Annotated in this window: 56 protein-coding genes and 1 tRNA gene (2 of these 57 running past the window's edge); 38 read left to right on the forward strand and 19 right to left on the reverse strand. The window is 62.1% G+C overall.

Translation table 11 applies throughout. The features are described from left to right. From hyi to HZI36_RS16335, 11 genes are all read left to right on the forward strand, one after another. Positions 1-119, forward strand: partial view of a hydroxypyruvate isomerase gene (gene hyi / locus HZI36_RS16285; RefSeq protein ID WP_179403681.1) — the end only. Its footprint begins 661 nt before the window's first position; the window shows 119 of its 780 coding nt (coding positions 662-780); its start codon lies off the left edge, out of view; it ends in the stop codon at positions 117-119. Positions 120-216: 97 nt separating this feature from the next. Next, positions 217-1,104, forward strand: coding sequence for a 2-hydroxy-3-oxopropionate reductase (gene glxR, locus HZI36_RS16290; RefSeq protein WP_179403682.1), 888 nt, complete (start codon positions 217-219; stop codon positions 1,102-1,104). A 2-nt stretch (positions 1,105-1,106) separates the two neighbouring features. Beyond that, the gene (gene pyk, locus HZI36_RS16295; RefSeq protein WP_179403683.1) at positions 1,107-2,534 is read left to right on the forward strand and encodes a pyruvate kinase; all 1,428 of its coding nucleotides are present in this window, start codon (positions 1,107-1,109) and stop codon (positions 2,532-2,534) included. A gap of 96 nt (positions 2,535-2,630) precedes the next feature. Continuing rightward, positions 2,631-3,914, forward strand: a complete 1,284-nt coding sequence (eno, locus tag HZI36_RS16300; RefSeq protein WP_179403684.1) for a phosphopyruvate hydratase — start codon at positions 2,631-2,633, stop codon at positions 3,912-3,914. Positions 3,915-4,006: 92 nt separating this feature from the next. Then, complete coding sequence (locus HZI36_RS16305) at positions 4,007-5,185, forward strand: acetyl-CoA C-acetyltransferase (protein ID WP_179403685.1); 1,179 nt, start codon at positions 4,007-4,009, stop codon at positions 5,183-5,185. A gap of 67 nt (positions 5,186-5,252) precedes the next feature. Further along, the gene (alc, locus tag HZI36_RS16310) at positions 5,253-6,254 is read left to right on the forward strand and encodes an allantoicase (protein WP_179403686.1); all 1,002 of its coding nucleotides are present in this window, start codon (positions 5,253-5,255) and stop codon (positions 6,252-6,254) included. Between the two features lie 31 nt (positions 6,255-6,285). Beyond that, positions 6,286-6,789, forward strand: a complete 504-nt coding sequence (locus HZI36_RS16315) for an ureidoglycolate lyase (RefSeq protein ID WP_179403687.1) — start codon at positions 6,286-6,288, stop codon at positions 6,787-6,789. A 105-nt stretch (positions 6,790-6,894) separates the two neighbouring features. Continuing rightward, on the forward strand, positions 6,895-7,638 hold the full coding sequence (phbB, locus tag HZI36_RS16320; RefSeq protein ID WP_179403688.1) for an acetoacetyl-CoA reductase: 744 nt from the start codon (positions 6,895-6,897) through the stop codon (positions 7,636-7,638). Positions 7,639-7,778: 140 nt separating this feature from the next. Beyond that, positions 7,779-9,371 carry a malate synthase A gene (gene aceB, locus HZI36_RS16325; RefSeq protein WP_179403689.1) on the forward strand — a complete coding sequence of 531 codons (1,593 nt, stop codon included), beginning with the start codon at positions 7,779-7,781 and terminating at the stop codon, positions 9,369-9,371. A 201-nt stretch (positions 9,372-9,572) separates the two neighbouring features. Further along, positions 9,573-10,115, forward strand: coding sequence for a fimbrial protein (locus HZI36_RS16330; RefSeq protein ID WP_179403690.1), 543 nt, complete (start codon positions 9,573-9,575; stop codon positions 10,113-10,115). Positions 10,116-10,307: 192 nt separating this feature from the next. Then, positions 10,308-11,390, forward strand: coding sequence for a type IV toxin-antitoxin system AbiEi family antitoxin (locus HZI36_RS16335; protein ID WP_179403691.1), 1,083 nt, complete (start codon positions 10,308-10,310; stop codon positions 11,388-11,390). A gap of 58 nt (positions 11,391-11,448) precedes the next feature. On the opposite strand, the gene HZI36_RS16340 is transcribed toward HZI36_RS16335, so the two are convergent. After that, positions 11,449-11,535, reverse strand: a tRNA-Leu gene (locus HZI36_RS16340). 101 nt (positions 11,536-11,636) lie between these two features. After that, positions 11,637-12,608, reverse strand: a complete 972-nt coding sequence (locus HZI36_RS16345; RefSeq protein WP_179403692.1) for a Dyp-type peroxidase — start codon at positions 12,606-12,608, stop codon at positions 11,637-11,639. A gap of 310 nt (positions 12,609-12,918) precedes the next feature. Here HZI36_RS16345 and HZI36_RS16350 point away from each other — a divergent pair, with 310 nt between their 5' ends. The 4 genes from HZI36_RS16350 (at position 12,919) to HZI36_RS16365 (ending at position 16,142) form a co-directional block, all read left to right on the forward strand. Beyond that, complete coding sequence (locus tag HZI36_RS16350; protein WP_179403800.1) at positions 12,919-14,658, forward strand: FAD-dependent oxidoreductase; 1,740 nt, start codon at positions 12,919-12,921, stop codon at positions 14,656-14,658. Positions 14,659-14,827: 169 nt separating this feature from the next. Next, positions 14,828-15,205, forward strand: coding sequence for a hypothetical protein (locus HZI36_RS16355; RefSeq protein ID WP_179403693.1), 378 nt, complete (start codon positions 14,828-14,830; stop codon positions 15,203-15,205). Further along, on the forward strand, positions 15,202-15,624 hold the full coding sequence (locus tag HZI36_RS16360; protein ID WP_343050220.1) for a hypothetical protein: 423 nt from the start codon (positions 15,202-15,204) through the stop codon (positions 15,622-15,624). The genes HZI36_RS16355 and HZI36_RS16360 overlap by 4 nt, the downstream gene beginning before the upstream one ends. Then, entirely contained in the window at positions 15,621-16,142 is a 522-nt protein-coding gene (locus HZI36_RS16365; RefSeq protein WP_179403694.1) for a lytic transglycosylase domain-containing protein, read from the forward strand. The genes HZI36_RS16360 and HZI36_RS16365 overlap by 4 nt, the downstream gene beginning before the upstream one ends. Positions 16,143-16,693: 551 nt before the next feature. On the opposite strand, the gene HZI36_RS16370 is transcribed toward HZI36_RS16365, so the two are convergent. After that, positions 16,694-16,930 carry a tautomerase family protein gene (locus tag HZI36_RS16370; protein WP_179403695.1) on the reverse strand — a complete coding sequence of 79 codons (237 nt, stop codon included), beginning with the start codon at positions 16,928-16,930 and terminating at the stop codon, positions 16,694-16,696. Positions 16,931-16,942: 12 nt separating this feature from the next. After that, entirely contained in the window at positions 16,943-17,353 is a 411-nt protein-coding gene (locus HZI36_RS16375; protein WP_179403802.1) for a (R)-mandelonitrile lyase, read from the reverse strand. A gap of 137 nt (positions 17,354-17,490) precedes the next feature. Here HZI36_RS16375 and HZI36_RS16380 point away from each other — a divergent pair, with 137 nt between their 5' ends. The 3 genes from HZI36_RS16380 to HZI36_RS16390 all read left to right on the forward strand — a co-directional run bounded on the left by HZI36_RS16380 (position 17,491) and on the right by HZI36_RS16390 (position 21,147). Then, positions 17,491-18,384, forward strand: a complete 894-nt coding sequence (locus tag HZI36_RS16380) for a LysR family transcriptional regulator (protein ID WP_179403696.1) — start codon at positions 17,491-17,493, stop codon at positions 18,382-18,384. Between the two features lie 555 nt (positions 18,385-18,939). Then, positions 18,940-19,827, forward strand: coding sequence for a LysR family transcriptional regulator (locus HZI36_RS16385; RefSeq protein ID WP_246327103.1), 888 nt, complete (start codon positions 18,940-18,942; stop codon positions 19,825-19,827). 294 nt (positions 19,828-20,121) lie between these two features. Next, entirely contained in the window at positions 20,122-21,147 is a 1,026-nt protein-coding gene (locus HZI36_RS16390; RefSeq protein ID WP_179403698.1) for an aldo/keto reductase, read from the forward strand. Between the two features lie 242 nt (positions 21,148-21,389). Here HZI36_RS16390 and HZI36_RS16395 read toward each other — a convergent pair whose 3' ends face one another. The 5 genes from HZI36_RS16395 to HZI36_RS16415 form a co-directional block, all read right to left on the reverse strand. Then, positions 21,390-21,623 carry a tautomerase family protein gene (locus HZI36_RS16395; protein WP_179403699.1) on the reverse strand — a complete coding sequence of 78 codons (234 nt, stop codon included), beginning with the start codon at positions 21,621-21,623 and terminating at the stop codon, positions 21,390-21,392. A gap of 90 nt (positions 21,624-21,713) precedes the next feature. Further along, positions 21,714-22,460, reverse strand: coding sequence for an SDR family oxidoreductase (locus HZI36_RS16400; RefSeq protein ID WP_179403700.1), 747 nt, complete (start codon positions 22,458-22,460; stop codon positions 21,714-21,716). Then, positions 22,457-23,662 (reverse strand): arabinose transporter, encoded by a 1,206-nt coding sequence (locus tag HZI36_RS16405; protein ID WP_343050221.1) that lies wholly within the window; start codon positions 23,660-23,662, stop codon positions 22,457-22,459. Before HZI36_RS16405 ends, HZI36_RS16400 begins: the two co-directional genes overlap by 4 nt. 26 nt (positions 23,663-23,688) lie before the next feature. Continuing rightward, positions 23,689-24,678, reverse strand: coding sequence for an aldo/keto reductase (locus HZI36_RS16410; RefSeq protein WP_179403701.1), 990 nt, complete (start codon positions 24,676-24,678; stop codon positions 23,689-23,691). A gap of 13 nt (positions 24,679-24,691) precedes the next feature. Continuing rightward, on the reverse strand, positions 24,692-25,066 hold the full coding sequence (locus HZI36_RS16415; protein WP_179403702.1) for a DUF2255 family protein: 375 nt from the start codon (positions 25,064-25,066) through the stop codon (positions 24,692-24,694). Between the two features lie 439 nt (positions 25,067-25,505). On the opposite strand from HZI36_RS16415, the gene HZI36_RS16420 reads away from it, so the two are divergent. Next, entirely contained in the window at positions 25,506-26,492 is a 987-nt protein-coding gene (locus tag HZI36_RS16420) for an aldo/keto reductase (protein WP_179403703.1), read from the forward strand. A 216-nt stretch (positions 26,493-26,708) separates the two neighbouring features. Further along, positions 26,709-27,374: a carboxymuconolactone decarboxylase family protein gene (locus HZI36_RS16425; protein WP_179403704.1), complete on the forward strand. Its 666-nt coding sequence runs from the start codon at positions 26,709-26,711 to the stop codon at positions 27,372-27,374. A 134-nt stretch (positions 27,375-27,508) separates the two neighbouring features. Here the strand turns inward: HZI36_RS16425 and HZI36_RS16430 are convergent, their stop codons facing one another. Further along, the gene (locus HZI36_RS16430; protein ID WP_179403705.1) at positions 27,509-28,426 is read right to left on the reverse strand and encodes a LysR family transcriptional regulator; all 918 of its coding nucleotides are present in this window, start codon (positions 28,424-28,426) and stop codon (positions 27,509-27,511) included. Positions 28,427-28,626: 200 nt separating this feature from the next. Here HZI36_RS16430 and HZI36_RS16435 point away from each other — a divergent pair, with 200 nt between their 5' ends. The 5 genes from HZI36_RS16435 to HZI36_RS16455 all read left to right on the forward strand — a co-directional run bounded on the left by HZI36_RS16435 (position 28,627) and on the right by HZI36_RS16455 (position 32,934). Next, positions 28,627-29,223: a carboxymuconolactone decarboxylase family protein gene (locus tag HZI36_RS16435; RefSeq protein WP_179403706.1), complete on the forward strand. Its 597-nt coding sequence runs from the start codon at positions 28,627-28,629 to the stop codon at positions 29,221-29,223. Then, complete coding sequence (locus HZI36_RS16440) at positions 29,220-29,921, forward strand: 3-oxoacid CoA-transferase subunit A (RefSeq protein WP_179403707.1); 702 nt, start codon at positions 29,220-29,222, stop codon at positions 29,919-29,921. Before HZI36_RS16435 ends, HZI36_RS16440 begins: the two co-directional genes overlap by 4 nt. Beyond that, on the forward strand, positions 29,918-30,577 hold the full coding sequence (locus tag HZI36_RS16445) for a 3-oxoacid CoA-transferase subunit B (protein WP_179403708.1): 660 nt from the start codon (positions 29,918-29,920) through the stop codon (positions 30,575-30,577). The genes HZI36_RS16440 and HZI36_RS16445 overlap by 4 nt, the downstream gene beginning before the upstream one ends. Positions 30,578-30,720: 143 nt before the next feature. Next, the gene (locus HZI36_RS16450) at positions 30,721-32,115 is read left to right on the forward strand and encodes an MmgE/PrpD family protein (RefSeq protein WP_179403709.1); all 1,395 of its coding nucleotides are present in this window, start codon (positions 30,721-30,723) and stop codon (positions 32,113-32,115) included. A gap of 57 nt (positions 32,116-32,172) precedes the next feature. Next, a complete protein-coding gene (locus HZI36_RS16455) occupies positions 32,173-32,934 on the forward strand; it encodes an SDR family NAD(P)-dependent oxidoreductase (protein ID WP_179403710.1) in 762 nt (253 codons plus the stop codon). Positions 32,935-33,021: 87 nt separating this feature from the next. On the opposite strand, the gene HZI36_RS16460 is transcribed toward HZI36_RS16455, so the two are convergent. Then, positions 33,022-33,369: a carboxymuconolactone decarboxylase family protein gene (locus tag HZI36_RS16460; protein WP_179403711.1), complete on the reverse strand. Its 348-nt coding sequence runs from the start codon at positions 33,367-33,369 to the stop codon at positions 33,022-33,024. Between the two features lie 447 nt (positions 33,370-33,816). On the opposite strand from HZI36_RS16460, the gene HZI36_RS16465 reads away from it, so the two are divergent. Then, positions 33,817-34,806 (forward strand): Bug family tripartite tricarboxylate transporter substrate binding protein, encoded by a 990-nt coding sequence (locus tag HZI36_RS16465; RefSeq protein ID WP_179403712.1) that lies wholly within the window; start codon positions 33,817-33,819, stop codon positions 34,804-34,806. Positions 34,807-34,885: 79 nt separating this feature from the next. Here HZI36_RS16465 and HZI36_RS16470 read toward each other — a convergent pair whose 3' ends face one another. Beyond that, complete coding sequence (locus HZI36_RS16470; protein WP_179403713.1) at positions 34,886-35,953, reverse strand: amidohydrolase family protein; 1,068 nt, start codon at positions 35,951-35,953, stop codon at positions 34,886-34,888. A 111-nt stretch (positions 35,954-36,064) separates the two neighbouring features. Further along, a complete protein-coding gene (locus HZI36_RS16475) occupies positions 36,065-36,388 on the reverse strand; it encodes a carboxymuconolactone decarboxylase family protein (RefSeq protein ID WP_179403714.1) in 324 nt (107 codons plus the stop codon). 459 nt (positions 36,389-36,847) lie between these two features. Here HZI36_RS16475 and HZI36_RS16480 point away from each other — a divergent pair, with 459 nt between their 5' ends. The 8 genes from HZI36_RS16480 (at position 36,848) to HZI36_RS16515 (ending at position 45,261) form a co-directional block, all read left to right on the forward strand. Then, positions 36,848-38,077 carry a CaiB/BaiF CoA transferase family protein gene (locus HZI36_RS16480; RefSeq protein WP_179403715.1) on the forward strand — a complete coding sequence of 410 codons (1,230 nt, stop codon included), beginning with the start codon at positions 36,848-36,850 and terminating at the stop codon, positions 38,075-38,077. Positions 38,078-38,297: 220 nt separating this feature from the next. Next, positions 38,298-38,765: a tripartite tricarboxylate transporter TctB family protein gene (locus HZI36_RS16485; protein ID WP_179403716.1), complete on the forward strand. Its 468-nt coding sequence runs from the start codon at positions 38,298-38,300 to the stop codon at positions 38,763-38,765. Then, on the forward strand, positions 38,762-40,312 hold the full coding sequence (locus HZI36_RS16490; protein WP_179403717.1) for a tripartite tricarboxylate transporter permease: 1,551 nt from the start codon (positions 38,762-38,764) through the stop codon (positions 40,310-40,312). Before HZI36_RS16485 ends, HZI36_RS16490 begins: the two co-directional genes overlap by 4 nt. 228 nt (positions 40,313-40,540) lie before the next feature. Next, positions 40,541-41,311, forward strand: a complete 771-nt coding sequence (locus HZI36_RS16495; RefSeq protein WP_179403718.1) for an enoyl-CoA hydratase/isomerase family protein — start codon at positions 40,541-40,543, stop codon at positions 41,309-41,311. Beyond that, entirely contained in the window at positions 41,250-42,572 is a 1,323-nt protein-coding gene (locus HZI36_RS16500; protein WP_246327104.1) for an acyl-CoA dehydrogenase family protein, read from the forward strand. The genes HZI36_RS16495 and HZI36_RS16500 overlap by 62 nt, the downstream gene beginning before the upstream one ends. A gap of 9 nt (positions 42,573-42,581) precedes the next feature. After that, positions 42,582-43,457, forward strand: coding sequence for a 3-hydroxyacyl-CoA dehydrogenase family protein (locus tag HZI36_RS16505; protein WP_179403719.1), 876 nt, complete (start codon positions 42,582-42,584; stop codon positions 43,455-43,457). Continuing rightward, positions 43,355-44,143, forward strand: a complete 789-nt coding sequence (locus tag HZI36_RS16510) for a 3-hydroxyacyl-CoA dehydrogenase family protein (protein ID WP_246327105.1) — start codon at positions 43,355-43,357, stop codon at positions 44,141-44,143. The genes HZI36_RS16505 and HZI36_RS16510 overlap by 103 nt, the downstream gene beginning before the upstream one ends. After that, entirely contained in the window at positions 44,140-45,261 is a 1,122-nt protein-coding gene (locus HZI36_RS16515) for a CaiB/BaiF CoA transferase family protein (protein ID WP_179403720.1), read from the forward strand. Before HZI36_RS16510 ends, HZI36_RS16515 begins: the two co-directional genes overlap by 4 nt. Positions 45,262-45,361: 100 nt before the next feature. Here HZI36_RS16515 and mdtD read toward each other — a convergent pair whose 3' ends face one another. Then, a complete protein-coding gene (gene mdtD, locus HZI36_RS16520; protein WP_179403721.1) occupies positions 45,362-46,819 on the reverse strand; it encodes a multidrug transporter subunit MdtD in 1,458 nt (485 codons plus the stop codon). A 73-nt stretch (positions 46,820-46,892) separates the two neighbouring features. Continuing rightward, positions 46,893-47,462, reverse strand: a complete 570-nt coding sequence (locus tag HZI36_RS16525) for a DUF2889 domain-containing protein (RefSeq protein ID WP_179403722.1) — start codon at positions 47,460-47,462, stop codon at positions 46,893-46,895. 304 nt (positions 47,463-47,766) lie between these two features. Between HZI36_RS16525 and HZI36_RS16530 the strand changes: the two genes are divergently transcribed. The 4 genes from HZI36_RS16530 (at position 47,767) to HZI36_RS16545 (ending at position 51,473) form a co-directional block, all read left to right on the forward strand. Beyond that, entirely contained in the window at positions 47,767-48,255 is a 489-nt protein-coding gene (locus tag HZI36_RS16530; protein WP_179403723.1) for a MaoC/PaaZ C-terminal domain-containing protein, read from the forward strand. A gap of 131 nt (positions 48,256-48,386) precedes the next feature. Then, complete coding sequence (locus HZI36_RS16535; protein WP_343050243.1) at positions 48,387-49,832, forward strand: NAD-dependent succinate-semialdehyde dehydrogenase; 1,446 nt, start codon at positions 48,387-48,389, stop codon at positions 49,830-49,832. Positions 49,833-49,870: 38 nt separating this feature from the next. Then, on the forward strand, positions 49,871-50,284 hold the full coding sequence (locus HZI36_RS16540; RefSeq protein WP_179403725.1) for a Zn-ribbon domain-containing OB-fold protein: 414 nt from the start codon (positions 49,871-49,873) through the stop codon (positions 50,282-50,284). 10 nt (positions 50,285-50,294) lie between these two features. Further along, entirely contained in the window at positions 50,295-51,473 is a 1,179-nt protein-coding gene (locus tag HZI36_RS16545; RefSeq protein WP_179403726.1) for a thiolase C-terminal domain-containing protein, read from the forward strand. 128 nt (positions 51,474-51,601) lie between these two features. On the opposite strand, the gene HZI36_RS16550 is transcribed toward HZI36_RS16545, so the two are convergent. From HZI36_RS16550 to HZI36_RS16565, 4 genes are all read right to left on the reverse strand, one after another. Next, the gene (locus HZI36_RS16550) at positions 51,602-52,234 is read right to left on the reverse strand and encodes a fibronectin type III-like domain-contianing protein (protein WP_246327107.1); all 633 of its coding nucleotides are present in this window, start codon (positions 52,232-52,234) and stop codon (positions 51,602-51,604) included. Positions 52,235-52,289: 55 nt separating this feature from the next. Continuing rightward, on the reverse strand, positions 52,290-53,468 hold the full coding sequence (locus HZI36_RS16555) for a porin (protein WP_179403807.1): 1,179 nt from the start codon (positions 53,466-53,468) through the stop codon (positions 52,290-52,292). Between the two features lie 764 nt (positions 53,469-54,232). After that, positions 54,233-54,976 carry an SDR family NAD(P)-dependent oxidoreductase gene (locus HZI36_RS16560; RefSeq protein WP_179403727.1) on the reverse strand — a complete coding sequence of 248 codons (744 nt, stop codon included), beginning with the start codon at positions 54,974-54,976 and terminating at the stop codon, positions 54,233-54,235. Positions 54,977-55,099: 123 nt separating this feature from the next. Next, on the reverse strand, positions 55,100-56,030 hold the 3' portion of the coding sequence (locus HZI36_RS16565; RefSeq protein WP_179403728.1) for a class I adenylate-forming enzyme family protein. Its footprint extends 740 nt past the window's final position; only the last 931 of its 1,671 coding nucleotides appear in the window; its start codon lies off the right edge, out of view; the stop codon is at positions 55,100-55,102.

Consider the following 56,030-nt stretch of genomic DNA (forward strand, 5'->3'; position numbering starts at 1 on the left):
ACCCGTTCCTGTTCGAGTTCATCGACCAGCTCGGCTACGAAGGCTGGATCGGCTGCGAGTACAAGCCGGCCACCGACACGGTGGCCGGACTCGGCTGGCTCGCGCCGCATCTGGCCTGAACTGAACGGCCACCGCACGACCTTCGAACGAACACTGAACGATCGCCGAACCATCACTGAACGATCGCTGAACGACCCCCGATACGGAGACACACACATGAAACTCGGATTCATCGGCCTGGGCATCATGGGCGCCCCGATGGCGGAACATCTGATCGCCGCGGGCCATCAGGTGCATCTATACAGCATTCCCAGCGTGCCGCAGGCGCTGGTCGACAAGGGCGGCATCGCGTGCGCGAGCGGCAGGGAAGTCGCGCAGCAGGCCGACGTGATCATCACGATGGTGCCGGACACGCCGCACGTCGAGTCCGCGCTGTTCGGCGAAAACGGCGTGGCCGAAGGCCTGTCGACAGGCAAGACCGTGGTCGACATGAGCTCGATCTCGCCGATCGCGACGAAGGCGTTCGCGCAGCGCATCAACGCGCTCGGCTGCGACTACCTCGATGCGCCGGTGTCGGGCGGCGAGGTCGGCGCGAAGAACGCGACGCTGTCGATCATGGTCGGCGGCGAGCAGGCGGCGTTCGACCGCGTGAAGCCGCTGTTCGAGCTGATGGGCAAGAACATCACGCTGGTCGGCGGCAACGGCGACGGGCAGACGACGAAGGTCGCGAACCAGGTGATCGTCGCGCTGAACATCGAGGCGGTGGGCGAGGCGCTGCTGCTGGCGGCGAAGGCCGGCGCGAATCCGGCGAAGGTGCGCGAAGCGCTGATGGGCGGCTTCGCGTCGTCGAAGATCCTGGAGATCCACGGCGACCGGATGGTGAAGCGCACGTTCGACCCGGGGTTCCGGATCGAGCTGCACCAGAAGGACCTGAACCTCGCGCTGCAGACCGCGAAGGCGCTCGGCGTGTCGCTGCCGAACACCGCGACCGCGCAGGAGCTGTTCAACGCGTGCGCGGCGCACGGCGGGTCTGCGTGGGACCACTCGGCGCTGGTGCGCGCGCTCGAGATCATGGCGAACTTCGAGATCGGGCAGGGGTCCTGACTATGACCATCGATACCCGTCGCAATCGCAATGCGAAGATCGTCGCCACGCTGGGCCCGGCGAGCGCCGATCGCGAGACCATCGAGGCGCTGTTTCATGCGGGGGCGGACGTGTTCCGCCTGAATTTCAGCCATGGCACGCACGAAGACCACAAGCAGCGGCTCGACCTCATTCGCGCGATCGAGGCGGACGTGGGCCGGCCGATCAGCGTGTTGCTCGATCTGCAGGGCCCGAAGCTGCGGATCGGCACGTTCGCCGGCGGGCCGATTCAGCTCGCGGCCGGCGATCGCTTCCGGCTCGATCTGGACAAGGACAAGCCGGGCGACCAGACACGCGCCGCGCTGCCGCATCCGGAGATCTTCGCGGCGCTCGAGGCCGGCACGGACCTGCTGCTCGACGACGGCCGCGTGCGTCTGCGCGTTGAGCGCTGCGGGCCGGATTTCGCGGAGACGCAGGTGATCAACGGCGGCCCGCTGTCGGACCGCAAGGGCGTGAACGTGCCGGGCGTGGTGCTGCCGCTGTCGGCGCTGACCGAGAAGGATCGCAAGGATCTGGACTACGGATTGACGCTCGGCGTGGACTGGATCGCGCTGTCGTTCGTGCAGCGTCCGGAGGACATCCGCGAGATCAAGGCGATCGTGCAGGGGCGCGCGGCGATCTGCGCGAAGCTCGAGAAGCCGGCGGCGATCCACAGCCTGGAGGAGATCGTCGAGGAGACCGATGCGGTGATGGTCGCGCGCGGCGATCTCGGCGTGGAGATGCCGGCCGAGCAGGTGCCGGCGATCCAGAAGCGGATCGTGCGCGCGTGCCGCAAGGCGGGCAAGCCGGTGATCGTGGCGACGCAGATGCTGGACTCGATGGTGGCGGCGCCGGTGCCGACGCGGGCGGAAGCGTCGGACGTGGCGACGGCGATTTACGACGGCGCGGACGCGGTGATGCTGTCGGCGGAGTCGGCGTCGGGCAAGTATCCGGTCGAAGCGGTGTCGATGATGAGCAGCATCATCGTGCAGACGGAGGCGGATCCGCATTACCGGGAAGGGCTGGAAGCGTCGCACGTGCCGCCGCGGGCGGAGCTGGCGGATGCGATCGGCTGCGCGATGCGGCGGGTGGCTGGGCTGCTGCACGTCGCGGCGACGGTCGCGTATACGAGTTCGGGCTACTCGGCGCTGCGCATGTCGCGCGAGCGGCCGGAGGCGCCGATCATCGGGATGACGCCGCGGCTCGCGACCGCGCGGCGCCTCGCGTTGGTGTGGGGCGTGCACTCGGTGCTGTGCCACGAGGTGGAGAGCGTGCCGGAGATGACCGACCTCGCGTGCCGGACGGCGCTGAAGGAAGGTTTCGGCGAGGCGGGGCGCTATGTCGTGATCTCGGCGGGCATGCCGTTCGGCAACGCCGGCACGACGAATCTGCTGCGGATCGCTCAGCTCTAGCCGGGCGGATCGCGGGCATCGTTCGTCCGTGGTGAAGTGAATATCGTTGCACGCGCAATCTCCTCAATCCGAATCAGCGAAGAGAAGGGAAGAGCAATGGCAAAAATCCAGGATATCCGTGGCTACGAGATTCTCGATTCGCGAGGCAACCCGACGGTTGCCGCGGTCGTCGTGCTCGACAACGGCGTGCGCGGCGAGGCGATGGTGCCGTCGGGCGCGTCGACAGGCGCGCGCGAGGCGATCGAATTGCGCGATGGGGATCCGAAGCGGTACGGCGGCAAGGGCGTCAGGAATGCGGTCGCGCACGTGAACGGCGAGATTCGCGCGGCGCTGGTCGGGCGCGACCCGGCCGATCAGGCCGGCATCGATCAGACGATGATCGATCTGGACGGCACGCCGACGAAGTCGCGTCTCGGCGCGAACGCGATCCTCGCGGTGTCGATGGCCGCCGCGCACGCGGCGGCGGCCGCCGCCGGCCAGCCGCTTTACCGCTTTCTGGCCGGTGGGCGGGCGCCGCTGCTGCCGGTGCCGATGATGAACGTGATCAACGGCGGCGCGCATGCGGACAACAAGGTCGACATGCAGGAGTTCATGATCCTGCCGATCGGCGCGCCGACGTTCGGCGAGGCGCTGCGCTACGGCACCGAGGTGTTCCATGCGCTGAAGGCGCTGCTGAAGAAGCGCGGGCTGAACACGGCGGTCGGCGACGAGGGCGGCTTCGCGCCGGATCTGTCGTCGAACGAGGAAGCGCTCGATGTGCTGATGCAGGCGATCGCAGCGGCCGGCTATCGGCCGGGCGAGGACATCTATCTCGGGATCGACGCGGCGAGCTCCGAGTTCTATTCGGACGGCGTCTACAACCTTGAAGCGGAAGGCAAGACGTTCAACTCCGACCAGTTCGCGGACCTGCTGGCGGGCTGGGTCGGCAAGTATCCGATCGTGTCGATCGAGGACGGGATGGCGGAGGAGGACTGGGGCGGCTGGAAGGTGCTCACGGACCGGCTCGCGAAGCAGACGCAACTGGTCGGCGACGACGTGTTCGTCACGAATCCCGCGATCCTGAAACGGGGCATCGATGAAGGGATCGGCAACTCGATCCTGATCAAGGTCAACCAGATCGGCACGCTGACGGAAACGCTGGCCGCGATCGACATCGCGCGGGCGGCGGGCTACACGACGGTGATGTCGCATCGTTCGGGCGAAACGGAGGACGTGACGATCGCGGATCTCGCGGTCGCGACGGCCGCCGGGCAGATCAAGACGGGCTCGCTGTCCCGGTCCGACCGGATCGCGAAGTACAACCGCCTGCTGCGCATCGAAGCGGAGCTGGGAAGCGCCGCGCACTTCGCGGGCCGTGCGGCGTTCCCGATGCTGCGATAGCCGCGCGATGCGGCCAGGCCTGGCCAGGCCAGACCCGAACCGAACGAGAGCGGAACGGTGAAGTGACCCCTGTCAACGGAGAGAGAAAGAGGATGGACGAAATCGTCATAGTGGCCGCCGCGCGCACGGCCGTCGGCAAGTTCGGCGGCACGCTCGCGAAGATTCCGGCGGCCGATCTGGGCGCGCTGGTCATCAAGCACCTGCTCGCGAAGACCGGCATCGGCGCCGATCAGGTCAGCGAAGTGATCATGGGGCAGGTGCTCACGGCGGGCGTCGGCCAGAACCCGGCGCGGCAGGCGACGCTGCGCGCGGGGCTCGACCCGATGGTGCCCGCGATGACCATCAACAAGGTGTGCGGATCGGGCCTGAAGGCCACGCATCTGGCCGCGCAGGCGATCCTCTGCGGCGATGCGCAGATCGTCATCGCCGGTGGCCAGGAAAACATGAGCGCGTCCGCGCACGTGCTGCCGAACTCGCGCGACGGCTTCCGGATGGGCGACGCGAAGCTCGTCGACACGATGATCAACGACGGGCTGTGGGACGCGTTCAACCACTACCACATGGGCGTCACCGCGGAAAACGTCGCGAAGAAGTACGGCGTGTCGCGCGACGAGCAGGACGCGTTCGCGGCCCACTCGCAGCAGAAGGCCGAGGCCGCGCAGAAGGCGGGCAAGTTCAAGGACGAGATCGTGCCGGTCGACGTGCCGTCGAGGAAGGGGCCGCCGCTGTCGTTCGACACCGACGAATTCATCAAGCACGGCGTGACCGCCGAGTCGCTGGCCGGCCTGCGCCCGGCGTTCGCGAAGGACGGCACGGTGACCGCGGGCAACGCATCGGGCATCAACGACGGCGCGGCCGCGGTCGTGATGATGTCGGCCACGAAGGCGCGCGAGCTCGGCCTCACGCCGCTCGCGAGGATCAAGGCCTACGCATCGGCCGGCGTCGATCCGAGCGTGATGGGGATCGGCCCGGTGCCGGCGTCGCAACTGTGCCTGAAGAAAGCGGGCTGGACGCCGGGCGACGTCGATCTGATGGAAATCAACGAGGCATTCGCCGCGCAGGCGATCGCCGTCAACAAGCAGATGGAATGGGATACCGGGCGGATCAACGTGAACGGCGGCGCGATCGCGATCGGCCATCCGATCGGCGCGTCGGGCTGCCGGATTCTCGTCACGCTGATCCACGAGATGATCCGCCGCGACGCGCGGCGCGGACTGGCAAGCCTTTGCATCGGCGGTGGGATGGGCGTGGCCCTGGCCATCGAGCGGTAAACGTACGTATCCGAGTGATCCGAGTGACCCGATTGACCCGAGTGACAGCACATAGCGAGCAGACATCATGACCATGACCATCAATACTCCGCAGGAATTCGCGACCCGCTGGCTCAACCTCGCGCAGCCGCGCCTCGGCGCGAAGCCGCTGCTTTGCACCGACGAATGGTTCGCGCCGGCCGAGCGTATGCTGAACCCCGATCCGGCCGTGTTCATCGTCGGCAAGTTCGACGACCACGGCAAGTGGATGGACGGCTGGGAAACGCGCCGCCGGCGCAACGGCGGCTACGACCACTGCATCGTGAAGCTCGGGCTGCCGGGCGTGATCAAGGGCGTCGACATCGATACGAGCCACTTCACCGGCAACTTCCCGCCGGCCGCGTCGCTCGACGCGTGCTACAGCGACGGCGATCCGGACGATCGCACCGAGTGGCACGAGGTCATCGCGGCGGTCAGCCTGCAGGGCAATTCGCATCACTACGTATCGGTCGAGGACGGGCGGCCGTGGACGCACGTGCGGCTGAACATCTATCCGGACGGCGGCGTCGCGCGGTTGCGCGTGTACGGCCAGGTGCAGTGCGACTGGGAGAAGCGCGACCGCAACACGCTGATCGATCTGTGCGCGGTCGAGAACGGCGGGCGCCCGGTCGTGTGGAACGACTCGCACTTCGGGCCGCCGCATCCGCTGCTGACGCCGGGGCGTGGCGTGAACATGGGTGACGGCTGGGAAACGCGCCGGCGCCGCGAGCCGGGCAACGACTGGCTGATCGTCGAGCTCGGTCATCGCGGCAGCATCGAGGAGATCGTCGTCGACACCGCGCACTTCAAGGGCAACTATCCGGACCGCTGCTCGATCCAGGCGGCGTGGGTGACGGGCGGCACCGAGCAGTCGCTGGTCACGCAGAGCATGTTCTGGCCGGTGCTGCTGCCGGAGCAGAAGCTGCAGATGGATGCGATCCACACGTTCAAGGAGCAGGTGCAGAAGATCGGGCCGGTGAGCCACGTGAAGCTGAACATCTTCCCCGACGGCGGGATCAGCCGCCTGCGCCTGCTCGGCAAGATCGCGTGACACGCCGGACAAGCGGCGAAGGAGAACGACGATGACTGGACAGACAATCAAGATCGAACCGCTGACACGCGAAGCGTTCGCCGAGTTCGGGGACGTGATCGAGTACGAGGGGCGCGACTTCTTCCACATCAACGACAAGATGGTCGAGCGGTATCACGACCTCGCGAAAGTGGACACGCAGGAGGCGGGCGGGCGCACGCTGGTGAGCTGGTTGCGCGCGAAGCAGAACACGTTTCCGTCGAAGGTGCGGTTCGTCGAGCGGCATCCGCTGTCGAGCCAGGCCTTCATTCCGCTCGACGACAATCCGTTTCTTCTGATCGTCGCGCCGCGCGGCGACGACGTGAAGCTCGAGGATCTGCGCGCGTTCGTGACGAACGGGCGGCAGGGCGTGAACTATCACCGCGGCGTTTGGCATCACGTGCTGATCGTGCCGAACCGGGACATGCAATTCCTCGTCGTGGATCGCGGCGGCGCCGAGAAGAACTGCGACGAGTTCTGGTTCCCGGAGGAGCAGCAACTCGTGCTGCAGCCGTAAGCGAGAGACGCGTGGAGCCGGTTGCCCGACGCGGCGCGCGTTGCGTCGGCGCCGGCGGCTGGCTCCCGAGCGAACGATAAAAACTGATCGAAGAGGAGTGCAATCATGGCGCAGCGAGTGGTACTGGTAACCGGTGGGATGGGCGGACTCGGCGAGGCGATCTGCATGAAGATGGCCGAAGCCGGCTATCGCGTCGCGACCACCTATTCGCCCGGCAACAAGCGGGCCGTCGACTGGCTCGCGTCGATGAAGGAGATCGGGCATGAGTTCGTCGCGGTGCCGTGCGACGTGGCCGACTACGAGTCGTGCGCGAACGCGGCCGCCGAGGTGGAGGCGAAGCTCGGACCGATCGACATCCTCGTGAACAACGCGGGGATCACGCGCGACATGACGTTCAAGAAGATGGACAAGACGAACTGGGATGCGGTGCTGCGCACGAACCTGGACAGTCTGTTCAACATGTCGAAGCCGATCGTCGACGGGATGGTCGAGCGCGGGTGGGGCCGGGTGATCAACGTGTCGTCGGTCAACGGCTCGAAGGGGGCATTCGGGCAGACCAACTATTCGGCCGCGAAGGCCGGCGTGCATGGTTTCTCGAAGGCGCTGGCGCTCGAGGTCGCGCGCAAGGGCGTGACCGTGAACACGGTATCGCCCGGCTATATCGGCACGGCGATGGTGACCGCGATTCCGAAGGACGTGCTGGATTCGAAGATCCTGCCGCAAATCCCGATCGGGCGGCTCGGCAAGCCGGACGAAGTCGCGGGCCTGATCATCTATCTGGCGTCCGAGGAGGCTGCGTTCGTCACCGGCGCGAACATCGCGATCAACGGCGGGCAGCACATGCAGTGAATGCCGGGCCGGCGCGCGCCGGCCCATGCGCTCGCGACCGGATTTCCGCGGGGCCGCGGGCGCGCAGGAAAACGTTGCGGTCCAGCCGTTGCAGGCCGATGTTCCATGCCGATGTTCCAGGTCGATTGATGGGGAAAAACATGACGAACACGTTGCCGCTGCCGCAAGGCATGGAAATCACGGGCGAGATCAGGCCGGGTGACGAAGTGGTTCTCACGCCCGACGCGCTCGAGTTCGTCGTGAAGCTGCATCGCGCATTCGAGCCGCGCCGTCAGGCGCTGCTGGCCGCGCGCGCTGAGCGCACGCAGCGCCTGGACGCCGGCGAGCGTCCCGACTTCCTCGCCGACACGCAGTCGATCCGCGACGGCGACTGGATCATCGCACCGCTGCCGGCGGATCTCGCCTGCCGGCGCGTCGAGATCACGGGCCCGGTCGAGCGCAAGATGATCATCAACGCGCTGAACTCCGGCGCCGATTCGTACATGGCCGATTTCGAGGATTCGAACGCGCCGAGCTGGACGAACCAGATCGACGGCCAGATCAACCTGAAGGACGCGGTGCGCCGCACGATCTCGCTCGAGCAGAACGGCAAGTCATACAAGCTGCATGACCGGACCGCGACGCTGATCGTGCGTCCGCGCGGCTGGCACCTCGACGAGAAGCACGTAACGGTCGACGGCCAGCGCATGTCCGGCAGCATTTTCGACTTCGCGCTGTTCCTGTTCCACAACGCGGTGGAGCAGCTCGCGCGCGGCGCGACACCGTATTTTTACCTGCCGAAGATGGAGAGCCATCTGGAGGCGCGCCTGTGGAACGACATCTTCGTCGCCGCGCAGGCGGCGCTCGGGATTCCGCGCGGCACGATCCGCGCGACGGTGCTGATCGAGACGATTCTCGCCGCGTTCGAGATGGACGAAATCCTGTATGAATTGCGCGAGCACAGCTCGGGCCTGAACGCGGGCCGCTGGGACTACATCTTCTCGGCGATCAAGAAGTTCAAGAACGACCGCGACTTCTGCCTCGCGGAGCGCTCGCAGATCACGATGACGGTGCCGTTCATGCGCGCGTACGCGCTGCTGCTGCTGAAGACGTGCCACAAGCGCCACGCGCCGGCGATCGGCGGGATGAGCGCGCTGATTCCGATCAAGAACGATCCGGCCGCGAACGACAACGCGATGGCCGGCGTGCGTTCGGACAAGGCGCGCGACGCGGGCGACGGCTACGATGGCGGCTGGGTCGCGCATCCGGATCTCGTGCCGATCGCGATGGAGGCGTTCGTGAAGGTGCTCGGCGACAAGCCGAACCAGATCGACCGGCAGCGTGACGATGTCCAGGTGACGGCAAAGGATTTGCTCGACTTTCGTCCGGAATCGCCGATCACCGAGGCGGGATTGCGCGAGAACATCAACGTCGGGATTCAGTACCTCGGCGCGTGGCTCGCGGGCGACGGCTGCGTGCCGATCCACAACCTGATGGAAGATGCGGCGACGGCGGAGATCTCGCGCTCGCAGGTGTGGCAATGGATCCGCTCGCCGAAGGGCGTGCTCGACGATGGCCGGAAGGTGACGGCGGAACTGGTGCACGCGCTCGCGGAGCAGGAGCTCGAGAACGTGAAGCAGGTGGTCGGCGGGGATCCGGAACCGTACGAGCACGCCGCGCGGATCTTCGGCGAGATGTCGACATCGGCGCATTTCACGGAATTTCTCACGTTGCCGCTGTACGAAAACGTCTGATTGGGGGCGGCGTCACGCTCTCCGTCTAGCGCTTGGCCAATACTTTAGGGTGGGAAGGGCATCACCGCTGATGCAGATCAAACACCCGCATTGTGTTTGTCATCCGCAATACTTAGCATACAGATTCCTTTCGATGTGATGATAAGGTGGCCGGCACCTGCCTTTCGGTGCCGGCTGTTTCTTTTTTTGTTCGATATCCTCATGAAAAAGAATCTGATTGCAATTGCACTGGTTGTCGCTCCTTTTTCTGCCGCATTTGCGGCGAGCGCCAACACCATCAACTTCCAGGGCGAAGTGGCCGACCAGACTTGCGAGGTCGCGATCAATGGCGCGACGGACGCTGCGTCGGTCCTGTTGCCGTCCGTTTCGACGGCGAAGCTGACGCTGGCGGGCAGCACCGCGGGCCTCACCACCTTCGCGGTCGGCGTGACCGGCTGTCCGGCGCCGGCCAAGGCCGCCCAGGCGATCAAGACCGTGTTCGCGGGCAACCAGGTCACGTCCGCCGGCAACCTCGGCAACACGGGGACCGCCGCGAATGTGTCGCTGCAACTGCTCGACCCGGCCGCGCCGTCGGCGCCGTTCGATCTGAATACCGCGGGTGGTTACAGCGCGTCGGGGCTGAGCTTGAGTGTGGGCCAGACGTCGGCGTCGTATGACTTTGCCGTTCAATACGTCTCCGAAGACGGCCGTGCGACTCCGGGCTCGGTCAAGGGCAGTGTCCAGTACCAGGTGAATTACCAGTAACGCTGGCGATCGGGGCCGGGGCCGGGCGAATTGCGTTGGCGACGATCCCGGGATGTCCGTGATGTCGTGCCGGAACGCGAATGTTCAGACTGGATCGGTGTTCGGAAAGTATGAACACGCAAAAATATTGAACAGATAGTCGCCGTTGTTCATAATATTTGCGTGTTCAACATTTCCGAACAGGCAAAATTCATGAACGACGACAGCCAGCGCGCGCTTCCACACTTTGATCGTCCGACTGAAGCCTTGATCAGACAGCTCGTCACTGCCGCAACCCGGCTTGCCAACGTTCCTCTGCGCGTTATCGACTTTCGTCCAGCCGAGCGAAGTGATGGCATGGTCGGAGAAGTGGAGCTCACGCTGGAAGTGAACGGTGCCGCCCAGCAATACACGCTCGTGGCCCGGGGCCAGATAAGATCGCGGGAGGCGATCAGGGTCCTTGCGGCAAGGAACCGTACGGCGCCTTTTCCGGTCCTCCTGGCGACTCCCTACCTGACGCTTGCGTTGGCGGACGAATGCGTCGAGCACGACCTGCAGTTCATCGACCTGGCCGGGAATCTGCATGTCCGTGCACCCGGCCAGTACATGCTGGTAACGGGCAGATCGGCGAATCCGGAGATCAAACGCCTGGCATCGAGATTGGGGAAGCCCGCGATCTCCGCGAGCGCCTCGGCGATCAGGATGATTTTTGTGCTGTTATCCGATCCGGGGCTGGTGAACCGTCCATACCGGGAAATTGCGGCAGCGGCGGGTGTGGCGCTTGGCACCGTTGGCAGCGTGTTCGACGACCTGCGTGAACGCGGCCTGCTGGCAGGCACGGACGACCGGCGGCTGCTCGATCGTGGTGCGCTCAGGGAGGAGTGGGCTATCAATTATCCGCTTCGCCTGCTGCCGAAGCTCAACGTGCAACGATTCGCGGCAGGGGACCCTTCCTGGTGGCAGCATGCCGAACTTCCAGTGGGGCAGGCATGGTGGAGCGGGGAGGTGGCTGCCGCCAAACTGACCGGGCAGCTTCGACCGTGCGCGCAGACGCTCTATGTCGAGCCCACGGCAAGACCGACCGTGACAATGGAACTCGCGAAGCGCCATCGCTTGCGGGCCGATCCCGCCGGCACACTGGAAATCATCGATGCCTTCTGGCATCTCGACGAGGCACGGACGGAAACCGTGACGGCGCCACCTTTGCTCGTGTACGCGGATTTGCAGCGTACGAGGGAGCCGCGAAACGCGGAGGCTGCGGTGTTGATTCGCGACGAACTGGAGCGCGGCGAATGACGGGGATACACCTCAAGAAATGAAAAAGGCCGGCATAAAGCCGGCCTTTTTAAAAACGTGGTGCCCAGGAGAGGACTCGAACCTCCACGATGTTGCCACCGCTAGGACCTGAACCTAGTGCGTCTACCAATTCCGCCACCTGGGCACGTCTTGCATCAAGCAAGACCGCCATTGTATCTCAATCCGAACCCATGTCAACAGTTTTTTGCGGCTACTGCTTAAAAAAATGAAGGCGCCCGCCGCGCGTCACCTCACCGGCGTCGACGCGGCAGGCGCGGCGCGGTCCGCGAGCGCCTCGAGCAGATCGGCCGACGGGACGAAGAACAGCGTGCCCGTCACCGGCCGGCTGTAATCGAGCAGACGATCGTAATTACCGGGCGGCCGCCCGACGAACATGTTCTCGAGCATCTGCTCGATCGGCGCGGGCGAGCGCGCGTAGCCGATGAAGTACGTGCCGAACTCCCCCGCGCCGGGGCGGCCGAACGGCATGTTGTCGCGCAGGATCTTCACTTCCTTGCCGTCCTCGACGAGTGTCGTCAGCGAGCTGTGCGACCACGACGGTTTGACTTCGTCGTCGAGCTCGATGTCGGAGAGCTTCGTGCGGCCGATGATGCGTTCCTGCTGCTCGACGGACAGCGCGTTCCAGCCGGTCATGTCGTGCAGGTACTTCTGCACGATCACATAGCTGCCGCCGGCGAATTCGCCGTCTTCTTCGCCGATCACGGTGAAATCGGCCGCCTCGCGTCCGGCCGGATTCTCGGTGCCGTCGACGAAGCCGATCATCGCGCGCTGGTCGAAATAGCGGAAGCCGTGCACTTCGTCGACGACCTTGACCGCGTCGCCGAGCCGGCCGAGCAGTTGCGTCGCGAGTTCGAAGCAGAGATCCATTTCGTTCGCGCGGATGTGCAGCACGATGTCGCCCGGTGTGCCGGGCGCGACGCGCGCGCCCGAGCCGATTTCGCGAAACGGGTGCAGCGACGCGGGGCGGGGCGCGCCGAACAGCGCGTCCCACGCACCGGAGCCGAATCCGCACACGCACGACAGATTGCCGGCCGGCACGCGATGGCCGATCGAGCGGACGAGCGCGGCGATGTCGGCGCACCACGCGCGCACGGTGTTCGCGTGCTCGGCGCCCGGCGTCAGCGTCGCGACGATGAAGATCGCGCTGCGGGTGATGGGCGTGGACACGGCTTGCGGTTCGGGAGTCGGTGTGCGCATGGGTCGAGTGTCGGTGAAGTCGAGGGGTGGATTAGCCGAACGGGTACGCGAAGAAGGCACTCGCAGCGGCCGATTCGTCGCGCGGGCCGTTGATTGTGCGCCGCTCGGCCGCAAGCGACAAGATCGCGCGGCGCGTCACGGGTGCCCGGGCACGCGGCCGGGCTGCAGCAGGTCCGCCACCGTTTTAGGCAAACGCCGAATTGCATTCCGTCGCGATGGTTTAAGCTGCTTGGCGGGCGCTTCGCAAGCCGCGGCGACGCCCACCCAAAGGCCGGCGGCCGGGTTCAATTTCGCGGTCGAGAGGCTCGCGATGATCAGTGACGGTTCTTCGCCAGGCGGGGCCTCCGGGAACGAAGCCGGAATCGGTGCGGGTGGCGCCGATCGTTCTGTCCCGGAGGAGGAGCAGTCCCCGCACAGCAATCTGCGCTTCCACCAATTCTTCCCGACGCTGACCGAAGCCGAGATCGAGCGGGTGCATCGATTCGGCACGCTCTGCCGTTATGCCGCGGGCGAGATGCTTTATCGGGCGGGCGGCGTCAGTCCCGGCATGTTCGTCCTGCTGTCGGGGGCGGTTCGTTTCGCGGGACGCGACGGCCTCGATCGGCGGCGCTTGCTCCGTTCCGACGTCCGGCGAGGCGAATTCACCTCCGACATCGGCATGCTGTCGGGCAAGCCCGCCCTCGTCGATGCGGAGGTCGTCGAAAACGTCGAAGCGCTCGTGATCCCGCCGGACAGGCTGCGCGCGCTAATGGTCGCGGAGGCCGAGCTCGGCGAAAGAATCATGCGCGCGCTGATCCTGAGGCGCGTCGCGGCGATCGAGCGCGGACAGGGCGCGGTGCTCGTGGGCTCGCCCGATAGCGCCCGGCTGCTCGCGCTGCAGCACTTCCTGCGGCGTAATGGTTTCCCGCATGCGACGCTCGACGTCGGTGATGCGGACGCCATCGCACTGCTCGAGCGCCTGACGCCTCAGTGTGACGACATGCCGCTCGTGATCTGCCCGGACGGCACCGTCCTGCGCAATCCGGACGAGGGACAGCTCGCGTCGTGTCTCGGGCTGCTTCCGGAATTCGAGCCCGGGCATCTGTACGATGTCGCGGTCGTCGGCGCCGGACCGGCCGGGCTGGCGACGGCCGTGTATGGCGCATCCGAGGGCCTGTCGGTGGCCGTTTTCGACTGCCGCGCGCCGGGCGGTCAGGCGGGCACGAGCGCGCGCATCGAAAATTATCTCGGCTTTCCGACCGGCATTTCCGGGCAGGCGCTCGCCGGAAGGGCGTTCAATCAGGCGCAGAAATTCGGCGCTCACATTGCGATCCCGACGGAGGTGGCGGCGTTGCATTGCGACGTCTCGCCGCTCGAAGTGGAACTCGCCGGCGCGCGCCGGATCATCGCGCGCACGGTGGTCATCGCGAGCGGTGCCGAATACCGGCGTCCGGACGTGGCGGGGCTCGGGCGCTTCGAAGGTCGCGGCGTCTATTACTGGGCAACGCCGATCGAAGCGCGGCTGTGCCGCAACGAGCCGGTGCTGCTGGTCGGCGGCGGCAACTCAGCGGGGCAGGCGGTGGTGTTCCTCGCGTCGCACGCCGCGCATGTGCATGTGCTCGTCCGCGGCCCGGACCTCGAGCACAGCATGTCGCGCTACCTGATCGAGCGCATTGCGTCGCTGCCGAACGTGACGCTCCATACGGATAGCGAAGTAACAGGGTGCGAAGGCGGCGAGCGTCTCGAACTCGTCCGCTATCGTCGGCGCGACGGCGTCGCCGAGAGCCTCGCGACGCATCATCTGTTCCTGTTCATCGGCGCCGATCCCAATACGAACTGGCTGCGCACGTGCGGCGTAGCGCTGGACGCGAAGGGCTTCGTGCTGACCGGCGCGGACGTCGGGGCAGAGGGGGGCGTGCGCCCGTTGCAGTTGCCGCTGCAAACGAGCATCGCCGGCGTATTTGCGATCGGCGATGCCCGGTCGGGCTCGACGAAGCGCGTCGCGGCGGCCGTCGGGGAAGGGGCCGCGGTCGTCGCGCAGATTCACCAGTTTTTGGCGGCGCGAACCTGACGTACGCACGTAACGAATACATCGGATGAATGGTGTTTCATCAGGGTGTACTTAATCCAGCGAAATCCACAGCAACCGCTTCTCCCGTCACGACGGCATTCGGGCGCAAAAGGGATAAACCCGGCCGCCGCTTTGCCGATAACGCAGGTCCAGTGCCTGGGAGAAGCGTATGAAGCCGCCCGTCATCCTCATCGTCGTCGCCGCGCTGACCGGCTGCGCGCAATTTCAGCCCGGACGTCAGGACGCGAGTGCGCGCGGCGACGTATCGGCCCCGCCGGCGAAGCTCGTCGATTTCGTCGTGCCGGCCGATGCGCTCGGCGCACGCGATCCCCAATTGACCGCGCTGCTGGCGAAGGTCGGCATGGTTGCGTCGAAGCAGCCGCAACCGACGACGATTCGCGTGGCGGCGACGCCGCCCGATTTCGGCTACCTGAACCAATCGATCCGGCGCGGTATTGCGGCGCAGCGCGCGGCTTATGTCCGCGTCGAGAACGTCGCGGTCGGTAGCTGCCAGCCATACAGCATTCAAATCAATCCGACGCAGTGACGGGAGGTCTTGAGATGCTACGACTATTGATTTGCTCGGCCACGATCGTGTGCGGCACGGCGGTTGCGGCCCCGCCCGCCGACTCGCTGCATTCGGGCGCCGCGTTCGGTCTCGATTCACCAACGGCTTCCGCACCGCCGGATCAGGTATTTCCGCCGCTGCCTTCGCTGGCGTCGTTGCCGCATTCCGCGAACGGTGACGATGAGGCGCCTGCTTCCGCGAGCGTGCGTCACTCGAAGAAGTTTCGCCATGCGCCGGTGAAAAAACCGCCGGAGTTCCAGGTGCATCTCGTGGTGACCGGCGAGTCGCGCGCAGCGCTCGCCGCCGTGGACAAGCAACTCGACGCATTGATTGAGAACGGTGCGCGCGATCGTCGCGTCACCGGGCAGGGCGCGTCTTCGATCGCGATGTCGCCATGAACCCGCGCAATCGAATCGGCCTGCGGGTCGTGGCGAACATCCGGCATGCGTCGAGGCGGTGGCGTCGTGTGCAAGGTCTGGCGATCGCTGTCTGGCTGGGCACGGTGTTTCCCGCGCCTGCCTGCGCGCAGGATGCTCAACCCGCCGACTCTTGCTTCGAGCAGGCAGCCAGCTACCAGGGCGTCAACCCGCGAATCCTGCGGGCGATCGCATGGTTCGAATCGAAGGGCAATCCCGACGCTGTGCATCGAAACGCGAACGGCAGCGTCGATGTCGGCCAGGCTCAGATCAACTCGGCGCATTTCGGCGAACTGCGCCGGTACGGTGTGCCGCCGGGCGCGCTGAGGGACGCGTGCGTGAACATCTACGTCGCGGCATGGATGCTGAAGCGAAAGATGATCCGGTACGGGAACACGTGGCAGGCGATCGGCGCGTATCACTCGGAAACACCGCGCTTGCGCGACGACTACGCGCGCAAGATTCACGCGGTGCTGGTTTCGTGGGGGCTGCAGGAGTAACCGGCACGAAAGAGCAAGCGGCCGGATGCCTGAAAATGAAAAAGGCCGGCATAAAGCCGGCCTTTTTAAAAACGTGGTGCAGGAGAGGACTCGAATGAATTGGATAAGTATTTGAATATAAAAAGTTTTATTTATTTATATCCATGTTGTATACGCATATGTATACGCAAAAAATATGGAACGTGATGGAACAATGTCGTGCTGCTTCGTTTTTTTGTGTCGACCCTTATCTGCCAGGGGTTTGCCGGAGGTTGCTCGCTCGGAAATCGCCGCTGGCTACACATCTAGCTACATATTTCGGGGCCGGTTGTTAATGGCATACCCTGGGTGAGATAGGTGGCCTCGAGTGGCGATACTGCCTGAAACAGTACCAGCCTGTCACGCCGGGGGGCGCGGGTTCGAGTCCCGTCCGCTCCGCTCGTTAATATCGACGTACTCGGGTTGGTTCATCGCGAAGATCACCACCCCTCTGTTTGAAATAAATCTCGCGCAGCCGACCTGGAGGCAGGGGGAACGTGTCGGCTGCGCGCACTGGGCGGGGACCTAAACGCTTAAAGGTATGACGGGTCGTAACCTGGTCTTTGGTACAGCGTGTCCCACTTGTCGCGGATGTCGGGGTGGTAGACATCCCTGACCCAGGCAGATGGCTGTACGATCTCGATTCCCACTGAAACGGACCCTTTGCCGTATCCAAGGATGTTGGTCACGGCCTTCGTGATCTCGTCGGAAAGCTGCTGCTTTTGCTGCTCCGACTTACCCGGCCATAACTTCACGATGACGTGCGGCATGATTGACTCCCGTTATCGGGCAGCAGCGGCGCCCGGATACTGCTCGTCGCTGACGTGTTCGAGCCAATCGACGACCTTGCCGTCGAGCGCTTCCTGGATGGCGATATGCGTCATGGACGTGTCGGCGGACGCGCCGTGCCAATGTTTTACGCCTGCGGGAATCCACACCACGTTGCCCGGACGGATCGTTTCGAGCGGACCACCCCAACGCTGCACACAGCCGCAGCCGGCTGTAATGATCAGGGTCTGGCCGAGCGGGTGCTCGTGCCAGGCGGTACGAGCACCCGGCTCGAAAGTGACGCTGCCCCCGGAGGCACGAGTCGTGCCGTTGGGCTGGAACAGCATGTCCACGCGAACGCTGCCCGTGAACCAATCGGCAGGGCCCTTGGCGGAAGGAACGCTCCCGCAACGCTTGACTTCGATTTCCATTTTCCGACTCCTGTTTCGACGTTCGCTTGTGGTGACCGGACGCGCCACGCAGCCGATAGATGAAGTGTGCTGATCGATCACTTCCCCCGGTAGCTGCTAGACTTCGCAAACAGATATGAGCCATATTCATAATGCCGAACATTGACCTGAATGTCCTGCGGGCATTTTTTGTCGTCGCGCGCGAGCGGAGCTTCACCCGCGCGGCGGCACAGCTTGGCGTGTCGCAATCCGCGTTGAGTCATTCGATGCGCGGTCTGGAAGAGAAAATAGGGTTGCGATTGCTGACCCGGACCACCCGTGGCGTTTCGCCCACCGAAGCGGGTGAACGTTTGTTGTCGAACGTCGGACCCTACTATGAGGGGATCGAGGCGGAACTGGAGTCGTTGAGTGCGTTACGGGAGAAACCAGCTGGTCTCATCCGCATTTCGGCTCACGATCACGCGGCCGATACCATTCTCTGGCCGAAGCTGAAGGCGGTGCTGCGGAGTTATCCTGACATCTCGGTCGAGATAAACATCAACTACGGTATGGTCGATATCGTCGCGGAACGGTTCGACGCAGGTGTGCGCAGCGGGGACTTGATCGCACAAGACATGATTGCCGTGCGTATCGGTCCAGACTTCAAAATGGCGGTCGTCGGTTCACCAGACTACTTGATGTCGAATGGGCATCCGGCCACGCCGCAAGATCTGGCGGCTCATAACTGCATCAACCTTCGCCTTCCGACGCGTGGTGGGTTGTACGCCTGGGAATTCGCCGGGAGGCGTGAAGCGTTGCACGTGAACGTGCACGGTCAATTTATTTTCAATTCAACGCCTCAGATGCTCGACGCTGCGCTGGAGGGATACGGACTGACCTACGTCCCGTACGATCTGGCTGCGCCGCATCTGGTCGAGGGCCGACTGGTGAGCGTTCTCGAAGAATGGTGCCCGACGGTGCCCGGCTATCATCTTTACTACGTGAGTCGGCGACAAACATCGCCGGCATTTGCATTGATCGTCGACACGCTTCGGCACCGTGATTGATGGCGAACGTTTGGTCTGCTTCTAGACGGCAACCTTCAGTGACCGCAATAAAACGTCTTGCAGCTGCTGGTGCTGCGACTGTGGCGGGTTGGTCAATGTCAACTTCTGGCCGAGCTGAGTCAGGCGATCCGACGCTGCCTGTTTGATCTGGTCCAACCTTTTACATCGTAGGAGACTTCGGTTACTGCGTCCGCTGTTGCCGGGGTATCAGGTGCCAACCCGTGGTGCCTACGGCATCCGTTTCGAGGCTCAGTTCTGCGGCGCGCACCGCCTGTGGGGCACTGTAATCTAGAAAACTGTGTGATTGCACCAGTTCTGAAAGGAATTGGATAACCGCACGCATTGCATGCGAGCGCCGCGCATCGCGATGCGTGAGAAGTCATACCCACGTAAACTACGAGACCAGGTCGACCGCCGCATGTGTGGCGGTGCGCGAAAACGAGGTCGGGTCAATGGGATAGCGCTTGCACAGCACGGTTAATTTGACGAAACATTTCTAGATCAGAAAGATTTTTTATAAACAGGAATTTTGATATGCAAATAAATCGATCTGATATGGCGGATTTGATCTATTTCCTGGCTATTGCTCGGCAAAGGAGCTTTAGTCGTGCCGCGATAGAGCTCGGGGTGAGCGCCTCAACACTGAGCCATGCATTGAAGGGGCTCGAAAGCAGACTTGGGGTTCGTCTACTGAACCGTACGACTAAGAGCGTCACGCTGACTGCTGCGGGAGATGCGTTGGCAGCCGCGATCGGGATGCCTTTCGAGGCAATCGACACGGCTCTGGAGACCCTGAATCGTTTCCGGGATGCGCCCACCGGCCGCATCCGCATCAATGTTGCCGTCGAGGCTGCGACGTTGCTGCTAGGACCGATCCTGCCCACTTTTGTCGAGCGCTATCCCGACGTAGAACTGGATATCGTTGCGAGCAACCGTCTGGTCGACGTAACAGAGGGAGGCTTTGACGCGGGTATTCGCTACGGCGGTACTGTACCGGAGGACATGATCGCACAGCGCCTTTCCGCGAATATACGTTGGGTTGTCGCAGGGACGCCTGGCTACCTTGGTCGGTTCGGCATCCCCAATCACCCCAATGATCTCCTCGAGCATCGCTGCATAAGCAATCGCCTTGGTGATGATCGAATTTACCGGTGGGAATTTGAACGGGGCGATGAGAAGCTTGAGATGACCGTTCCATCTTCATTAACGGTCGACCAAGCTGAAACCGGACTCGTCGCAGTGCTCGGCGGAGCAGGACTGATGTACTTTCCCGAACCTCTCGTCGCGCCGTACGTGAAGGAGGGGCGACTGCGTCTCGTGCTCAATGACTGGGCTCCTTCCGAGCCAGGTTTCTACATCTACTATTCCAGCAGACGCCAGATGCCTACCGGCCTGCGCCTCTTGATTGATCTTGTCCGTGAACTTCAGCCGCTTGGATTGTAATTGGCGCTGGCGATAAGCACCCCTATGCTGTCGCTGCCTGTCTGGAATGAGGTGGACGGCTGATGCAAGCACATCGCTGTCGACCGACGCACAATTGCTCACGGATGATCCATGTCCCGTTGTTTGTGAGCAGTATTCAATGCTTCATGTGACGAGCGGTGGGTATTCGCCCATCAATGGAAATCTTAAAATTCGCTTGTTGCCAGTTAATTTCCATAGTTATTGACTTAACTAAATTCCGTGAATTATCGGACTGGCACCGTATGTGAGTTCAATTTAAATTGAGAGGTATACGTGCAATACGTCAACCTTGGTCGAACGGGCCTCAAAGTTTCGCGGCTCTGTCTGGGCTGCATGAGTTACGGTGATCCAGATCGTTTGCCCCAGCCCTGGTCGCTGGATGAAGAAGCTTCGCGGCAATTTTTTCGGCAGGCGCTGGAGGCGGGAATCAATTTCTTCGATACGGCCAATGTCTACTCGGGCGGTAGTTCCGAGGAGATCACCGGCCGGGCGCTCAACGACATGGCAAGGCGCGATGAAATCGTCGTTGCGACAAAGGCTTTTTTCCCGTGGAGAAATGCGCCCAACACTGGTTTCCTGTCGCGCAAGGCGCTGCTTCAGTCAATCGACGACAGCCTGACCCGGCTCGGTATGGACTACGTCGATCTCTTTCAAATCCATCGCTTCGATCACGGCACACCGGTCGAGGAAACCATGGAGGCGCTGCACGATATCGTGAAGGCCGGGAAAGCGCGTTACATCGGCGCATCCTCAATGGAGGCGTGGCGCTTCGCCAAGATGCAGCACATTGCGGAGCGTAACGGCTGGACGCGTTTCGTCTCGATGCAGCCGCAATACAACCTTCTTTATCGCGAAGAGGAACGCGAGATGCTGCCACTTTGTGCGGACCAAGGGGTGGGCGTCATTCCGTGGAGTCCGATGGCACGAGGGAGACTGACGCGTGACTGGAGTGAAAGCACCCATCGGGCGAGGAACGATGCGTTCGCTCTTCAGATGTATCTGAACACCGAGGAACAGGATCGGAAGGTGATCGAGGTAGTGGCGCGGATCGCGAATGAGCGTGGCGTACCGCGTGCACACGTCGCACTTGCCTGGCTACTGGCGAAACCCGCAGTGACGGCACCGATCGTCGGGGCAACGAAAACCGAACATCTCGCTACGGCCATTGCCGCGCTCGACTTCTCGTTGACGAGTGACGAGATCGCTGCGCTCGAAGCGCAGTATGTACCGCATCCGGTCGACGGCATCGTACCGCCGCTTCCGATCGAGCCCCCAGCGATTACGCTGCCGCGCGGCTGAGCGTGCCAAGCTGCCTCTTCGATAGGCGTGCCCATCCGTGCATCCAGCACGGACAGTTGACGCATAGATGTTCGGTACGCTGAACGATTGGGTCGACGAGTCTGTCGAACAACTCGATCACATGGACACTATCAATTTTTCCGGCGTCCGTGGGCATCTGCATGATGCGGCCAAAACGACATAGTGGCGCAGGCCGCCGCTGCAGCTCGCGGTGGCCGCGGGGCGGCCATCGCTATTCGAGATCATCCCGCCGGCCGGTAACCGGGTTTCTTGTATAGGGTTTCAGGTTTATCCCGGATATCCGGATCGTAGACGCGCTCGAGCCATTTTCCATTCGGAATGTCTTCGATGCCTACCGACACAGCGCTGTCCTCGCAGCCGAGAATGGTAACGACAGTTTTCGCGAGAGCATTCGCAAGTTCGGCTTTTTTTTCCTCCGTTCGTCCCGCGGTGAGCTTGACTACGACGTGTGGCATAGGTGTTCCTGGCGGATTTGTCGCCGCATTGATTGAATGTGTCAGGAAAGGAATATCAGCTGATGATAATCGCCGGCTACCGGAAAATTCTCAACCTTCTTGTTGAGTCGGGCGGAACAATATCTCATTCACATCCACTTCTTCCGGTTGACTGATCGCGAACGAAACCATTCTCGCAAACGAGTCGGCCGGAATCGCATACGACGATGATCGGGTGCGCACGTTGGCCTCGATGTCTACTTCACTGATGCCGTCGATCAGTTCGCTCGATACCGCTCCCGGCGAGATGATGGTGGTTCGGATGTTGTACGGCTTGACCTCCTGACGAAGTCCTTCCGACAATGCACGTACAGCAAACTTGGTGGCACTATAGACCGCGCCGGCGGGGATGAGTCGATGCCCGGCCACCGACGAGACGTTGATGATGTGACCGCTTTTTTGCGCCTTCATATAGGGAAGAGCGGCTGCGATACCGTAGAGTACTCCCCTGATGTTGACGTCGATCATCTGATCCCATTCGTCGACCTTCAGGCGTTCGAGCGGCGACAGAGGCATCACGCCTGCATTGTTCAGCATGACGTCGATACGGCCGTAGCGTTCTACCGCCGTATCGACGAGCTGCTGGACTTGCTGTCGGTTACAGACATCGGTTTCGACGGCAATGGCCGATCCGCCTTTGCCGATGAGCTCGTTGGCCAGCGCTTCGATGCGGTCAAAGCGGCGTGCGCCGAGTACGACTGTCGCACCCTCAGAAGACAGGCGGCGCGCGGTCGCGGCGCCCAGTCCGCTACTGGCGCCGGTGACGACGACGATCTTGTTCGAAATACCGGCGCTCATGATGAGTTCCTTTCTTGTTGATGCTGCGGAGAGCGGCGCAGCCACAGGGCAATGGGCACCGAGCAAAGTGCGAGAATCGCGGCGATGAGGAAGACGGGGCCGAGTCCGATCACATTGGCGACGAGGCCAAGCAGCGGTGCGAAGATGCCGAGCGCCAGATCGATGAAAGCCGTGTAGACGCCCATCGCGAGCCCCCGTGCTTCCACTGGCGCCCGTGCCACAGCTTCCATGCCAAACCCCGGGTAGACGAGCGCATAGCCGAAACCGGCCAGTGCGGCCCCGACGAACGCCAACCATGCAAAGGGCGAGAGCCATATAAGGACCATGCCGCCGCTATGGATGACAACGAAGATCATCGCGGTTCGCGCGCCGCCCAGACGATCGGGCAATGGGCCGAAGAACACGCGTGCGATCATCAAAGCTGCGGCAAACGCGGTGAAGGACAACCACGCTGGCTGCCAGCCGCGCTGAACGAAAAGAAGAACGGCAAACGCCGTCACCATGCCATAGCCCAGGCTCGAAAAGGCCATGGCGATCCCAGGTAACCAAACGGCTTTCAAGACCCTCGTGATGGCTTTTTCACGTTGAGACATACCTCGGACGGCGGAGACGGGGATGATCAGAAGGAGTGTTATCGTTGCGCCGATGAACGTCGCGACCCCGATCGACGCGAAGCCATAGTCCTTGAACAGGAAACTTCCGAGTGGCGCACCCAGCGCCAGTGCCACGAACATCGACGTGCCGATCCACGCGATCATTCTGCCGACATTGCCAGGTCCGGAGAGCGCCAGACACCAGCTTTGCGAGCCGGTCATGATGAAACTTTCGGCGCCGCCAAGCAGTGCTCGGCCCATCAACAATATCGCTATGGACAGTATCGGGTGGCTGGCGACCGTCACGGACGCAAGGTAGAGCAGCCCGGCGGTGGCGGCCATGACGAGCCCCGCTATGACGGCATATTTGGGGCCTCGCTGGTCTGCAATCTTGCCGGACCATAGACGGGAGGCCAGGGATGCCGCGAATTGAGCGCCGGAGACCAATCCGACCGTGAACGCTCCGAAGCCCAGACGGTCGTGGATGTATAGCGGCAGAGCGGGCAGCGCTGCGCCCGTGACCAGGAACACAGTGAAGATGCAACCCATCAAGGACAGCAGGGACCGATCGGTCGGCGAAGCGGGTTGCTGGGAAATCGTCATGGACATCGTTGTTTTCTCGAATCGCGGTGTCGTCAGAGTCCCGAGCGTTTCAGCATGGCTTCCGGGTATCGCGCGCCTTCGATCTTGATTTTGGCTGCACCGGCTTCAATGTCCTCGCGATCGCCATCCGACAGCTTGACGGACAGCGCGCCGATATTCTCCGTGAATCGATCGTGCCGGCGCGTACCGAACAATGGAACGATCCACGGTTTCTGCGCCAGCAGCCACGCCAGTGCGATTTGCGCCGGCGTTGCGTGATGGCGCTGCGCCACTGTGCGAATCAGCTCGATCAATGACTGATTGAGCTCGCGCGCCTGCGGCGCGAATCGTGGAATGTGGCTGCGAAAATCGTTTCGGCCGAAATGGGTGGTCGCGTCGATCGTGCCGGTCAGAAAACCCTTGCCAAGCGGACTGAATGGAACGAGGCCAATGCCGAGCTCTTCCAGCGTCGGCAAAATTTCAGCCTCCGGTTCGCGAGTCCAAAGCGAGTATTCGCTTTGTAACGCGGTGACAGGTTGAACTGCATGGGCTCGCCGAATGGTATTCGCCCCGGCTTCCGACAGGCCGAAATGGAGGACCTTGCCCTCGGCGATCAAATCTTTCACGACCCCGGCCACTTCTTCGATCGGCACGAGCGGATCGATCCGGTGCTGGTAAAGGAGATCGATGTAGTCGGTCCCGAGCCGCCTCAAACTCCCTTCGACGGCCTGACGGATCTGGGCAGGCTTGCTATTGACGCCACCGCGGTGTTCTCCAGTCTTCTGGTCGATGTCCCAGCCGAATTTGGTGGCAATCTTGACCCGGGCTCGCATGCCGGCGAACGCTTCCGCGACCATTTCCTCGTTCGTCCACGGGCCATAGACTTCGGCAGTATCGAAGAAATCCATGCCGAGATCGACCGCCTCGCGAAGCAGCCGAATCATTTGCGGCCGGTCGGGGATATCGCGGGATTTGTCATATCCCATGCAGCCGAGTGAGAGTGCCGACACTTCGAAGCTCTGGCCGAGCTTGCGCTTCTGCATATGGGTACCTCCGTCAGTCTTTCGGCATGATCCTGATGGTCGCGGAGCGGGCGCGCGCTCCTATCATCGGTGCGAGATATCGGCTGTCGCCGTATTTGCGGCGGTAAGCGTCGTCGATCTGGTCGTTGATTGCGCCTATGACCGGTTGAAACGATACGTCTTTCGTCATGCCTGCGGCCGTGATGCGTCCGCCCTTCTGCGCGATGGCCGCTCGGTACCAGCGAGAGTTCCGGCCGTTGTAACCGCGAACGAAGAGCTCGCCATTGACGACCACCGACCAGATCCAGGTGGGCGTGCCACAGGTTTTGCCGTCTTCCCGAAACGGCGCAATGTGCAAGTCATCCGTTGCGGCAATGCATTCGAGTTCGCTTTTTCCCCAGGTACTCATGATCGCGGTTCTCCTACGCGGGAGCGGTATCTTGATGGCACGCCGTCGGTAAGGGCTCCGGCGGCCTCGGCGACTGAACCGACTGACTTTAGCGGATTAGCCTGATTATGGTTAGCCGCATCCGGTTTAATGGGGCTATGAATCGCATTCATAAACCGGGCGGACCTGTCGCGGCACGCGTACGGCGGGGACCCGAGCAGACAGGTCTCGAACGTTCGCTCATTGTTGAGGCGTGCTCACAAGGCCATGCAACAGTTGCGAGCAATCAAAGCGGGTTTCTTCGTTAGAGTTGTCGCATCGCGGCTTCCTGCTAGCACATCACGTCGACGACAGCCGGCTTGCCACCAGAGCTGGCGTTGGCTCCGACGGTTGTATGGGGGCGAATTATTGTGCCGCCAGGTATGCATCGACCTGGCGAGATGAGCAAATAGGAATGTGAATGCGTTACGTGAATCTTGGACGCTCAGGACTGAAGGTCAGCCGCCTATGCCTGGGTACGATGAACTTCGGCGAGCGGACGAACGACACGGACAGCTTCAGAATCATGGACGATGCTCTGGACGCTGGGATCAATTTCATCGATACGGCCGATGTCTACGGAGGGCCACAGTCTCCGACGATGGAGAAGGGTTTCGGAATCTCCGAAGAAATCATCGGGCGTTGGATCGAACAGGGGGGACGGCGCGAGCGGATCGTGCTGGCTACCAAGGTCTATCAACCGATGGGATTGGGACCGAACGATCGGCGCCTGTCCGCATACCACATCAGAAAGGCGTGCGAGGACAGTTTGCGGCGTCTGAAGACCGATCACATCGATCTGTACCAGATGCATCACATTGACCGAAACACGCGCTGGGAAGAAATCTGGCAGGCGATGGAACTCCTGGTTCAACAGGGGAAGGTTCTTTACGTCGGCAGTAGCAACTTCGCCGGTTGGGACATCGCCACCGCGCAGGCGGCCGCCAGTTTGCGTCATTTCATGGGGCTGGTTGCAGAGCAGAGTCTCTACAACTTGTCCGCGCGTACCGTTGAACTCGAAGTGATCCCTGCGTGCCGGCATTACGGTCTGGGCCTTCTCCCGTGGAGCCCATTGGGGGGCGGCTTGCTCGGGGGCGTATTGCAAAACGTCCGTGACGGACGCCGCGCCACGCCGCGAATAACGCAAAAGATCACGCAGTACCGAGAGCAACTTCAGGCCTACGAAGCGCTCTGCGACGATCTGGGGGAGCGCCCGGCCGATGTTGCGTTGGCCTGGCTGCTCCACAATCCGGTCGTGACGGCTCCGATTATCGGCCCCCGGACGCCGCAACAGCTGACACTCGCGCTTCGCGCGCTCGATATTTCGCTTTCGGATGACACGTTGCGCTGCCTCGACGAAATCTGGCCTGGGCCCGGTGGGGAGGCGCCGCAAGCCTATGCGTGGTAGGTCCCGATCGTCCGGAAGCGGTCCGGCGAGCCGGCTTTCCAGGCGTGCCGCGGTAGGCCCGCGCATTCTATCGAAAATCGACGAACCCTTCGTCGCATGCAATGTGCGAAGAGGCATGCAACCGATGTTGCCGGCGCGATTGCGCTGACCTCGTTCGCATTCGGGCCGGCAAAGCTATCGTGCAGGGCCGGCCATACCCCACAGGAAACCTTCAAGATGACGAATATACCGAGCGGATCGCAAGCACTTTCGACACAGCAGCAGGCCATCGTGCCGATTGGCGCTTTTGGCGCAGAGGGCAATATGGTCAAGCTTTGCGCCGCGCTGAATCACGGTCTGGACGCAGGACTGACGATCAGCGATAGCCGGGAAATTCTGGTACAGCTCTACGCATACGCCGGCTTTCCACGCAGTCTCAATGCGCTCGCAGAATTGATGAAGGTGCAGGAGGGACGCAAGCACCGTGGGATACAGGATGCGGCCGGCCCCGCGCCCGCTCGCCCAATCCCGACCGGTGCGGCGCTGCTTGCTGCAGGTACCGCCAATCAAACCACGCTGTCCGGCGGGCCGGTGAAAGGGCCGGTGCTGGATTTCGCGCCTGCGATCGACGAATACCTGAAGACGCATCTGTTTGGAGACATCTTCGAGCGTGACAATCTCGACTGGAAGAGCCGCGAACTCGCGACAGTGAGCATGCTGGCCGCATTGCCGGGGGTCGAGGCCCAACTGCAAGCGCATATGCGCATCAGTATGAACGCCGGCCTGACCGAGGAGCAGTTGCGCGAACTTTGCGTGTTGTTGGAGGAGCGCGTGGACGAGGACGCAGCCCGACGTGCGCGTGAAGCGCTTGAACGGCAACTTGCCGTCGCGTCCGGACGCTGAAGCCGATCGAGCGAACTGGGCAGTCTGCGAGGCTTCGTTCCCATTCCGCGTGTGGCACCGGTGGCACCGATCGAAAGGCGACGCGATCGTGGCGAAGCGGACCGTCCGTCGTCTGGGACGCACGAGTAATCCGCTCAGCCGCGCTGGCTTTTTGTGGCGACTCGGGCCTGCTGCCGGATGGTCGTCGCGGCGCTGGCGAGGAACGTCTCGAGCGCGGGAGGGACGAGGCCCGGGTTCCATACGAGCAAGGCCGGTGCGATGGTGGGGCGCCCGGACAACGGTATGAAACGGACACCGCTGATATTCGCGCGCGACAGTGATTGGGGAACCAGCGCGATGCCGCAGCCGTTCGCGACCATGGCGACTACGGTCATCCAGATGCGCGCGCGGTGCACGATGCGAGGGTGGATGCCGGCCTGGCTAAAAATGCCGATTACATGATCGTGGCTGGCCGGGGCGCTCTCTCGCGAAAACATCACGAAAGACTCATCCGCCATTTCCCGTAGATCGACGCTGGCTCTCGTCGCCAGGTGATGATCGTCCGGAAGGCAGGCGACGAATACGTCATTGCGCAATGGGATCGATGTCAGTGGAGCGGGAACGACGGAGGCTTGAATAAACGCTGCATGAAGTTGCCTGCGCATGAGCTTCTCGATTTGCTCCGTCGTGTACAACTCGTAGAGCACGACCTCCACGGCGGGCGTTTCGCACTTGAAGCGCGCGAGGATGGCCGGAAGCTCGCGGTAGAGCATGGATCCTGCGACGCCGATGTCCAGGCGCCCATGCGCGCCGCCATCAATGGCGCGCACCACGCTGCCGACGCGGGAAACCCGCTCGAGAATTTCCTTGGCCTCGATCAGGAACGCCGAGCCCGCCGGCGTGAGTTCGACCATCTTGCTGTTGCGCCGCAGTAGTTGCACGCCCAGTTCTTCCTCCAGCAAGCGGATGGCCGTGCTCAGCGGGGGCTGCGAGATCGCCAGCCGGTTCGCGGCACGCCGAAAGTGCAACTCTTCCGCGAGTACACAGAAGTATCTCAGGAACTGAAGTTTCATCGTGTTTGGGGATCTCGAGGGCGCGACTCGTGCGCATCAATGATTCTAGAAAAACTATCAATGATTTCGCAATAAGAATTGGACAGGTATCGATCGTTTCTCAACAATGAGCGCATCGTCACGAGCACTGAGCAGACGGAATTCGCCATCGCGGCGGCCCGTACGTCCCGGCGTCTCTGCGCATCTTCGAAGGAGTGTTCATGCCTTTTCTTGCATCGCTTTCCGCCGACGCTGGGCCGCCCAGCATTTACATGCAGTATCCCGACATCTACGGTCCGTGGTCCACGATGAGCGAAGCCCTGATGAACGGGCCATCACCGCTGAGCCAGGGGGAGCGGGAGCTGATTCTCGCCTATGCCTGCGCTGTCGCCGGATGTGCGCTCGTCCATGTCGCCCATTCCGAAGTGGCTTACGCGTGGGGCATTCCGCAGGGGGCAGTCGAACAGTTGCTGGAGGATCCGGACGGAGCACCGGTCGACGCGCGGTTCAAGGTGCTGCTGCATTTCGTGCGCAAGCTCATGCTGACGCCGAACGAGATGAACCAGGACGACTTCGATGCCGTGCTGCAAGCTGGCTGGAGCGAGCAGGCGCTGCACGATGCCGTCGCCGTGACGGCGCGCGGTGCATTCATGCACAGGTTGATTGCCGCATACGGTTTCAGGCCGATGTCGCGCGAAGCTGCCGCCAGGAAGGCGCAGCGGCGCAAGGCGCTCGGATACGTGAAGCTTTACCCCGGCTTCGCATCGACGGCGGCGGCGCCACATGTCGAGCGGGGCGGCGGCACACAATCATCATGATCGACAAGATCGCCCCGACGCCGAGCGACGCGCTGGCCGACGTACAGGACGGGTCGACCGTGCTGGTCAGCGGCTTTGGAACCGCTGGAATCCCCCACGAGCTGATCGTCGGACTGCTCGATCAGGGGGCGAAGGACCTGACGATCGTATGCAACAACGCCGGCAACGGCGAATACGGTGTGGCGGCGCTACTCAAGGCCGGCCGCGTGCGCAAAGTGATGTGCAGCTTTCCGCGCCAGGTCGACAGCCATGTGTTCGACGAACTGTACCGCAGCGGGAAGATCGAGCTCGAGCTGGTACCACAGGGGAATCTGGCCGAGCGAATCCGCGCCGCGGGCGCGGGGCTCGGAGCGGTGTTCTGCCCGACCGGATACGGCACCGAACTCGCGAAAGGCAAAGAAACGCGCGAGATCGGCGGGCGGCACTACGTGCTCGAATATCCGATCTTTGCCGATCTGGCGCTGGTCAAGGCGGAAGCGGGGGATCGATGGGGCAACCTCGTATACCGCAAGGCCGCCCGGAATTTCGGGCCAGTGATGGCCGCGGCGGCAAAGTTCACCGTGGCCAGCGTTTATGAAGTCAAGGCGCTGGGAGAACTGGACCCCGAGGCGATCGTGACTCCCGGCATTCACGTGAAACGGATCGTGCCGCTGCCTCGGATGGCCACTCCGTCGGTCGGCCTCGGGAAACCAGTATGAAGACGGCCTATCAACCCCGCACCAAATCGCAGCTCGCGGCTCGCCTCGCGGCGGATATTCCGGCGGGCGCGTACGTGAACCTGGGTATCGGAATGCCAACGTTGGTGGCAAATCACATTCCGGTAGGCCGCGAGATCGTTCTGCAGAGCGAGAACGGGATTCTCGGCATGGGACCGGCTCCTGCAGACGGATTGGAAGACTACGATCTCGTCAATGCCGGCAAGCAGCCGATCACGTTGTTGCCGGGCGGCGCGTTTTTTCACCAGGCGGATTCGTTTGCGATGATGCGAGGCGGTCATCTGGACATTGCCGTGCTCGGTGCGTTCCAGGTCTCGGCGCAGGGCGATCTGGCCAATTGGAGTACCGGAGATGCTCGGGCGATCCCGGCGGTCGGCGGGGCGATGGATCTGGCCATCGGTGCCAAGGCAGCATGGGTGATGATGGATCTCCTGAACAAGGACGGTCGGAGCAAGGTCGTGAAGCGTTGCACGTATCCGCTGACTGGCGTCCGGTGCATCAAGCGCATCTACACCGACCTGGCGACGCTGGAGTGTTCCCCGCATGGTCTCCGTCTGATCGATACGGTCGACGGTTTGTCTCGCGCCGAACTGGAGCGGCTGATCAATCTACCTATCACCGAAACCAACGCGCAATAGCCGCAGATATCGTTCACGCCTTTTGTCGGCCCGTCGAGCCGGAAATACGGACCAGACGGGGTGAAGCTCGAACCCGATGGTCAAGAGGGCTGGCGTGCAGGCACGAGCCGTGCATAACGCGAAATCGAAAAGGAATGCCACGTATGTCTACGGAATCGCCATGTCCTCCTCCGGTGGCGCGGCAGCTTGCGGAGTGGGCACTGACCATGGATCTGCGGGATGTGGACGCGACAGTCCTGGAGCGCGTCAAGCTCCATATCCTCGATCAAATCGGTGCACAGGTCAGTTGCTGTTCGCTTCCTGCGCCCAGGATCTCGCAGCAGTACGTTTCACAGTTCGGCCGGAGCGGGGGGGCGTCGATATTGGGCACGCGGCTGCAAGCCGACGCTGAAGGCGCGGCGTTTGCGAATGGAACGGCAGGAAGTAGTTTCGAAATCGACGACTACGGCGGCAACGGCGCCTATGCGCATCCGGGTTGTGTCGTCGTGCCCGGAGCGTTCGCGATTGCCGAGGAGTTGAATGTCACCGGAGCCGCCCTGCTGTGCGCGGCCACCGTCGGCTTCGAGACCGTCATTCGCTTGGCGCTGGCCACCATGCCGTCGATGCTCGCCGAGCGCGGCTTCCACCAGACCGGTGCGCATGGAGTTTTCGCGGTTGCGCTGGAAGCGGCCATGCTCGAACAATTGGATCTCGCGACCACCATCAATGCGCTCGGCATTGCCGGCAGCCACGCTTCCGGAACGACGGAATATGCGCAAAGCGGCGGAGAGGTGAAACGCGTTCACGCGGGCATCGGCGCGGCCGGGGGCATTCGTTCCGCGCGGCTCGCGCGGCTCGGTCTCAGTGGACCCGCGACGATCTTCGAAGGCAAGCGGGGTTTTCTTCAGGCGTTCTGCAATGCGTACGACGCGAGCTTCATTCACAACGATCTGGGAACACGCTGGCACTTCCCGGAGCGCGGTGCGATCAAGCCATACGCATCATGCGCGCTCATTCACCATCATTTCGCGGCTTTCGACAAGTTGCGGACGGAACACGACATCGCGGCCGGTGATATCGAGCGCGTAATTCTCGGCTGTGAGCCGCTGACGCTGATCCATACCGGCGCGACGGGACCTTGTCCGACGGATATCGTGGGCGCTCAGTTCAGTGCGGAATATGGCATTGCGATGCGTATCGTCAGAGGACGTAATGACGTGGGAAGCTACCTCGACGCGGAAGCGGAAAATTTTCAGGACCCGGCCGTAGCGTCGATTGCGGGCCGCGTGACGCTGGAAACAGATCCGGAGTGTGCGGCCGCGATTCCGAAGGGCAAGGTCACACTGCACATGCGCAACGGCGCAGTGCTGTCCGCGACGGCATACGCTCTCGGATCGCCTTTCAATCCGATGACCCGTGCCGATATCGAGAAAAAATATCGTGATCTGGTCGGAAGGACGTTCGGTGACGAAATCGCCGAATCGTCGCTCGATCTGATCATGAATCTGGAAGACGTCGAGAACGTTCGGCAGATAACGAGCCTGTTCGCGCGAACGTGATTGGGCGACGCGCGGCGATGGCAATTCTCATCCATTCGTTTGGAGAACAGATCGAGTATGTTGAGCGATAAGGTGATATTGATCACGGGGGCAGCGGGAGGGATTGGGCGGGCGACTGCGCTCGCCGCTGCGAGCGAGGGTGCGCATGTCGCGGTGGCCGACGTGAATTTCGAGGACGTTCAAGAAACCGCGTCGCTCGTCATGCAGGCCGGTCGCGGTACGGCCCTGCCGTTGCAAGCCGATATCAGCCTTTCGACCGAGGTGGACCGGATGGTTCTGGCGGTGATCACGCATTTCGGCCGACTCGATGGCGCTTTCAACAATGCCGCGATTGCGCAGTGGCAATGTGGCGCAGCATCCAAGAAACTCGGCGAGATCAGCGAGGACGCCTTTGCGACGATCATGCGGGTCAACGTGACGGGAACATGGTTGTGCATGCGGGCCGAGCTCGATTACATGAGCCGGCATGGAGGCGGAGCCATCGTGAATACTTCGTCGATTTCGGGTCTGGTAGGGCGGTCCGGCTCCGGCGCGTACAGCGCGAGCAAGCATGCGATCAACGGACTGACGAAGACGGCCGCCGTCGAATACGCGGAGTGCAATGTTCGTGTGAACGCGATATGCCCCGGGTTCATCGATACCGTATTCGTCAAATCTTCGCTGGCGACGCGCGGTGACGCATTGCTCGCGTCCGTTCCGATGCACCGGCTGGGGCAACCCGACGAGGTGGCCGAGATGGCCGTCTGGCTGCTGTCCGACCGTGCACGATACGTCACCGGGAGCCTGTTCGGTGTGGACGGCGGCTTCATGGCGGGTTGACTCGCAGAAGCTGCGGACGGCCGTTTTACGGCCGGCCGATCCCGACGATATATGGTGAGCTCGCATGGACGAGCGTTCACGACTTCATCAGGTCTGAACGGTAGCGGAGGCGCCGGCTTCGGCGCAGGCCTCGTCCAACCAGATCAGTGCCTGTGCCGTTTCGAACGCGACCAGTGACACCCCCAGTCCGCTCAGCAACAGACCTTCCAATTGATCCTTGGTCACGCCGTGCGACAACGCGCGCAACGCGTGGACCTTGAATGGGATCTCACGGCCCAAAACGGCCAGTTGCATCGCGAGCATGATCTCGCAGGTCGTTTCGTCGACTCCCGCAGGGGGCCACAGTTCGCCGCGCATCTTCCTGTAGTGCGACATGGCGTCGGGATTGGCTTCGACAAGGCGTTGGGACGACGGTTTGCGATCGGTTGTCTTCATGGCGGGTTTCAGATGGATATCACCTATCCCCAAGCTCCACGGCTTCATGAGTCCGTGGCTGGCATGCCAAGCGCAGGGGGGGCTGGCGTCTAAAGACGCAGATTCCATGCCACGTGCGCTTGCATTCATGTCGTCCGTTGCAGTTGCGCACACTAAACACGAACGATCGAGATCATCTCGCGGCGACAAATACCCGAGATCGTCTCGTGGACCGCGGAAACAAGACGTCGACCTGTGTACGCTGAAACCACGTATGTCGCCGTCAACGTCATGCCCGCGATTCGACTTGGCTTGCAGTCTGTTGGTGGGTATGTGGTACTGCGTGCCGCTGCGCCGCGAATGGCATATCGCTTGCGTATGCATTGCTGGCACCTAAGCCGATCCCCGGCTCGGGTCCGCCGGGCCCGATCTCGACGGCCGGCATATTCAAAAATCTCAGGAGACACCATGTCGATCAAAACCTTCACTCGCAAATGGCTGTGCGGCGTTGTTGTCATGTTGAGTATGACGGCGCATGCCGATACGTTCCCGTCGAAGCCGATTACGATTTACATCGGCTTTGGTCCAGGCGGTGCGACGGACACGGTCGCGCGCTTGTATGCGCAGAAGCTGTCGCAGGTGCTCAATACGCCGGTCATCATTGAAAATCGCCCCGGCGCCAATCAGTTGCCGGCGATCCGAAGTCTCCAGTCGGCCCAGCCTGACGGCTACACCCTATTGATCGCGGGCGGCAGCGCACTGACGGAAGCTCCCGTCATTCGTGCGGGGCTCGGATACGATCCGCTGAAAGATTTCAGTCTCATCGGCAACATCGGGTCGCAGCCGTGCGTGCTCACTGTGGGCAACTCGGTGCCGGCCAATTCCGTTGCAGAGTTGATCGCTTATGCGAAAGCTCATCCTGATTCGCTCAACTATTCGTCGGCCGGCGTCGGGACGGCAGGGCACCTCGAATCACTCTACTTTCAACATGTCACGGGGACGAAGATGACGCACATTCCGTTCAAGTCCGACGCCGAGACATCGCGCGAACTCATGGCCGGCACCGTGCAACTCGACGTGCTGACAGCGCAGTTTGCCGTTCCCCTCATCAAATCCGGGAAGCTCAAAGGGTTGATGATCACGACGCAGCAGCAACAATCGTATCTGCCCAATGTGCCGGGTGTGGACGGCGTGAACGTCAAGGGCCTGGAGGGCCTCGATCCCTGCACGTTTTATAGTCTGCTGGGACCAGTCGGGATGCCAGCAGACGTCGTCGCGCGTTTGAACGATGCGCTCAACAAGATCGCGGCAATGCCCGATGTGGCGAGCCGGATGCGCGATTCGCTGTTCATCGAGCCGGTACAGAGTACGCCCGCGTCATTCCGGCAATTTGTCGTGAAAGAGCTCGCGAAATGGCGGGAGGTCGCGAAAGCGGCGAATCTGAAATTGCTTCAATAGTCCTGAAACCCGGGTGCTGCCCCACCCGGGATGGAGGGCACAGCACCCGGCCCTCCATCGCTCGTTCCGTATGGGACGTTCAAACGGCAGTACCGTAATCGAGCTGGTACACACGCTTGGCCGTACCGCTGAAGATCGATGCCTTTTCATCATCGGAGCAGCCGGCAGTGATCCGCTTGAATGTGTTCCAGATAGCTCCATACGTACAACCGGCCTTTTCGACCGGGAAGTTGGACGCTGCCATGCAGCGCTGCGCGCCGAACAGTTCGACGCACGGCTCGATATACGGCCGCCACAATTCGGCAAGGTGTGCGGATGTCGGCGGCGTCGACTCGGTCGTGAAATCGAAATTGCCGAGACACATCAGCAAGCCGCCCATCTTGATCGATACGTTCGGGCATCCAGCGAGTTCGCGCATACTGGCGAGCCAGTGCGCGTGGGTCTCGTCTTCCTTGCCCGCGTAAGAACTATGGCCGACGGGACTTCCAGAGTGAATCAGCACGACGCTGGCGTCCGGATGCGCGCGCGCCAGCGCGGTTACGTCGGGAATCTGAGGATGGAAGATGCTTGCTTCGAACACGAGTCCCATTGAAGTCAGCATATCGATTCCGTTACCGAACGCAGGCTCCAGATACAAACCCGCACGATCGGCGCCGGTGGGGCCGCGCACGATCGGATCCGGGTCCCATTTCGCTCGCTGCCGGATACCCTTGAGCCGGCCATTGGCGGCGTCGAGATGAGCATGCAGCGTTTCTGCGACCCTTTCACCGATTGTCAGATCCGCGAAGCCGACGATGCCGGCCGCCGCATGGACCGACGTGTATTTTCGGCTCTCCGCCATCGCCCCCATGCCGGCGGCAAACTCCGTTTCGCCGATGCATTTCAGGTGTTCCGGACCGTCCGCGCGGTAGAACGCGTTGCATTCGATGAAAACGGTCGCTTCGATGTTGTGTCCCGACTCCGATGCGTCGCGAGCGAATTCCTCGACGAAATATTTGTATCCGCTCTTGTGATGCCAGAAATGCACGTGCGGGTCCACGATAGGAAGGTCGGGAGCAATCGCTTTCTCGGGTAAAGCGCGCGATAGCCATTCTTCGTTCGGCCGCTGCGTTTGCCCGAAGACGGACGACTTGTGTGGGGTGCTCATGAATTATTCCTGAATCGAAAGGACCGCGAAGCGAGCCGCATCCGCAGCGTGCAGACCGGGGCCGGCTCGAGTGTCGGCGGGGAAGAGCGGGGTGTTGTGCCGGAATCAGGTTTATTGCGCGTCATCGCGCTCGAGCAAGGGCAGCGCTGCTTTCCCCGCGCACAGTCCGGCTGGCCAGCCCGCATAGAAAGTGACCTGGACGACCAGGCCGCGAAGCTCGTCAAGCGTGAGGCCGTTGTCGACGCCGCGACTCATCCAGATTTTCAGCTCTTCGAGTTTTCCCGTTGCGGCAAGGACGGAGCACGTGACGAGAATGCGATCGCGAAACGACATTTCCGGTTGCTTCCACACGTCGCCAAGCAGCACCTGTTCGCGAATTCGGGCGAGCTGCGGCACGGCCGCGTAAACGCGCGCACCTTCAGAATCTGGCTTCATCAATTGACTCCTGGATTGCGATCGAGGGTTTCCCCAAGCCGATCGGTGGACATGATCGATACGCACTTTCGCGCCAACTCGGTACGGCTGCGAATAGCAATCAATTTCAGCAAAAGCTATGCCAGCCACCAGTTCGGCTCGGTGGGCGGCAGAATCGCTTGCCGGCGAATGGAAGGTCGGCGTCGGGTAGTCGGTGACGTTGCCGATCGCGATTCGCGAGATCGCGCCCGGCGACGTCGACGCGCCGGACCATCAGGGGCGGGTGTCCGCATCGACGACATGTCCATGTGCTGCGGCGACACGTTGGCCATGTCGACGACACAGCGTGCGAGTCGGGATGTGCCGATGCGAGTCGCGCGGGGCGGGTATTGGCAGACGGGTTCGAGAAGATGATCGGCGGCCGCATGGCATGAGACTTGCCGTGCGAATACCGCTGCTACTCATTTCTTTACGAAAAACATGAACGCTTTCGACTCATTGCCCACTCTCTGCGAGAAAACACCTTTGAAACTGCTCGACGGCGTGCGCGTGCTGGACCTCACTTCGTCCGTTGCAGGACCGTATGCCACCTTGCTGCTCGCGGATTTCGGCGCAACGGTCGTCAAGATCGAGCCACCCGGCCAAGGTGACGACGTGCGTGCGTGGGGCCCCCCCTTTCTTGACGGTGAGTCGCTGTGGTATCTCAGCGTGAACCGCAACAAGCACAGTCTGACGCTCGATTACAGCAAGCCCCAAGGCCTTGAGCTGCTCAAACGCATGGTGGCGAGCGCCGACGTGGTGGTCGTCAACAGGACGGCGCCGATTCAGCGCAAGCTCGGTATCGACTACGCGAGTCTCTGCCAGGTCAACCCGCGGCTGATCCACGCTTCAGTCTCGGGCTTCGGTCTCGATGGCGAGCGCAGCGACATGCCGTGCTACGACCTGATCGCCGAAGGCTATAGCGGCGTGATGGATCTGACCGGCGAGGCGGATAGCGGTCCACAGAAAATCGGCACGCCGGCTGCCGATCTGCTTGCCGGCAGCGATGCGGCGCTTGCGGTGCTCGCGGCGCTCGTCGACCGGAATCGTACCGGGCAGGGACATTGCATCGACGTCTCGATGATCGAGAGCATGACGCGCTTCATGACGCCGCGAATCGTTCCGTATCTCGGCTCGGGCGACGTGCCGCGCCGTTCGGGTGGGCGAGATAGCGTCATCGCCGTCTACCAGGTCTTTGAGGCCGCCGACGCGCCGCTCACGATCGGTTTGGGGAATGACGGCATCTGGAAGCGATTCTGGCGCGCGGTCGGCGAACCGGAATTCGGGCAGGCGGCCTGCTACGCGAGCAACAGCGATCGGCGTCGTTTGCGCGACGAGATTGTCGAGAAGATTCAGTCAATTATTGGCAAGCATCGTCGCGATCACTGGCTCGAGATCTTCCGCGATGCCCGTATCCCGGCCGGTCCGATCAATCGGATCGACGAAGTGGCAGCGGATCCCGAACTGCGTCGCCGCGGATTCTTTTACGCGGTTCCCCGCGGTGACGCGCAGATTCCGCAGGTCGGGCTGGGTATCCATGTCGACGGGAACGCGCATACGTTTCACAAGCCGCCGCCTCGTCTCGGCGAGGACAGTCAGGACGTGCTGCGTGCGTGGCTCGACATCGATGGCGAGACACTTCGACGGCTGAAAGAAGAGGGCATCGTGTGATTCATATCGATAAGCCCGGCCATTGGCACAGTGGCACGTGACTTGCGTGACTGCAATCGATCCTCGGAACCATTCCATATACGTCCGATGGAGGAGACATGACATCGAGATCTTCATTTCAGCGCTCATGCGTCGCGGATGCCGCGCGCGCGTGCGAACGGTATTCCTCTCGATACGGAGAAGTTCGTCGAATCCGTCGCGTGACTGACCGGGAGGCGGTATGGCGCACGTACGCGGCTTGAAAAAGGACGTGTGGGGCGGCCTGCTGATGACGTGTATCGGGATATGGGTCGCCGTCCATTCTATTTCCTATAGCGTCGGCACATTGACGCACATGGGGCCCGGTTATTTCCCGCTGGCGCTCGGCGCGATTCTCGCGCTGACTGGCATTGCGATCGGCATCAAGGGTTTGACGGCGGATTCCGGCCAGCGACGCAGCGCACGCCGGCCAGAGTGGAAAGCATGGATGCTCATTTGCGCCGGCCTCATCGCTTTCATCGTATTCGCCAAATATGTGGGACTCGTCGCCGCGACGTTCGCGACCGTCTTCATTTCGGCGCTCGGTGACAGGGACAATTCGTGGCGCTCCGCGAGTGCGCTGGCGATCGCGATGGTCATCGTCGGCGTCGTCGTATTCGGATGGGCACTGAAGGTTCAACTTCCGCTGTTCAAGTGGGGGGGCGCATGATCTGGCAAACGCTTCACGATCTCTGGTATGGCTTCTCGGTGGCGTTGCTGCCACAGAACCTCATGTGGTCGTTCTTCGGTGTGCTGGTCGGCAACCTGATCGGTGTGTTGCCCGGCATGGGTGCGCTGTCGACGATTGCGATGCTGTTGCCGTTGACCTATACGATGCATGCCGTGCCGGCGTTGCTGATGCTGGCCGGTATCTTCTATGGATCGCAATACGGCGGCGCAATCGGTGCGATTCTTCTGAATCTCCCGTCTCATCCGCCGCACGCAGTGACATGCATCGACGGATATCCGCTGACGCAGCAGGGAAAGGGAGGAACTGCGCTCGGAATAACGATGATCTCGTCATTCTTCGCCGCATCGATCGGCATTGTCGTGATGATCGTCGCATCTCCGCTGCTCGTGAAAGTCGCATTTGAATTCGGGCCCGCCGAGATCTTCTCGATCATGTTGCTCGGATTGATCGCCGGATCGACGATGGCGCGGGGCTCCGCGCTCAAGGGGATCGCGATGACGACGCTCGGTCTGTTGTTCGGTATCGTCGGCACCGATGTCAACACCGGGGTAGAACGATTCACGTTCGGTTTCGTCGATCTGTCCAACCATCTCGAACTCGTTGCACTCGCAATGGGACTGTTCGGTGTGGCAGATTTCCTCCGTAACGTGAACCACGTGCACTTCGTCGGCACGAACGCGAAGGTGCGTCTGCGCGACATGCGACCGTCGCGTGCGGAATTGAAGCGCTCGTTCATGCCGATGGTGCGAGGCACGCTCGTTGGAACGCTGTTCGGCGCGATCCCGGGCACCGGCCCGACGATCACGACGTTTATTGCGTACGCGCTCGAACGCAAGGTCTCGAAAACGCCGGAGCGGTTCGGGCATGGCGCGATCGAGGGAGTGGCGAGCCCCGAAGCGTCCACGCATGCGAAGACGCAAGTGGATTTCATTCCGACGATGAGCCTCGGTATCCCCGGCGACGCGGTAATGGCGCTGCTGCTTGGTGCGTTGCTGATTCAGGGGTATCAACCTGGACCGCAATTAATCACCGAGCACGCCGACCTGTTCTGGGGGTTGATCGCGAGCTTCTGGATCGGCAACGTGTTGTTGCTGATCCTGAACGTGCCAATGATCGGTATCTGGGTGAAGGTGCTCCAGGTGCCATACCGATACATGTACCCGGCGGCGCTGTTCTTTATCGCAGTGGGGGTCTACAGCACCAATAACAGCCTATTCGAAGTAGGCGAGGTATTGGTATTCGGTCTGATAGGTGCGGTGCTGCTGGCGCTCGAGTTTCCGGTCGCGACCATTCTCCTCGGGTACGTGCTGGGCCCGATGGTAGAAGAGAATTTTCGCCGATCGCTACTGCTATCCCGAGGCGACGTGCTCGTATTTTTCGAGCGTCCGATCAGCGCGGCGTTCATGTCCGTCTGCATTGTGCTGGTGGTTGCGCAATTGTTCTTCACATGGCGAGCGAGCAGAAACCGGGGGCAAGCGAAACCGTCGGACGACTTTCGCTCGATCGAGGGCGCCGGGGCTGAATAGTCGGATCGGTGGGGCAGCGCGTCGCTTGGAGCGTGCATGCCGACATGAATGAATGGACCCCGTATCGATCGGCATGCGGTTGTCGCGGCAGGCAACACGATGTCTTCGGTGCGGACATTTCGTACCGTGCAAGCGTCGATGTACGCGAATTCCGGCGTTGGCGCGATGTTTGCTTATTCGTAGACGACGGGCGAAACGTCGCCTTCCAAAAGTGGTCAGGAGAATGGCATGCCGATTCAAACCAGTGTCGAAGGTCCGATTGCGTATATCACGCTGAACCGGCCGGAGGCACTCAACGCACTGAGTTTCGAAGTCCTGCAGGAATTGTCCGATGCGCTCGATCGGGTCGCCGCATCGGACGCGCGCGCGCTGGTGATCACCGGCCGCGGCGAAAAGGCATTCTGCGCGGGCGCGGACATCCGCGAATTGATGGGCCGGGATCTCGTCGCGGAGCGGGACGGGGCATTGTTCGGCCAGGCGACGTTCGTGAAGCTCGATCGTTTGCGCATTCCGTCCATCGCCGTCATTCATGGCTACGCATTCGGCGGCGGTCTCGAGCTGGCAATGGCGTGTACGTTCCGCATCGCAACGGCAAAGGCGAAAGTCGGCTTGCCCGAAATCAAGCTCGGTCTGATTCCCGGTTACGGCGGCACGCAGCGCTTGCCTCGCCTCGTGGGCCAGGCGCGGGCGCTCGACATCGTGATGTCCGGGCGAACCGTCGGTGCCGAGGAGGCGGAGCGTATCGGTCTCGTGAACTGCATCGTCGAGGACGGCGATCCCCGGACGCTCGGGGCGGAGTATGCGCAGCGCTATATCGGCTTCAGCAAGTGCGCGTCGCTGTTCGCGCGCGAAGCCGTGCACCGTGCGGCCGACGTCGATCTCGTCGAAGGACTTCGCATCGAAGCGGATTTGTCGACGCTGGCATACCGCACGCAGGATGCAGCCGAAGGCATGCGCGCTTTCATCGAAAAGCGGCAGCCGGAATTCAAGGACGCCTGACAGGCGGATAAACGCGAGGCGCGCCGACAGTCGCGGTGGACTGGAATGCCCGATATCGACGCGTCAGTGGTTGCCAATTGAATCGGAACATGGAATGAACATACTGGAGAGAATCGATTCTCGCATTCGCCTGGGCGACGATGAGCGGATGATCGTGGACAGCGTGCGGGCACTGGCTCGGGATCGGATCGCGCCTCACGCGGCCGAGTACGATCGTACCGGGACGTTTCCGCAGCAGAATATCGACGCAATCAACGAGCTCGGCCTGAACGCAATGTTCATCCCGGATGCGTACGGCGGTGCGCAGCTGTCGTTCACGTGCTACGCACTGTGCGTGCGCGAGATCGCGAAGGCGTGTGCAGCGACCGGCATTATCTGGGCAACGAATTTCCATGCGATCAAGCCGCTGATCGAGTACGGCAGCGATGCGCAAAAGGCGCGCTTTCTGCCGGCAGTTGCGGGCGGCGCGCTGGCATCGCTGGCGATCACCGAGCCGGGTGCCGGTTCCGACGCGACGGGCATGAGGACGACGTTTCGCGAGGATGGCGACGAGATCGTGATCAACGGCGGCAAGACGTTCATTACCAACGGCGACGTCGCAGATCTGTATCTGCTGTTCGGCAAATGGGAAGGCATCGACGATCCGAAACGCGCGATCTCGGTGCTGATTCTCGAGAAGGGCACGCCGGGTCTGAGCGTGATCGGCGTCGAGGACAAGATGGGCACTCGCGCATCGGGGACGGCGACGCTGTCGTTCGACAACTGCCGCGTACCTCGCGGGAATCTGGTTGGAGAACCTGGCGACGGGTTGCGAATTCTGCTGGGTTCGCTGAACCGCTCCCGGCCCAGCGTTGCCGCTCATGCGCTCGGTATCGCGCGGGGTGCGTTCGAGGATGCGGTTGCGTACATCAACGAGCGCAAGCAATCTGGCCGCAAAGTGATCGAGTTCCAGGGCATTCAATTCATGCTGGCTGATCTCGCATCGGAGCTCGCACTGTGTGAATCATGGCTTTGGCTGGTCGCCGGGATGATCGACGCCGGCGAAACGGAATTCGGCATCGAAGCGTCGATGCTCAAGATGCGTGCATCGGACGCGGCGATGCGCATTACCACGGATGCGGTCCAATTGCTCGGTGGCTACGGATATTGCTCGGACTATCGCGTCGAGCGGCTGATGCGTGACGCGAAGATCACGCAGATCTGGGAGGGAACCAATCAGGTTCATCGCCAGCTGATCGGACGCAGCTTTATTCTCAAATAGGAGACGCGCATGGCGCAAATCAAGACAGTCGGAATCGCAGGTAGCGGAACGATGGGCACCGGTATCGCGATCGTCGCGGCCCGGGCCGGGTTCGTGACGCGCGTGTATGACACGCGGCAGGACGCGCTCGAGCGCACACGCGGCCAGACCGAAAGCTTCCTGAAGAAGTCGGCGGAGCGCGGCAAGCTTCCCGCCGACGCAGTGCCGGAAATCATGTCCCGTTGGCACGGGACGACGAAGCTCGACGATCTCGCCGATTGCGACGTCGTGATCGAGGCCGTGTTCGAGGATCTTGCCGTCAAGCATCAGCTGTTCAGTACGCTGGACAAGGTGTGCCCCGCGCATACGCTGTTCGCGTCGAACACGTCGACGATCTCGATTACCGAGATCGCTGGCGGCTCGGGCCGGCCGGATCGTTTCGTGGGCATGCATTTCTGCTTGCCGGCTCAACTGATGAAGCTGATCGAAATGTCGCCCGGGCTGAACACGAGCGACGAGGCGTTCGAGCGCGCATGGGCGTTTGCCGAAGCACTGGGTCAGCGGCCGGTCCGGACTCAGGACACGCCGGGTTTCATCCTCAACTACTTCCTGATTCCGTTCAACAACGACGCGATCCGGCTCGTCGAGCAGGGTGTGGCGGAGCCGGCCGACATCGACAAGGCCATCAAGACCGCGCTTGGGTATCCGATGGGCCCGCTGGAATTGCTCGATTTGGTCGGCCTGGATACGCAGCGTCTGCTGTGCGAAGCGATGCACGGACTCACGCACGAGCCGCGCGCCGCATGCCCGCCGCTCGTCAGGCGCATGATCGCGGCGGGCCGCCTCGGCAAGAAGACGGGGCAAGGCTTCCATACGTACAACGACACGAAGATGTTTGGAGCATGACGATGAGTTATCGCATTATCCAGAACGGCGGGAGCCGTTCCTTTCACGGCGGTCACGCGTTTGTCGAAGCGGCGCGCGACGACGCGGCGGCACGCGTTTATGTCGGCTCGGAGGCCGGCGCGGCGTTCACGAGTGACAAACAGGGTGGCTGGAACCCGGCAGACGCGCCTTTCGTTCTGGTGGAACTTGGGCACGAGTGCCTCGCGGTTCACACCGGCGATTCTGCATCGGCCGACCAGCGTGGAGGCGCAGCACCGAACGTGTTCGGCTTTGCGCGCTTTCGACTCGGCGATGCCGAGCCGAGCAAGCTGATCGAGCTTGTCAAGCCGGCTCAATCCGATGATGCAGCGCTTGCGCAGGCGAAGCAGGCATTCGAGGTGGCCGGTTTCGTCGTCGCCGTGTGCGGCGACTTTCCCGGTCGGATCGTCGATCGGCTCGTGCGGCCGTATTACAACGCAACGCTGCGTCGTCTCGACGAGAAGCTGGCGACCGCATCCGATCTCGACACGACGCTGCGCCTCGGGCTCGGTTATCCGGAGGGGCCGATCGCGCTGCTCGAGCGTACCGGCCTGAGTCATCACTACCGCGTGACGCAAGCGCTTTACGAAGCACTCGGCGACAGCGCGTATGCGCCTGCGCGGCGGGCTCAAGTCGCACATCAGCGTGTGGAGGGCGGCGAGCGATGAATCAGCCGCTGAAGGGTGTCAAAGTCGTCGATTTGAGCACGCTGTTGCCCGGTCCGCTATGCACGCTGCTCCTGGCCGAAGCCGGCGCGGATGTCGTCAAGGTCGAGAGGCCGTCCGGCGGCGACGAGATGCGTTCGTACGTACCGAAGGCCGGGACCGACAGCGTCAACTTCGGCATGCTGAACCGCGGCAAACGGTCGGTGGCGCTCGATCTGAAGAGCGACGCGGGTCGAGATGCGGTCCTTGCGCTGATTGACGATGCGGACGTGCTGGTCGAGCAGTTTCGACCAGGCGTCATGGCGCGTCTTGGTCTAGGTTACGAGCAAGTGGCGGAACGAAATCCGCGTGTCGTTTATTGCTCGATCACCGGCTATGGCCAAAACGGACCGAAGGCGGGCGTCGCCGCTCACGACCTCAACTATCTCGCGGAAACCGGGATGCTGGCGCTGTCCTGTGGCTCGGACGGCGCGCCCGTGCTGCCGCCGGCACTGATCGCCGACATCGGCGGCGGAGCGTACCCCGCGGTCATCAACATCCTGCTGGCGCTGAAGCAGCGTGACGCGACGGGAAAGGGCTGCCGACTGGACATCTCGATGGCCGACAACCTGTTCACGTTCATGTACTGGGCGTTGGGCAATGGCACGACGGGCAACGGCTGGCCCACGCCGGGCGGCGAACTGGTGACCGGCGGCACCGCACGGTACCAGATTTACAAGACGTTCGACGCCCAGTATCTCGCCGCTGCTCCGCTGGAAGACAAATTCTGGAAAAATTTCACCGAGGTGATCGGCGCGCCGGAACTGGCGACGAAGAACGGCGCCGAGCCCGGCGTCAAACAGCGTGTGGCGGAACTGATCGCCGGCCAGACTGCCGATACGTGGCTTGGGCGTTTCGCGGGGACCGACACGTGCACGGTGCGTGTCGTCTCGCTGGAGCAGGCGGTCACGGATCCGCACTTCGTCGGCCGGCGGCTGTTCGATCGTCAAGTGCAGATGCCGGGCGGGCAGGTCATCGATGCGCTCCCGGTACCGATCGTCGACGCGTTTCGCAGCGACGCTTCAATCGGCAACGCCCCGGCACTTGAAGCGAGCGTCGGCAGTGCCGGACGCGACGAGTAAGCAACGACGGTGATGTGCCGTCTGACTTCGGGGGCTGTGCGCCCCCTCTTTTTTGTCGAATGCCACGCGATTCGAGCGCACTTCGGAACGCCGCGCCGAATCATACCTCTTCGGCGGGGTCAGTGCGAAGGCTGACCACGCGCGCTTCCGGTGTCAACTGCGCAAAGATCAGTGCGGACGACGCAGTGATGAGACCAATGCAGGCAAAGGTCGCGTGAAAGGCCGTCAGCGTCTGGGAATGCGTGTGGTGGCCGAACATCTCCGTGAACTGGTCGAGCAAAGTACCCGCAATCGTCACGCCGAGGCTCATCGACAGCATTTGCGTCAGCGAGAAGAGGCTGTTGCCGCTGCTTGCGCGGACCGTTCCCAGATCCCTCAGCGTGATCGCGTTCATCGCGGTGAACTGCGTCGCGTTGACCGCGCCGAACAGTGCAAACCACGCGACGTGGAGCCATAGCGGTTGCGACGGCGATATCAGTGCGAAGCTCGACATGGCCAAACCCATTGCCAGCGTATTGGCCTGGAGAACCGTGCGATAGCCGTAAGCAGTGATCAAACGAACGGCCGGCGGCCTGCATACCATGCCGGCCGCCGCAACCGGCAGCATCATCATGCCAGCGTGAAACGGAGAGTATCCGAGGCTCACCTGGAGCAAGAGCGGCAGCAGATAGGGCATTGCCCCTGCGCCAATTCTCGCCAATAAATTACCTAACAGGCCGATTCTGAACGTGCGGATGTCGAATAGCTTCAGCGAAAACAGCGGATCCGGGATGCGCGTCGCACGGAAGCCGTACGTGACGATGCCGGCGAATGCCAGCGCGACGAGACTGACCACCGCGTGACGCGTGAGCCCGAATTCTGCAATTCCATCGAGCGCCAGCGTGATCGACAGCATCGAGACGGCGAGCATCAGATAACCGGGGAGATCGAATCGCCCGACGGAAGGCTGCGGCTCTCCGTGCATGTAGATCGCCGTCGCAGCGCATCCGACCGCGCCGATCGGGACATTGATCAGGAATACCCAGTGCCAGGACGCGGCCTCGGTGAGCCAGCCTCCGAGCATCGGACCGATCAGTGGCCCGATCAGGCCGGGGATAGCAATGAACGTGAGGGCCGGCAGGTAGCGTTCGCGCGGAAACGAACGAATGACGGCGAGCCGCCCGATCGGCAACAGCATCGCCCCTCCTATGCCCTGCACGACGCGGAACAGCACCAATTGCCACAGCGTTTGCGCGTTCGCGCACAACAGCGATCCGAGCGTGAAGATGACGATCGCGAAGAAAAACACCCGGCGTGTGCCGAGCCTGTCCGCGAGAAATCCGGAAATCGGAATCATCAGAGCCATGGTGAGCGAATAGGCGATGACCACCGATTGCATATGAAGGGGTGCTTCGCCGAGGCTGCGCGCCATGCCGGGAAGCGCGGTGTTGACGATCGTGGTATCGAGCGTCTGCATGAAGAATCCGGAGGCGACCAGCCAGAGCGTGATCGTCAGCTTGCGTTCATGTGCGCTGCTCGTCGTACGATTGCGTTGTCGCGGTTGGGGAGTGTCGCCCATGATGGTTGCGATGTGCTGATGAGGGTGGAAGTGGGTGACGGCCGATGTGATTGCATGGGAACAACGGCACGCGTCAGTCGGCAGCGGACTGCGTCGTGGGTTTGAAGTGCTGAGGCCACCGCTGCTTCACGACGTCGCGATGATCCGCATAGGCATAGCAGCTGTTCAGGATGGAAGGTTTGCCATTCGCGTCGACGAACTGGCTCGGCGCACCTTTCACACCTCGAACCCCTTGCATCATGGTCGTCGCGAGCGGAATCAGTACTTCCCTCAGGTGAGTGCAGCTCGTCGCTCCCCGCAGGCTGTCTTTGACGACGGACGACCACCCCTTGCCGATGCGTTGCCCCACGAGCACGTTCAGCGTCGTCTCGGCTTCCTTGCACAATGCGAACGGCGTAGCGTCCGATGCCGCTTCGACGTAGTGAATGATGTATTGATCGTCGACGGTGACGCGAACCCAGAGGTCGTGCAGAGGCACACCGGCCGGTAGCGGATCCGGACGGCCCGAATGCTGGAAATCGAACGGCTTGGTATCGACGAGATGTGCTTCGACATCGTAGAGACCGTCGTCGCGCGCGTACGTCCTCATATCGATCACGCGTTGATGGAGCTCGCGGCGGCCGCTTGGTTCGGATAAAGGCACTGAGGAGTCTCCCGGAAGTGAAGGGTGTCGATCCACTCGGCGGGATCGGGCATGTCTTTCGGAACGTCAGCAAGCGTCGTGCCACACCCGGTTTGGCACAGCGGCCAGTGTCCGCAAGGGGCGATCCATTTACGAAGGCGGTTACGAGTGTCGACGACGAGGACACGGTGTCGTCGGACGTGACACAGGACGCTCTGCGCGGGCGCCGCTGGCCACATGTGACGCGAGTGTCGCTCGACGATATCGGGGAGGCACGATGATTGCTTGATTGGCTGCGATATTCATTCACGCAAGGAGATCGGCAATGTCGACCAGGCGAGGGTTGTACTGGGAGGATTTCGAAGTAGGTAAGGTCATTCACACACCGGCTCGCACGATTACCTCGACCGACATCGTGAATTTCGCCTGCTTGACTGGCGATTTCAATGAAGTCCACACGAATTGGGAGTACTGCAAGACGACCCAGTTCGGCGAGCCGATTGCCCATGGTCCGCTGATCTACGGAGTTATGGGGGGGCTGCAATACGCGAGCGGCGTCAACGATGGCACGTTGCTCGCGCTGCTTCAGGTCGACAAGTGGCGGATGCTCGCGCCGGTCAAGCATGGCGATACGCTGCATGCCGAGATGACGGTCGTCGAACGCAAGGAATCCAGCAAACCGGACCGCGGGACGGTCAAGATGGAGCGCCGCTTTGTGCGACAAGACGGGACCGTCGTGCAGCAGATGGAAGTGACGCTGCTTTATCGCCGTCGGCCTACGGACGTCAGCGAATCTGCATCGGGCGCTACCTGAATCGCTTGGTAGGCATCCGGTGCGGGCGGAGCATTGAGCAAACACGGGACGAAAGGGGCCACTGCCGATCGCCGGCGGGCCAAATCAAGGAATGTGAGATGTCGGACTTGAGGTCGAACGTGCATCAAACGATGGCTCGTCGAGCGTATCCTCGCATCGGGCTACATATCGACGGTGAGTGGATTTACGATCGCGCTGCGTGTCACGCCGTCGAAAATCCTAGCGACGAAAGTATGCTAGGTCCGGTCCCGCGCGCGACACCGGAGGATCTCGAACGCGCATCGAGCGCGGCGTATCGAGCGTTCGGGGTCTGGCGGGATACGGCGCCGGACGAACGCGCGGCGTTGTTGCTTCGCGTCGCCGATTTGCTGCGCGAACGCGTCGATGCCATCGCATCGATCATTACGCTGGAGCAGGGCAAACCCATTGCGGACGCACGAGCAGAAGTCGAGCGCGCACACACGTTCCTCGAGTGGGATGCCGCGCAACTGCTTCGCACCTACGGTACTGTCGCTCCGTCCGAACGGGGCATGCTGTGCATGGTCGTCCGGCAGCCGATTGGGCCGGTGGCGGCATTCACTCCGTGGAATGTGCCGATCAGCTCTCCATCAAGGAAGATCGGCGGTGCGTTGGCGGCGGGTTGCTCGATCGTCATCAAGGCGGCCGAAGAAACGCCCGGCGCTGCGTGCGCATTCGTTCAGTGCTTTATCGACGCTGGTCTGCCGCCGGGCGTACTCAATCTCGTGTTCGGCGACCCGGCCGAAATTTCCTCGACCCTGATTGAGTCGCCGGCGATCCGAATGATCACGCTGACCGGTTCAGTGCAGGTCGGCATGCATCTTTCTCGGCTTGCCGGCGCTGCGATGAAGCCGGTGCTGATGGAGCTGGGAGGGCATGCGCCCGTTCTCGTCTGCGACGACGTCGATGCCGCGCAAGTCGCGCGCATCGCGGTGGCGGCGAAGATGCGCATGGCCGGCCAGATCTGCGCATCGCCTTCGCGCTTCATCGTGCATGAGCGCGTATATGCAGATTTCGTGGAGGCGTTCGCCGCAGCGGCCAATGAAATTCGCGTCGGCGACGGATTCGAGCCGAACGTTCGGATGGGACCGGTGATCAACGCGCGCCGGCTCGCCGCGATGGAATCGCTTGTCGCCGACGCCAAAGCTGCTGGTGCGCGCGTTGCCGCCGGCGGACACCGAGTCGGCGAACGCGGCTACTTTTACGCGCCGACAGTACTCGCCGACGTGCCCATGCACGCGAAGGCGATGAGTACCGAGCCGTTTGGTCCGCTCGGGGCATGCGTTTCCGTGAAGAACGTGAGCGACGGCCTAGCCGTCGCGAATAGCCTGTCGGTCGGTCTGGCCGCCTACGCGTTCACGAACTCGATGCACGACGCCGAGCGCTTTACGCGTGAATTGGAGTGCGGCGTGTTGTCGATCAATCATTTCGGCGTTCCAGGGGCGGACATGCCGTTCGGCGGCGTCAAGGACAGCGGGATCGGGCGCGAAGGCGGCGTGGAATCGCTTGACGCCTACATGGTGAGCAAGACGGTGCTGCAGAAGATGGCGCGTGTTTGACCGCGCCGGTTGATGACGAAACACGATGGAGACTGACTATGGAAGTAGCCCCTCTGCCCGCTCCGGTCGCGAACGCCGATTCGCAGCCGTACTGGGACGCCGCGCGAGAGCGGCGCCTGCTGATTCGCAAATGCAATGCGTGTGGAACGACACACTTCATGCCGCGGTACCTGTGCCCGAGCTGTTGGTCCGACCAGCTCGACTGGGTTGAAAGCCGCGGGGCTGGTAGCGTGCATAGTTTCACGATCATTCGGCGCGCACCGCTGGCATCGTTCGGGGCGCACGCGCCTTATGTCGTGGCCCTGATCGATCTCGACGAGGGCCCCCGGATGCTGACCAATATCGTCGGTGACGATGCGTTGTTCGTCCGAATTGGCGACCGGGTCGGCATCACGTTCGAGGATCGCGGCGATGGCGCGATGCTTCCGCAATTCCATCGGGTCAACGCTTGAGGTCCACGGTATGAAGAAAGCTTCATCGCTGAAGAACAAAATCGCCATCGTCGGTGTCGGCGAATCCGAAATCGGTCGAGTACCGCACATGACCGGACTCGGTCTGAACGCTCAGGCGGCAAAGCGCGCGCTCGATGACGCGGGTCTCCAACTGTCGGACATTGACGGCGTACTGACCGCCTATTCGTTCACCGAGCCTTACTTCATGCTCGGCTCGGTGCTTTGCGAATATTTGGGAATCAAGCCTCGATTCAACGCGTCGCTGGTGACGGGCGGGGCGAGTCCGGCCGTGATGCTCAAGCATGCGGCAGAAGCGATCGCATCGGGGCAGGCTGAAACCATCCTGATCTGCGCCGGGGAAAATCGCGCGACCGGTCTCACGCGCGACGCAGCGGTCGCATCGCTGATGGCGGTGGGGCATCCCTATTTCGAGCAACCCTACGGGACGTCCATTCCCGGGTTCTATGCGATGATCGCGCAGCGGTACATGCATGAGTTGGGCACCACGCGCGAGCAGTTGGCACACGTTGCGGTGAACACCCGCCAGCATGCGCTGCTGCATCCGAACGCCCACATGAAAGCGCCGCTGACGATCGAGCAGGTATTGACGGCCAAGCCGATTGCGGATCCGCTCGGGATGCTCGACTGCTGCCTGATTTCGGACGCGGGCGGCGCGTTCATCGTCACGTCGGCGGAACGTGCAGCCGATTTGAAGGCTACGCCGATCTACCTGCAAGGGATCGGTGAATATCACACTCACGAGCATCTGATGTGCGCGCCGAGTCTGACCGAGTTCGGCGCCACGGAATCGGGACGCATTGCGTACGAAATGGCGGGCCTCGGCCCCGGCGATATCGACGTTGCCGAGCTGTACGACTGCTTCACGATCGTCCCCATCATCGAAATGGAAGAGCTCGGCCTGTGCAAACGCGGTGAGGGCGGCGCCTTCTTTGCCGAAGGGCATGCGCGTATCGGTGGACAACTGCCGATCAATACGCACGGCGGCATGCTCTCTCACGCTCACGCTGGCGCGGCGGGCGGTCTTTTCGCCATCGTGGAGGCGGTGCGCCAATTGCGGGGCGGTCTCGGGGCGCGCCAGGTCGAAGGTGCGGAAGTCGCGCTGGTGCACAACGAAGGTGGGATACTCTCATCCCATTGCACCGTCATTCTCGCGAACGCAATGGGTTGACGTCCTCCGCGGTTTCCGAACAACCCGATCCTATATCGCGATCGCGTGCCCGAGAGAGAGCGTGGTGGTACTCCCGGGCACCCGATCGATCGTCGTTACAGCGGTTGCATTGCGCTCAAAACGACAGCTTACGTCTGTGCGTTGGGGGCGTGGGACGATCTGGCAGCAGTCAGCGTGTAGCTTCCGGGGTTGACCTGCCATGCATGCGCATCCGAATTACATGTCACGAAGCGTCTGGCCGGAACTGCGACGCTGATCTGCCGAGCCTGCCCAAGCTGCAGCATCACCTTCGTCCATCCGACGAGCCGTTGCGACGGCTCGCCGAGACCGGCCGGAAGCGACGCATAGATTTGCGCGACTTCAGCGTCAGTGCGAGCGTCGGAATTCGTGACGGTAAGCTCGACGGTCACGTTGTCGGCGCCGTCGCGCTGGGCGGTCATCCCTGAGTAGGCAAACGTCGTGTACGGCAACCCGAAGCGGAACGGAAACAACGGCCGGACGTTCTTGGCGTCGTACCAGCGATAGCCAAGAAGCAAGCCTTCGCCATAACTGACGTTCAGGTTGTTTGGATCGATTGACGACTGCGGGAGATCCGCGTCCTGCTGCGCAAACGTGATCGGCAGCTTGCCTGACGGGTTCGCATTGCCAAACAGCACGTCGGCAATGGCCTGACCGCCCGCTCTCGAACGGGTATCGGCGAGCGGTCGGTCATGAGTGGCGGATAAACGCCCGTTCATGGAAGCGGCGAAGGAAAAATGCAAAAAATTGCACGCGGCGCGGCTGCTTCGACGCGGCCGCGTGCAATCCGGCACAAAGTTAGAACCGATGCCGCAGCGATGCGCGGATCAGGAATTGATGATTGTTCGACGAATCGCCAAGGTTGTCGATGTCGGCGACGGCGGGAGCGCCTGTCGACGACGTGCCGGACGCGCGCTGCCAGCCCACCGTTCCATAAATATCGGTTCGCTTGGAAAGCAAGTAGTCCGCCAAAATGGAAACTTGATTGTAGTGTTGGCCGCCTACTGTCGAGCCAGTTGCCGTATGCACCGCTCGACCATTCAGATAGTCATAGGCGACGCCGGCGAAAAAGGTGGGGGCGAATTGATACTGTGCGCCCACATCGAAATTGTTGAAACGCGCGGAGCTGCTCATGAATCCGGCGCCAAGTTGCCCGTATTGAACGTTCGAGTAGGATGCCGCGAGCGTCAATGCACCGATTTTGTAGTTGGCAGCGACGAGGGCGGTCTGATAGGCTTGCGCGCTCTTGTATCCCTTATTGAGCGAAAGAGCCAACGGTGAGGCACCGCTCACGTTATCGGTGAAGAAGCCGGATCCGGCGGTCGCCGCGGTCGGATTCTTGAAGTATTCGAAGCCGGCGCCGATCTGGAGCGGACCGTATTGATAGGACGTTCCCAAAGAATACCCACTGTTGGCGGTGAAATTCCCCGCAACGCCGCCGATACTGTATTCACCGCCAAACTTCAGGCCGTTGAAATTCGGGCTCATATAACGAATGGTGTTGTTGACGCGCACTGTGTTCGCACCATTGTCGATGTCCCCCGGGTGGGTCGCGGCAGGGCCACCGATCAAGGACGCCGCGGTCAGCGGTTCGGGGAAATAGTAGATCATGTCGTACTGGCGGCCGAGCGTGAGGCTGCCGAGGCGGTCACTGCTCAGACCGACGAAAGCCTGACGGCCAAACGCGGTGCCCCCTTGGCCGAACGCGCCGGTGTTCACGTTGACCCCGGATTCGAGCGTGAAGATCGCTTTGAGGCCACCGCCCAGGTCTTCACTGCCGGTCATCCCCCAACGGCTGCCAAAGACGCCGCTCAGCGAATCGAGAAAGACTCGCCTGCCGCCCTCGTTGTTGTTCTGAAACATGACACCTTCGTCGATGACGCCGTACAGCGTGACGTTGCTTTGAGCGTGTGCTGCGGCTGAAAACGCGCCGACGAGGGAGGCGCAAAGAAGTTGTCGCTTGAATGTCTTGTTCATAGTTCGGTATACGAAATAATCGTGTGAATATTTGGAATCGATGAGCCGGTAATTGCTGCGGTAAAGCTCGGGTGCGATACCTACCCCTGAGAACCGGCGAATCCGTTGAATGCTGAAGGAACATCTGCGAGCACGAACTATCTGCGTGTGCGCGTCGCGACGTCTGAATGGCGCGAAATTGAATTGAAATGCTCCGGCGAACTTCTCCTTCTGGTTGCGGACAACGCGCAGCAAACGCGCACGTCGTATCAGTTGCGGTACGTTCGGATGGGAATGATCGGGTTCGAGCGGTGAGGGCTCGCAATGTGTCGATACGGATCGACGTACGATTTACGCGGGAGGGCTGATCGTCACGGTTGTCTCCAATGGATGAGTTCTTGTATTTGCTGATGTCGCCGAACGCTTCGGTCAAGCGTGTCGGCTGTTATGGATAACGCAACGTCCGTGCCAGCGAGACAGCAGCGTGTCAGGGTGGTGCCAGGATCTCGAGTGCCCGTCGCAACGAAGAACAGTGCGCTGTTCCGTTGTTCGCCCGTGTCATCGTGTCTGCGCGTGTTTTTGATTCCGACAACGGTGTACTCGAAGAAAACAGGTAGACGATCTCGTGTGCGTGACGCGGGGGCGTCGGTAGAGATGCATCATCTGATGCACGATGCTCTGCGGAAATGAGGGCGTTGCCAGGAAGAGCGGCGCATGGATGGGATTCTTGTATCTCTCGGCAAGGCCGCGCGCTTACCGCGCGACCTTACGCGGCTGCCCAGCCGTTAGTGCGCGATTCCTTGGCCGCCGTCGACGTAGATCGTTTCTCCGGTCAAGAACGCTGCGCCCTGCGTAAAGAGCGTCGCGACAAGTGCACCGACTTCTTCAGCGCTTCCTGGACGGCCACGCGGAATCCGTTTTTCGAGATACGCGGCCAGCGGACCTTCAGTGATCATGTCTGCGTTCAGATCCGTCTGGATGTAGCCGGGGGCAACGTTGATGACACGGATTCCTTTGCCAGCCCACTCGACGGCCAGACAGCGCGTGATGGCGCCGACGGCTGCCTTGCTCGCGCAGTACGCCAGGTTGCGTTTGACGCCGAGCTTGTCGAAGAAGGAGCCGATATTGACGATCAGTGTGTTACCCGCCGATACGAGGTGGGGGTAGGCGGCCTGACACGCAGAGACGACGGACGTCGCGTTCATGTCCATCACCTGATGCCACTGATCGAGGGGAAGCTCTGCCGACAGTGCGTCGATGTGGAATCCCGCGTTGTTGACCAGGCCAACGATTCGCCATCCTTCTTTGACGAGGTCGCTCAGTACTGCCTTGAGATCGTCCGGACGCGTGACGTCCGCGGTGCGCGGCAGCCAACGCGCGGACACGTCCGGATGGGCGTCGGGAAAAGACGGCAGGGCGCCCGAGCGCGACAGACACGCCACATGGTGGCCTTGCTCGGCGAGGGCGAGCGAGATTGCGGCGCCAATCCCGCGGCTCGCGCCTGTTACGACTATGCAATCACGGGTCATTGAGATTACTCCAGGGAAACGGTTGCGGTGCTCGAGGGCGCGCCGACAGTCGCGCGGGACCATAGGCGAGCTGGTCGACTTTCTGCCCTCGGAACATCTGCAGAATTGCGGATTGGAAATATGTCAGGCGGCGCGAAACCGTACAGGAGCCGGCTCGATGCGGCCATCCCGTACCCACTGGACCAACTCGCGTTTCAGGATCTTGCCGCTGGGTGTCAGTGGAAACTCCAGTAGCACGATGAAATACTCGGGCATGTCGAACTTCGACAAACCTTCCCGAGCCAGATGCGCAAGCAATTCTTCGGCGGCGGGCGGAGCACCGTCTCCGATAATCGCGAGGCAGACCTTTTCCCCGAGGCGCTCATCCGGCACGCCGAATGCTGCTGCCTTTTTAACGCCCGGGTGACGATGAGCAAACTCTTCTATATGCGATGGATGAATGTTGTGCCCGCCGCGGATGATGAGATCCTTTTTGCGCCCGACGATCTCGAGATTGCCGGCACTGTCGAATCGGCCCAGGTCACCGCTCATGAACCAACCGCTGCTGTTGAACGACGATTCGGTTGCCGACTGATTATTGAAGTAGCCGAGCATCAGCACGCCGCCGCGGCCACCGATTTCGCCGACTTCGCCGGGAGCCGCTTCTAGGTCGGGATGATCGGGTTGCCAGAGGCGTACTTCGTATCCGTCGCATGCCTTCCCGCATGTCGCGGTAATGACCTCCACCGAATCGGCAGGTTTGGTGTATTGATGCGAGCCGTTTTCGGTCATGCCGTAAACGTTCTGCGGCGTTGCGCCAAGAGAAAGCAGCTTGCGCGCGGTCTCGCTCGGAATCAGGCTGCCAGCCATATAGAAGACCTTGACGGAGCCGAGACGGGTGACGCCGCGTCGGTCGATTTCCTGCAGCAGGTCGATCGCGTGCGTGGGGACGCCCATCACGTAAGTGGCTTCGGTCGATACGATCCAGTCTAGTGGAGCAATCCCGGCAGTCGGATCGTAAATGACCAGTTCGCAGCCCGCTACGAGAGCCTGTTCGAACGCGACCGTGCCGACG

This window comes from Burkholderia guangdongensis (assembly GCF_013403875.1).
Lineage (GTDB): Bacteria > Pseudomonadota > Gammaproteobacteria > Burkholderiales > Burkholderiaceae > Burkholderia > Burkholderia guangdongensis.

What these genes read in the sequence shown, in the direction of transcription:
- phbB (WP_179403688.1), top strand. Translation starts at nt 6,895, where the DNA reads ATGGCGCAGCGAGTGGTACTGGTAACCGGTGGGATGGGCGGACTCGGC.
- HZI36_RS16430 (WP_179403705.1), bottom strand. Translation starts at nt 28,426, where the DNA reads ATGAAACTTCAGTTCCTGAGATACTTCTGTGTACTCGCGGAAGAGTTG.
- HZI36_RS16435 (WP_179403706.1), top strand. Translation starts at nt 28,627, where the DNA reads ATGCCTTTTCTTGCATCGCTTTCCGCCGACGCTGGGCCGCCCAGCATT.
- HZI36_RS16560 (WP_179403727.1), bottom strand. Translation starts at nt 54,976, where the DNA reads ATGACCCGTGATTGCATAGTCGTAACAGGCGCGAGCCGCGGGATTGGC.
- pyk (WP_179403683.1), top strand. Translation starts at nt 1,107, where the DNA reads ATGACCATCGATACCCGTCGCAATCGCAATGCGAAGATCGTCGCCACG.
- HZI36_RS16370 (WP_179403695.1), bottom strand. Translation starts at nt 16,930, where the DNA reads ATGCCGCACGTCATCGTGAAGTTATGGCCGGGTAAGTCGGAGCAGCAA.
- HZI36_RS16470 (WP_179403713.1), bottom strand. Translation starts at nt 35,953, where the DNA reads ATGAGCACCCCACACAAGTCGTCCGTCTTCGGGCAAACGCAGCGGCCG.
- mdtD (WP_179403721.1), bottom strand. Translation starts at nt 46,819, where the DNA reads ATGGGCGACACTCCCCAACCGCGACAACGCAATCGTACGACGAGCAGC.
- HZI36_RS16495 (WP_179403718.1), top strand. Translation starts at nt 40,541, where the DNA reads ATGCCGATTCAAACCAGTGTCGAAGGTCCGATTGCGTATATCACGCTG.
- HZI36_RS16480 (WP_179403715.1), top strand. Translation starts at nt 36,848, where the DNA reads ATGAACGCTTTCGACTCATTGCCCACTCTCTGCGAGAAAACACCTTTG.
- HZI36_RS16450 (WP_179403709.1), top strand. Translation starts at nt 30,721, where the DNA reads ATGTCTACGGAATCGCCATGTCCTCCTCCGGTGGCGCGGCAGCTTGCG.
- HZI36_RS16530 (WP_179403723.1), top strand. Translation starts at nt 47,767, where the DNA reads ATGTCGACCAGGCGAGGGTTGTACTGGGAGGATTTCGAAGTAGGTAAG.
- HZI36_RS16440 (WP_179403707.1), top strand. Translation starts at nt 29,220, where the DNA reads ATGATCGACAAGATCGCCCCGACGCCGAGCGACGCGCTGGCCGACGTA.
- HZI36_RS16350 (WP_179403800.1), top strand. Translation starts at nt 12,919, where the DNA reads ATGATCAGTGACGGTTCTTCGCCAGGCGGGGCCTCCGGGAACGAAGCC.
- HZI36_RS16555 (WP_179403807.1), bottom strand. Translation starts at nt 53,468, where the DNA reads ATGAACAAGACATTCAAGCGACAACTTCTTTGCGCCTCCCTCGTCGGC.
- HZI36_RS16465 (WP_179403712.1), top strand. Translation starts at nt 33,817, where the DNA reads ATGTCGATCAAAACCTTCACTCGCAAATGGCTGTGCGGCGTTGTTGTC.
- alc (WP_179403686.1), top strand. Translation starts at nt 5,253, where the DNA reads ATGACCATGACCATCAATACTCCGCAGGAATTCGCGACCCGCTGGCTC.
- HZI36_RS16475 (WP_179403714.1), bottom strand. Translation starts at nt 36,388, where the DNA reads ATGAAGCCAGATTCTGAAGGTGCGCGCGTTTACGCGGCCGTGCCGCAG.
- eno (WP_179403684.1), top strand. Translation starts at nt 2,631, where the DNA reads ATGGCAAAAATCCAGGATATCCGTGGCTACGAGATTCTCGATTCGCGA.
- HZI36_RS16545 (WP_179403726.1), top strand. Translation starts at nt 50,295, where the DNA reads ATGAAGAAAGCTTCATCGCTGAAGAACAAAATCGCCATCGTCGGTGTC.
- HZI36_RS16415 (WP_179403702.1), bottom strand. Translation starts at nt 25,066, where the DNA reads ATGAGTACCTGGGGAAAAAGCGAACTCGAATGCATTGCCGCAACGGAT.
- HZI36_RS16515 (WP_179403720.1), top strand. Translation starts at nt 44,140, where the DNA reads ATGAATCAGCCGCTGAAGGGTGTCAAAGTCGTCGATTTGAGCACGCTG.
- HZI36_RS16335 (WP_179403691.1), top strand. Translation starts at nt 10,308, where the DNA reads ATGAACGACGACAGCCAGCGCGCGCTTCCACACTTTGATCGTCCGACT.
- HZI36_RS16485 (WP_179403716.1), top strand. Translation starts at nt 38,298, where the DNA reads ATGGCGCACGTACGCGGCTTGAAAAAGGACGTGTGGGGCGGCCTGCTG.
- HZI36_RS16505 (WP_179403719.1), top strand. Translation starts at nt 42,582, where the DNA reads ATGGCGCAAATCAAGACAGTCGGAATCGCAGGTAGCGGAACGATGGGC.
- HZI36_RS16305 (WP_179403685.1), top strand. Translation starts at nt 4,007, where the DNA reads ATGGACGAAATCGTCATAGTGGCCGCCGCGCGCACGGCCGTCGGCAAG.
- HZI36_RS16535 (WP_343050243.1), top strand. Translation starts at nt 48,387, where the DNA reads ATGGCTCGTCGAGCGTATCCTCGCATCGGGCTACATATCGACGGTGAG.
- HZI36_RS16445 (WP_179403708.1), top strand. Translation starts at nt 29,918, where the DNA reads ATGAAGACGGCCTATCAACCCCGCACCAAATCGCAGCTCGCGGCTCGC.
- HZI36_RS16500 (WP_246327104.1), top strand. Translation starts at nt 41,250, where the DNA reads ATGCAGCCGAAGGCATGCGCGCTTTCATCGAAAAGCGGCAGCCGGAAT.
- HZI36_RS16455 (WP_179403710.1), top strand. Translation starts at nt 32,173, where the DNA reads ATGTTGAGCGATAAGGTGATATTGATCACGGGGGCAGCGGGAGGGATT.
- glxR (WP_179403682.1), top strand. Translation starts at nt 217, where the DNA reads ATGAAACTCGGATTCATCGGCCTGGGCATCATGGGCGCCCCGATGGCG.
- HZI36_RS16365 (WP_179403694.1), top strand. Translation starts at nt 15,621, where the DNA reads ATGAACCCGCGCAATCGAATCGGCCTGCGGGTCGTGGCGAACATCCGG.
- HZI36_RS16460 (WP_179403711.1), bottom strand. Translation starts at nt 33,369, where the DNA reads ATGAAGACAACCGATCGCAAACCGTCGTCCCAACGCCTTGTCGAAGCC.
- HZI36_RS16330 (WP_179403690.1), top strand. Translation starts at nt 9,573, where the DNA reads ATGAAAAAGAATCTGATTGCAATTGCACTGGTTGTCGCTCCTTTTTCT.
- aceB (WP_179403689.1), top strand. Translation starts at nt 7,779, where the DNA reads ATGACGAACACGTTGCCGCTGCCGCAAGGCATGGAAATCACGGGCGAG.
- HZI36_RS16405 (WP_343050221.1), bottom strand. Translation starts at nt 23,662, where the DNA reads ATGTCCATGACGATTTCCCAGCAACCCGCTTCGCCGACCGATCGGTCC.
- HZI36_RS16410 (WP_179403701.1), bottom strand. Translation starts at nt 24,678, where the DNA reads ATGCAGAAGCGCAAGCTCGGCCAGAGCTTCGAAGTGTCGGCACTCTCA.
- HZI36_RS16315 (WP_179403687.1), top strand. Translation starts at nt 6,286, where the DNA reads ATGACTGGACAGACAATCAAGATCGAACCGCTGACACGCGAAGCGTTC.
- HZI36_RS16395 (WP_179403699.1), bottom strand. Translation starts at nt 21,623, where the DNA reads ATGCCACACGTCGTAGTCAAGCTCACCGCGGGACGAACGGAGGAAAAA.
- HZI36_RS16425 (WP_179403704.1), top strand. Translation starts at nt 26,709, where the DNA reads ATGACGAATATACCGAGCGGATCGCAAGCACTTTCGACACAGCAGCAG.
- HZI36_RS16355 (WP_179403693.1), top strand. Translation starts at nt 14,828, where the DNA reads ATGAAGCCGCCCGTCATCCTCATCGTCGTCGCCGCGCTGACCGGCTGC.
- HZI36_RS16385 (WP_246327103.1), top strand. Translation starts at nt 18,940, where the DNA reads ATGGCGGATTTGATCTATTTCCTGGCTATTGCTCGGCAAAGGAGCTTT.
- HZI36_RS16400 (WP_179403700.1), bottom strand. Translation starts at nt 22,460, where the DNA reads ATGAGCGCCGGTATTTCGAACAAGATCGTCGTCGTCACCGGCGCCAGT.
- HZI36_RS16345 (WP_179403692.1), bottom strand. Translation starts at nt 12,608, where the DNA reads ATGCGCACACCGACTCCCGAACCGCAAGCCGTGTCCACGCCCATCACC.
- HZI36_RS16420 (WP_179403703.1), top strand. Translation starts at nt 25,506, where the DNA reads ATGCGTTACGTGAATCTTGGACGCTCAGGACTGAAGGTCAGCCGCCTA.
- HZI36_RS16380 (WP_179403696.1), top strand. Translation starts at nt 17,491, where the DNA reads ATGCCGAACATTGACCTGAATGTCCTGCGGGCATTTTTTGTCGTCGCG.
- HZI36_RS16510 (WP_246327105.1), top strand. Translation starts at nt 43,355, where the DNA reads ATGCCCGCCGCTCGTCAGGCGCATGATCGCGGCGGGCCGCCTCGGCAA.
- HZI36_RS16540 (WP_179403725.1), top strand. Translation starts at nt 49,871, where the DNA reads ATGGAAGTAGCCCCTCTGCCCGCTCCGGTCGCGAACGCCGATTCGCAG.
- HZI36_RS16490 (WP_179403717.1), top strand. Translation starts at nt 38,762, where the DNA reads ATGATCTGGCAAACGCTTCACGATCTCTGGTATGGCTTCTCGGTGGCG.